At 34.0% G+C, this 57,671-nt stretch carries 58 protein-coding genes, 2 tRNA genes and 1 pseudogene (1 of these 61 running past the window's edge); 21 read left to right on the top strand and 40 right to left on the bottom strand.

From position 1 onward, the window contains the following. Both ACW9XH_RS08950 and ACW9XH_RS08945 read right to left on the bottom strand, forming a co-directional pair. On the bottom strand, nucleotides 1-3 hold the start of the coding sequence (locus ACW9XH_RS08950) for an ATP-binding protein (RefSeq protein ID WP_007403030.1). 300 nt of this gene lie to the left of the window's left edge; the window shows 3 of its 303 coding nt (coding positions 1-3); it begins with the start codon at nucleotides 1-3; its stop codon lies beyond the left edge, outside the window. A 140-nt stretch (nucleotides 4-143) separates the two neighbouring features. Beyond that, nucleotides 144-356 carry a hypothetical protein gene (locus ACW9XH_RS08945; protein ID WP_457760314.1) on the bottom strand — a complete coding sequence of 71 codons (213 nt, stop codon included), beginning with the start codon at nucleotides 354-356 and terminating at the stop codon, nucleotides 144-146. Nucleotides 357-469: 113 nt separating this feature from the next. Between ACW9XH_RS08945 and ACW9XH_RS08940 the strand changes: the two genes are divergently transcribed. The 4 genes from ACW9XH_RS08940 (at nucleotide 470) to ACW9XH_RS08925 (ending at nucleotide 3,077) form a co-directional block, all read left to right on the top strand. After that, the gene (locus tag ACW9XH_RS08940) at nucleotides 470-1,735 is read left to right on the top strand and encodes an MBL fold metallo-hydrolase (protein ID WP_457760313.1); all 1,266 of its coding nucleotides are present in this window, start codon (nucleotides 470-472) and stop codon (nucleotides 1,733-1,735) included. Between the two features lies 1 nt (nucleotide 1,736). Continuing rightward, nucleotides 1,737-2,579, top strand: a complete 843-nt coding sequence (locus ACW9XH_RS08935; RefSeq protein ID WP_457760312.1) for a DNA-3-methyladenine glycosylase 2 — start codon at nucleotides 1,737-1,739, stop codon at nucleotides 2,577-2,579. Between the two features lie 33 nt (nucleotides 2,580-2,612). Then, nucleotides 2,613-2,687 (top strand) — tRNA-Arg (locus tag ACW9XH_RS08930). 39 nt (nucleotides 2,688-2,726) lie between these two features. Continuing rightward, the gene (locus tag ACW9XH_RS08925; RefSeq protein WP_457760326.1) at nucleotides 2,727-3,077 is read left to right on the top strand and encodes a hypothetical protein; all 351 of its coding nucleotides are present in this window, start codon (nucleotides 2,727-2,729) and stop codon (nucleotides 3,075-3,077) included. On the opposite strand, the gene ACW9XH_RS08920 is transcribed toward ACW9XH_RS08925, so the two are convergent. From ACW9XH_RS08920 to ACW9XH_RS08885, 8 genes are all read right to left on the bottom strand, one after another. Then, nucleotides 3,074-3,535, bottom strand: a complete 462-nt coding sequence (locus ACW9XH_RS08920) for a cupredoxin domain-containing protein (protein WP_457760311.1) — start codon at nucleotides 3,533-3,535, stop codon at nucleotides 3,074-3,076. The two genes, ACW9XH_RS08925 and ACW9XH_RS08920, sit on opposite strands and share 4 nt — an antisense overlap. After that, nucleotides 3,532-5,127, bottom strand: a complete 1,596-nt coding sequence (locus ACW9XH_RS08915) for a cytochrome b (RefSeq protein WP_457760310.1) — start codon at nucleotides 5,125-5,127, stop codon at nucleotides 3,532-3,534. The genes ACW9XH_RS08920 and ACW9XH_RS08915 overlap by 4 nt, the downstream gene beginning before the upstream one ends. Further along, the gene (locus tag ACW9XH_RS08910; protein WP_457760309.1) at nucleotides 5,111-5,716 is read right to left on the bottom strand and encodes a twin-arginine translocation signal domain-containing protein; all 606 of its coding nucleotides are present in this window, start codon (nucleotides 5,714-5,716) and stop codon (nucleotides 5,111-5,113) included. Before ACW9XH_RS08910 ends, ACW9XH_RS08915 begins: the two co-directional genes overlap by 17 nt. 42 nt (nucleotides 5,717-5,758) lie before the next feature. Further along, the gene (locus ACW9XH_RS08905) at nucleotides 5,759-9,553 is read right to left on the bottom strand and encodes a S8 family serine peptidase (RefSeq protein WP_457760308.1); all 3,795 of its coding nucleotides are present in this window, start codon (nucleotides 9,551-9,553) and stop codon (nucleotides 5,759-5,761) included. Between the two features lie 31 nt (nucleotides 9,554-9,584). Further along, complete coding sequence (locus ACW9XH_RS08900) at nucleotides 9,585-10,556, bottom strand: methyl-accepting chemotaxis protein (RefSeq protein WP_457760307.1); 972 nt, start codon at nucleotides 10,554-10,556, stop codon at nucleotides 9,585-9,587. A 115-nt stretch (nucleotides 10,557-10,671) separates the two neighbouring features. Then, complete coding sequence (locus tag ACW9XH_RS08895) at nucleotides 10,672-15,798, bottom strand: beta strand repeat-containing protein (protein WP_457760306.1); 5,127 nt, start codon at nucleotides 15,796-15,798, stop codon at nucleotides 10,672-10,674. A gap of 215 nt (nucleotides 15,799-16,013) precedes the next feature. After that, on the bottom strand, nucleotides 16,014-17,345 hold the full coding sequence (locus tag ACW9XH_RS08890; protein ID WP_457760305.1) for a ThiF family adenylyltransferase: 1,332 nt from the start codon (nucleotides 17,343-17,345) through the stop codon (nucleotides 16,014-16,016). Then, nucleotides 17,345-18,559 carry a threonine synthase gene (locus tag ACW9XH_RS08885; protein WP_457760325.1) on the bottom strand — a complete coding sequence of 405 codons (1,215 nt, stop codon included), beginning with the start codon at nucleotides 18,557-18,559 and terminating at the stop codon, nucleotides 17,345-17,347. The genes ACW9XH_RS08890 and ACW9XH_RS08885 overlap by 1 nt, the downstream gene beginning before the upstream one ends. Before the next feature lie 185 nt (nucleotides 18,560-18,744). Between ACW9XH_RS08885 and ACW9XH_RS08880 the strand changes: the two genes are divergently transcribed. Next, nucleotides 18,745-19,317, top strand: coding sequence for a hypothetical protein (locus ACW9XH_RS08880; RefSeq protein ID WP_457760304.1), 573 nt, complete (start codon nucleotides 18,745-18,747; stop codon nucleotides 19,315-19,317). Nucleotide 19,318: 1 nt separating this feature from the next. On the opposite strand, the gene hisI is transcribed toward ACW9XH_RS08880, so the two are convergent. Genes hisI through ACW9XH_RS08825 form a run of 11 tightly spaced genes read right to left on the bottom strand, consistent with a single transcriptional unit; the run spans nucleotide 19,319 to nucleotide 29,069 of the window. Next, a complete protein-coding gene (gene hisI, locus ACW9XH_RS08875; protein WP_457760303.1) occupies nucleotides 19,319-19,648 on the bottom strand; it encodes a phosphoribosyl-AMP cyclohydrolase in 330 nt (109 codons plus the stop codon). A gap of 23 nt (nucleotides 19,649-19,671) precedes the next feature. After that, a complete protein-coding gene (gene hisF / locus ACW9XH_RS08870) occupies nucleotides 19,672-20,475 on the bottom strand; it encodes an imidazole glycerol phosphate synthase subunit HisF (RefSeq protein WP_457760302.1) in 804 nt (267 codons plus the stop codon). Continuing rightward, nucleotides 20,472-21,179, bottom strand: a complete 708-nt coding sequence (gene hisA / locus ACW9XH_RS08865) for a 1-(5-phosphoribosyl)-5-[(5-phosphoribosylamino)methylideneamino]imidazole-4-carboxamide isomerase (RefSeq protein WP_457760301.1) — start codon at nucleotides 21,177-21,179, stop codon at nucleotides 20,472-20,474. The genes hisF and hisA overlap by 4 nt, the downstream gene beginning before the upstream one ends. Then, entirely contained in the window at nucleotides 21,176-21,781 is a 606-nt protein-coding gene (gene hisH / locus ACW9XH_RS08860; protein ID WP_457760300.1) for an imidazole glycerol phosphate synthase subunit HisH, read from the bottom strand. The genes hisA and hisH overlap by 4 nt, the downstream gene beginning before the upstream one ends. Continuing rightward, the gene (locus ACW9XH_RS08855) at nucleotides 21,781-22,368 is read right to left on the bottom strand and encodes an imidazoleglycerol-phosphate dehydratase (RefSeq protein ID WP_457760299.1); all 588 of its coding nucleotides are present in this window, start codon (nucleotides 22,366-22,368) and stop codon (nucleotides 21,781-21,783) included. The genes hisH and ACW9XH_RS08855 overlap by 1 nt, the downstream gene beginning before the upstream one ends. Nucleotides 22,369-22,394: 26 nt before the next feature. Then, entirely contained in the window at nucleotides 22,395-23,369 is a 975-nt protein-coding gene (locus ACW9XH_RS08850) for an HAD family hydrolase (protein ID WP_457760298.1), read from the bottom strand. Then, a complete protein-coding gene (gene hisC / locus ACW9XH_RS08845; protein ID WP_457760297.1) occupies nucleotides 23,366-24,436 on the bottom strand; it encodes a histidinol-phosphate transaminase in 1,071 nt (356 codons plus the stop codon). Before hisC ends, ACW9XH_RS08850 begins: the two co-directional genes overlap by 4 nt. Then, nucleotides 24,433-25,704 (bottom strand): histidinol dehydrogenase, encoded by a 1,272-nt coding sequence (gene hisD, locus ACW9XH_RS08840; protein WP_457760296.1) that lies wholly within the window; start codon nucleotides 25,702-25,704, stop codon nucleotides 24,433-24,435. Before hisD ends, hisC begins: the two co-directional genes overlap by 4 nt. Continuing rightward, nucleotides 25,704-26,681: an ATP phosphoribosyltransferase gene (hisG, locus tag ACW9XH_RS08835; protein WP_457760295.1), complete on the bottom strand. Its 978-nt coding sequence runs from the start codon at nucleotides 26,679-26,681 to the stop codon at nucleotides 25,704-25,706. The genes hisD and hisG overlap by 1 nt, the downstream gene beginning before the upstream one ends. Before the next feature lie 38 nt (nucleotides 26,682-26,719). After that, nucleotides 26,720-27,976, bottom strand: a complete 1,257-nt coding sequence (locus tag ACW9XH_RS08830; RefSeq protein WP_457760294.1) for a hydroxymethylglutaryl-CoA reductase, degradative — start codon at nucleotides 27,974-27,976, stop codon at nucleotides 26,720-26,722. 1 nt (nucleotide 27,977) lies between these two features. Then, entirely contained in the window at nucleotides 27,978-29,069 is a 1,092-nt protein-coding gene (locus tag ACW9XH_RS08825; protein ID WP_457760293.1) for a PQQ-dependent sugar dehydrogenase, read from the bottom strand. Between the two features lie 82 nt (nucleotides 29,070-29,151). Here ACW9XH_RS08825 and ACW9XH_RS08820 point away from each other — a divergent pair. Continuing rightward, a tRNA-Met gene (locus ACW9XH_RS08820) sits at nucleotides 29,152-29,226 on the top strand. Here the strand turns inward: ACW9XH_RS08820 and ACW9XH_RS08815 are convergent. Continuing rightward, complete coding sequence (locus ACW9XH_RS08815) at nucleotides 29,224-30,555, bottom strand: TiaS agmantine-binding domain-containing protein (RefSeq protein ID WP_457760292.1); 1,332 nt, start codon at nucleotides 30,553-30,555, stop codon at nucleotides 29,224-29,226. The two genes, ACW9XH_RS08820 and ACW9XH_RS08815, sit on opposite strands and share 3 nt — an antisense overlap. 82 nt (nucleotides 30,556-30,637) lie before the next feature. Between ACW9XH_RS08815 and dph2 the strand changes: the two genes are divergently transcribed. Continuing rightward, entirely contained in the window at nucleotides 30,638-31,633 is a 996-nt protein-coding gene (gene dph2 / locus ACW9XH_RS08810) for a diphthamide biosynthesis enzyme Dph2 (RefSeq protein WP_457760291.1), read from the top strand. Here dph2 and ACW9XH_RS08805 read toward each other — a convergent pair whose 3' ends face one another. Both ACW9XH_RS08805 and ACW9XH_RS08800 read right to left on the bottom strand, forming a co-directional pair. Further along, nucleotides 31,634-32,233, bottom strand: coding sequence for a tetratricopeptide repeat protein (locus ACW9XH_RS08805; RefSeq protein ID WP_457760290.1), 600 nt, complete (start codon nucleotides 32,231-32,233; stop codon nucleotides 31,634-31,636). A 4-nt stretch (nucleotides 32,234-32,237) separates the two neighbouring features. Next, nucleotides 32,238-33,314, bottom strand: coding sequence for a zinc-binding dehydrogenase (locus tag ACW9XH_RS08800; protein ID WP_457760289.1), 1,077 nt, complete (start codon nucleotides 33,312-33,314; stop codon nucleotides 32,238-32,240). Nucleotides 33,315-33,401: 87 nt separating this feature from the next. On the opposite strand from ACW9XH_RS08800, the gene ACW9XH_RS08795 reads away from it, so the two are divergent. Beyond that, on the top strand, nucleotides 33,402-33,953 hold the full coding sequence (locus tag ACW9XH_RS08795) for an exosome complex RNA-binding protein Csl4 (RefSeq protein WP_457760288.1): 552 nt from the start codon (nucleotides 33,402-33,404) through the stop codon (nucleotides 33,951-33,953). Between the two features lie 3 nt (nucleotides 33,954-33,956). Continuing rightward, nucleotides 33,957-34,772: a prephenate dehydratase gene (gene pheA, locus ACW9XH_RS08790; RefSeq protein WP_457760287.1), complete on the top strand. Its 816-nt coding sequence runs from the start codon at nucleotides 33,957-33,959 to the stop codon at nucleotides 34,770-34,772. Here the strand turns inward: pheA and ACW9XH_RS08785 are convergent. From ACW9XH_RS08785 to folP, 5 genes are all read right to left on the bottom strand, one after another. Beyond that, nucleotides 34,769-35,236 (bottom strand): hypothetical protein, encoded by a 468-nt coding sequence (locus ACW9XH_RS08785; RefSeq protein ID WP_457760286.1) that lies wholly within the window; start codon nucleotides 35,234-35,236, stop codon nucleotides 34,769-34,771. The two genes, pheA and ACW9XH_RS08785, sit on opposite strands and share 4 nt — an antisense overlap. Nucleotides 35,237-35,309: 73 nt before the next feature. Further along, nucleotides 35,310-36,536, bottom strand: coding sequence for a glycosyltransferase family 39 protein (locus tag ACW9XH_RS08780; protein WP_457760285.1), 1,227 nt, complete (start codon nucleotides 36,534-36,536; stop codon nucleotides 35,310-35,312). A 290-nt stretch (nucleotides 36,537-36,826) separates the two neighbouring features. Beyond that, nucleotides 36,827-37,621 (bottom strand): hypothetical protein, encoded by a 795-nt coding sequence (locus tag ACW9XH_RS08775; RefSeq protein WP_457760284.1) that lies wholly within the window; start codon nucleotides 37,619-37,621, stop codon nucleotides 36,827-36,829. 93 nt (nucleotides 37,622-37,714) lie between these two features. Next, on the bottom strand, nucleotides 37,715-39,145 hold the full coding sequence (gene guaB / locus ACW9XH_RS08770; RefSeq protein ID WP_457760283.1) for an IMP dehydrogenase: 1,431 nt from the start codon (nucleotides 39,143-39,145) through the stop codon (nucleotides 37,715-37,717). 45 nt (nucleotides 39,146-39,190) lie between these two features. Further along, entirely contained in the window at nucleotides 39,191-40,042 is an 852-nt protein-coding gene (folP, locus tag ACW9XH_RS08765; RefSeq protein WP_457760282.1) for a dihydropteroate synthase, read from the bottom strand. Nucleotides 40,043-40,075: 33 nt separating this feature from the next. Between folP and ACW9XH_RS08760 the strand changes: the two genes are divergently transcribed. The 5 genes from ACW9XH_RS08760 to ACW9XH_RS08740 are packed head-to-tail and all read left to right on the top strand — an operon-like array spanning nucleotide 40,076 to nucleotide 43,584. Beyond that, complete coding sequence (locus ACW9XH_RS08760) at nucleotides 40,076-40,813, top strand: 6-hydroxymethylpterin diphosphokinase MptE-like protein (RefSeq protein ID WP_457760281.1); 738 nt, start codon at nucleotides 40,076-40,078, stop codon at nucleotides 40,811-40,813. 35 nt (nucleotides 40,814-40,848) lie between these two features. After that, nucleotides 40,849-41,418, top strand: a complete 570-nt coding sequence (locus ACW9XH_RS08755; protein WP_457760280.1) for a hypothetical protein — start codon at nucleotides 40,849-40,851, stop codon at nucleotides 41,416-41,418. Between the two features lie 4 nt (nucleotides 41,419-41,422). After that, nucleotides 41,423-42,946 (top strand): glutamine-hydrolyzing GMP synthase, encoded by a 1,524-nt coding sequence (guaA, locus tag ACW9XH_RS08750; protein WP_457760279.1) that lies wholly within the window; start codon nucleotides 41,423-41,425, stop codon nucleotides 42,944-42,946. Between the two features lie 8 nt (nucleotides 42,947-42,954). Next, entirely contained in the window at nucleotides 42,955-43,311 is a 357-nt protein-coding gene (locus ACW9XH_RS08745) for a hypothetical protein (protein ID WP_457760278.1), read from the top strand. 12 nt (nucleotides 43,312-43,323) lie between these two features. Beyond that, nucleotides 43,324-43,584: a DUF2024 family protein gene (locus tag ACW9XH_RS08740; RefSeq protein ID WP_457760277.1), complete on the top strand. Its 261-nt coding sequence runs from the start codon at nucleotides 43,324-43,326 to the stop codon at nucleotides 43,582-43,584. Here the strand turns inward: ACW9XH_RS08740 and ACW9XH_RS08735 are convergent. The 4 genes from ACW9XH_RS08735 to ACW9XH_RS08720 form a co-directional block, all read right to left on the bottom strand. Beyond that, the gene (locus ACW9XH_RS08735) at nucleotides 43,581-44,171 is read right to left on the bottom strand and encodes a hypothetical protein (protein ID WP_457760276.1); all 591 of its coding nucleotides are present in this window, start codon (nucleotides 44,169-44,171) and stop codon (nucleotides 43,581-43,583) included. The two genes, ACW9XH_RS08740 and ACW9XH_RS08735, sit on opposite strands and share 4 nt — an antisense overlap. 122 nt (nucleotides 44,172-44,293) lie before the next feature. Continuing rightward, nucleotides 44,294-45,160, bottom strand: a complete 867-nt coding sequence (locus ACW9XH_RS08730) for an ROK family protein (protein ID WP_457760275.1) — start codon at nucleotides 45,158-45,160, stop codon at nucleotides 44,294-44,296. Nucleotides 45,161-45,204: 44 nt separating this feature from the next. Next, nucleotides 45,205-46,812: a thermosome subunit beta gene (gene thsB / locus ACW9XH_RS08725; RefSeq protein WP_457760274.1), complete on the bottom strand. Its 1,608-nt coding sequence runs from the start codon at nucleotides 46,810-46,812 to the stop codon at nucleotides 45,205-45,207. A gap of 45 nt (nucleotides 46,813-46,857) precedes the next feature. Continuing rightward, nucleotides 46,858-48,573, bottom strand: a complete 1,716-nt coding sequence (locus ACW9XH_RS08720) for an adenine deaminase (RefSeq protein ID WP_457760324.1) — start codon at nucleotides 48,571-48,573, stop codon at nucleotides 46,858-46,860. A gap of 118 nt (nucleotides 48,574-48,691) precedes the next feature. Here ACW9XH_RS08720 and ACW9XH_RS08715 point away from each other — a divergent pair, with 118 nt between their 5' ends. Both ACW9XH_RS08715 and ACW9XH_RS08710 read left to right on the top strand, forming a co-directional pair. Continuing rightward, nucleotides 48,692-48,973, top strand: coding sequence for a 50S ribosomal protein L44e (locus tag ACW9XH_RS08715; protein WP_457760273.1), 282 nt, complete (start codon nucleotides 48,692-48,694; stop codon nucleotides 48,971-48,973). Beyond that, nucleotides 48,970-49,167 (top strand): 30S ribosomal protein S27e, encoded by a 198-nt coding sequence (locus tag ACW9XH_RS08710; protein WP_457760272.1) that lies wholly within the window; start codon nucleotides 48,970-48,972, stop codon nucleotides 49,165-49,167. Before ACW9XH_RS08715 ends, ACW9XH_RS08710 begins: the two co-directional genes overlap by 4 nt. Here ACW9XH_RS08710 and ACW9XH_RS08705 read toward each other — a convergent pair. The 5 genes from ACW9XH_RS08705 to ACW9XH_RS08685 are packed head-to-tail and all read right to left on the bottom strand — an operon-like array spanning nucleotide 49,150 to nucleotide 53,335. Next, nucleotides 49,150-49,734 carry an NTP transferase domain-containing protein gene (locus ACW9XH_RS08705; RefSeq protein ID WP_457760271.1) on the bottom strand — a complete coding sequence of 195 codons (585 nt, stop codon included), beginning with the start codon at nucleotides 49,732-49,734 and terminating at the stop codon, nucleotides 49,150-49,152. The two genes, ACW9XH_RS08710 and ACW9XH_RS08705, sit on opposite strands and share 18 nt — an antisense overlap. After that, on the bottom strand, nucleotides 49,731-50,456 hold the full coding sequence (cobS, locus tag ACW9XH_RS08700; RefSeq protein WP_457760270.1) for an adenosylcobinamide-GDP ribazoletransferase: 726 nt from the start codon (nucleotides 50,454-50,456) through the stop codon (nucleotides 49,731-49,733). Before cobS ends, ACW9XH_RS08705 begins: the two co-directional genes overlap by 4 nt. Further along, nucleotides 50,449-51,420, bottom strand: coding sequence for a cobalamin biosynthesis protein (locus tag ACW9XH_RS08695; protein ID WP_457760269.1), 972 nt, complete (start codon nucleotides 51,418-51,420; stop codon nucleotides 50,449-50,451). The genes cobS and ACW9XH_RS08695 overlap by 8 nt, the downstream gene beginning before the upstream one ends. Beyond that, the gene (locus ACW9XH_RS08690) at nucleotides 51,417-52,256 is read right to left on the bottom strand and encodes a cobyric acid synthase (protein WP_457760268.1); all 840 of its coding nucleotides are present in this window, start codon (nucleotides 52,254-52,256) and stop codon (nucleotides 51,417-51,419) included. The genes ACW9XH_RS08695 and ACW9XH_RS08690 overlap by 4 nt, the downstream gene beginning before the upstream one ends. Next, nucleotides 52,253-53,335: a pyridoxal phosphate-dependent aminotransferase gene (locus ACW9XH_RS08685; protein WP_457760267.1), complete on the bottom strand. Its 1,083-nt coding sequence runs from the start codon at nucleotides 53,333-53,335 to the stop codon at nucleotides 52,253-52,255. Before ACW9XH_RS08685 ends, ACW9XH_RS08690 begins: the two co-directional genes overlap by 4 nt. Nucleotides 53,336-53,418: 83 nt before the next feature. On the opposite strand from ACW9XH_RS08685, the gene asd reads away from it, so the two are divergent. From asd to cyoE, 4 genes and pseudogenes are all read left to right on the top strand, one after another. Next, entirely contained in the window at nucleotides 53,419-54,495 is a 1,077-nt protein-coding gene (gene asd, locus ACW9XH_RS08680; RefSeq protein ID WP_457760266.1) for an aspartate-semialdehyde dehydrogenase, read from the top strand. A gap of 101 nt (nucleotides 54,496-54,596) precedes the next feature. Beyond that, nucleotides 54,597-54,659: pseudogene (locus ACW9XH_RS08675) on the top strand (Lrp/AsnC family transcriptional regulator); the annotation flags it as partial. Nucleotides 54,660-54,785: 126 nt separating this feature from the next. After that, complete coding sequence (locus tag ACW9XH_RS08670) at nucleotides 54,786-55,034, top strand: Lrp/AsnC ligand binding domain-containing protein (RefSeq protein WP_457760265.1); 249 nt, start codon at nucleotides 54,786-54,788, stop codon at nucleotides 55,032-55,034. 2 nt (nucleotides 55,035-55,036) lie between these two features. Then, entirely contained in the window at nucleotides 55,037-55,966 is a 930-nt protein-coding gene (cyoE, locus tag ACW9XH_RS08665; protein WP_457760264.1) for a heme o synthase, read from the top strand. Here the strand turns inward: cyoE and ACW9XH_RS08660 are convergent. Beyond that, nucleotides 55,961-56,170, bottom strand: coding sequence for a hypothetical protein (locus ACW9XH_RS08660; protein WP_457760263.1), 210 nt, complete (start codon nucleotides 56,168-56,170; stop codon nucleotides 55,961-55,963). The genes cyoE and ACW9XH_RS08660 overlap by 6 nt on opposite strands. A 314-nt stretch (nucleotides 56,171-56,484) precedes the next feature. Between ACW9XH_RS08660 and ACW9XH_RS08655 the strand changes: the two genes are divergently transcribed. Then, nucleotides 56,485-56,976, top strand: coding sequence for a hypothetical protein (locus ACW9XH_RS08655; RefSeq protein WP_457760262.1), 492 nt, complete (start codon nucleotides 56,485-56,487; stop codon nucleotides 56,974-56,976). A 27-nt stretch (nucleotides 56,977-57,003) separates the two neighbouring features. Here the strand turns inward: ACW9XH_RS08655 and ACW9XH_RS08650 are convergent. Beyond that, nucleotides 57,004-57,671: DUF5679 domain-containing protein (locus ACW9XH_RS08650; RefSeq protein WP_457760261.1), on the bottom strand; the 668-nt coding region annotated here is incomplete at its 5' end.

Raw genomic sequence — 57,671 nt, 5'->3', positions numbered from 1 at the left:
CATTACAAAGTTTAGATTGCTTGGTACCTATTTAAACCATGATTGAAATTCATAACCCTGTTATGAAAATGATCGAGTCAAAACATATGCGCAGAATCTAGATTGAGAAATTTAAAAAACAAAAAGACAACGTGTGTGCACGTTTATTTTCTCATTGCATCTATTTGGCCTGAGGTAACCCAGTCAAGTAGTTCTGCTGAAGAAGGATTAAGGTCTGCTTTCTGATTCATAAGATTGTTTACCCAAATCCAGTTGAGTTGGTTTAAGAGTGGTTTGTTTGCTTCATCACCAGCACGTGTCTTTGCGACTACGGCTTGGTCTTGCTGTGCTAACCAATCTGCGAAACTTCTTCCCATGAGGATCGAATCTTAGCTTACACTAATTAAAGCTTTTGTAGATTCCACGACAGGCATAATGATCGGATCTTCCCTGAGAAGGTTTTAACGTAGATGAAAAGTGAATTTAATTCTTGGATGTTAAAGTTTTAGGGGCTGCAAATGAAGTAGGCAGATCAGGATTTTTAGTTAATTGTAATGGGACAAAATTATTACTTGATTATGGAGTAATGTTTGGAAGAAGAGGGTCCCCACCACAGTATCCCTTACATGTAAAACCTAAAGATTTAGACGCAATCATCATTACTCATGCCCATTTAGATCATTCAGGCAATGTCCCATCGCTTTTTGTTAGTGGAAATACAGATGTTTATGCCACACCACCAACGTTTGATCTTTCAAAATTACTAATCAATGACATGTTAAAAATTGAAAAAAACGCACACCCATTTGATTTGCCTGAATTAAACAATATGATGAAAAATGCCAAAGAGATCGGATTCAAACAAAAAGTAACCAAAGGAAATGCAACTTTTGAATTCAGAGAGTCAGGACATGTGATTGGAGGAAGTACAGTACTAGTGGAATCAGAAGGAAAACGATTATTCTATACAGGTGATATCAAAACACACGGTTCTCGAATGCTTCGAGAGATGGATTTGGACATAGGAGAAATTGATATGCTGATTACTGAGAGTACTTATGCAAAAACAGAACAAAAGCCAAGAAAAGAATCAGAAACTGAATTAATAGAATTTGCAAATGAAGTTATGGATAGAAAAGGAATATTATTTATTCCATCATTTTCAGTTGAACGATCTCAAGAGATTGCTTGTATTTTACGAAGTGCAAATTTTAAACATAAAATCATAATGGACGGAATGGCACTAAAAGTAAATGAAATAATGTTCAAACATCCAGAATATCTAAGAGATCCCAAAGTCTTTTCTGAAGCAATCAAAAGTGCGACTGCAATAACAGATCATGCCGAAAGAAAACGTGCAATGGGAGAACCCTGTGTTGTAATTTCACCAGCTGGAATGCTAGTTGGAGGAAATGCAGTGTATTATTTACAGGAATTATCTTTTGATAGTAAAAATGGAATTGCACTAGTGTCGTATCAAGGAGAAGGCACACCAGGTAAAAAATTGCTAGATACAGGAATGGTTTCAACCAGAGGCAAAGATCTCAGTGTGAAAGCAGAGGTTAAGCAATTTCAATTTTCAGGACATGCAGACAAGAAGGAATTATTTGACATGATTTCAAAAATAAAGGGAAATCCAAAGGTGTGGACAGTGCATGGAGATTCTGAATCATGTGAGTTGTTTGCTCGAGAAATCCATGAAAAATTTGGTTTTGAAACACATGCACCTGCAGTTAATGATGAAATAACTGTCTGAGATGCAAAATAATTGTACAATAAATGTTGAAAATTCAATCAATAGCGGTCAAGTATTTCTTTGGAGAAAAAATAACGATATATGGTATGGGGTTAACGGACAAGACATTTTAAAAATATCAAAATCAGGAACGATCAAATCGTATCAAAATGTAAAGACAGATTTTTTTCGAAAAAGAGACAATATTGAAAAAATAATCAAGTCTATTTCAAAAGACAGTGTCACCAAAAAAGCTGTAAAACAATATTTGGGATTAAGAATTCTCGAGCAAGATCCCTTTCAATGTCTAATTTCATTTATCATATCATCAAACTCTAACATTCAAAAAATCAAAAATAGTTTAGAAAAAATAACAAAAAAATTCGGAGACAAAGTTGAGTTTGAAAATCAAGAGTTTTTTTTATTTCCAAATCCAGAAAAACTTGCAAAGGCATCAATAAATGAAATAAAAAATTGTGGCGTAGGTTATCGTGCAAAGTTCATCAAGGATGCAGCAAATGCGGCAGTTTTAAAAAAAATTGATTTTGAATGTTTGAAGAAAGCCAATTATCAAGATGCAAAAAATGAGATTCTCCTCATTCCGGGAATAGGAAACAAAGTTGCAGATTGTATTTTGTTATTTTCGTTAAACAAGTTGGAATCTTTTCCTTTAGATAGATGGATGATTAGAATTTTAGAAAAATATTATTCAGACAAATTCCAAATAGAGACTAAAACTATTACTGAAAAACAATACGGGATTCTCCATGAAAAAACTGTAAACCATTTTGGTCCATATGCAGGGTATGCACAGCAATTTCTTTTCAAAATGGAAAGAGAGAATTACCAAAAAAAGTGGCTGTAAACCCTTAAAATGGCAATTAATTTTTAGGTTTTTGGGCCTATGGCGCAGCATGGATAGCGTGTTGGACTTCTAATCCAAAAGTCAAGGGATCGAAGCCCTTTGGGCCCACTTAACAAAACTATTATTCCAACTTGGAAACAATGGTTTGTGAAAGATTTAGAATTTGAATTAAATTCAACAGATATTCATCCAGATTCTGAAATCAAAGGAGTAGTCACTGTTTCTTATCCAGGAAGATATGACGGAGTAGTCATAAATACAACAATTTTGGATTCAAATGAACACATAATTTACAAATCATATAATGGAAAAAAAATATCTCAGAATGTTTCAAGATTGTTTATCAACAAAGATGTAATGCCTGAGGATAAAGCAGAATTTACTGCAATAATTAATTTTCAACCAGATAAAGAATATGAAGTAAAATTTAGAGTATCAATTATTGAGCAGCATAAAGAAATTGAAAGTAAAATAATTTTTGCAAAATATTCTAACTAGAATCTACTTAATTCTACACTGATAGTTCCTTCCATCCATGGATGAGGTGTGCAGTGATAAGGAACATCTTGGGGTTCAGTAAATAGAAATTCATAAGTCTCACCAGGTTTCATCACACCAGGTGAACCAAATTCGCCACTGTAACTATCCTCACTTCTGTGATCAGGGGTTACAGTGTGAGCAGTGTCGTCATTATTTTGCCAAATTACTTTATTGTTAATAGTTAACGTCACAGTTGGTTTGTTTGGTACATAGTTTGGATTTCCTTCAACTACTGCACCAGGAACAATTTCAATGATAAAATCTTCTTCTGGATTTAGAATGTGTTCAGATACTGAAGGTTTTGCCAAAGATTCAGGAAGATAAAATGATGTGTAAAATACTACAGATGCAGACATCCCAATAATTAATGCAATCATTCCAATACCATATGCATGACTGGATGTAGGCATACTCATAATTTTTTCACTCCATCAAGATCAGCAGAACCAACATTTGAATTGTTGTTTGTGCCAACTCCCAAATCTGCCTGAGTCTTTGGTACTGGAATTTCAGGTGCCAGCTCTTTTGGATCTGGTCTTACATCAGATGTTGTTTCATCTTCTGGTAGTTTGTTTTGTTCAACAGGAACCTCAGGTTCTGCCAATTTTGGTTTCTCGTCCATTGCAGGTACAGGTGCGGGTGGAGGTGCATTCTTTTGCTGACTCATTGCATACCGGTACACATGGAAGAATGCAGCAAACACTAGTAAGATAATTCCAACAAAGAACAATGAAACGTTCTTCATTCCTGTCAAAGCCGCATTGTAAGCTGCAATGTTTAGGAACACTTGGAATGCCAAAAGTGCAACTAGTAACCAATTGATCCATTTTTCAGAAAGATTGATCGTGGCTACTTTTTGAGGGCCATTGCTTTTTGCAAGTTTTGATTTTCTTTCTGCCTCATTTGCTAGTTTGATCATCATGTAAGTAAATCCAAATCCTAATGGTACCAACAATATCATTGTAGAATAGAAGAATATTGGATCAATAACCAAACGTTCCACTAATGGAAGTTTTGTGTCAGGTGAGATATAGAAACCCCAGTATGTTGTAACCATGATTTGTGCAAGGCTGGTTATACCAAATGCAGTGATGATCGGCCTATCTCTCCATGAGAATTTCTTGTATCTATCGATAAATGGAATTAATACGAACGATATAATGAACAGCAAAGGCCACAGCAGTCCAGTAACAAATTTGTCATATTGAGTCCTCATAAACGCATAGATTCCTGTAAGATACCATTCAGGAACTGTGACACCTGGCGGTACCGTGGGTTCAAACTTGAATCCCATATCAATTGGGAATACGCCACCAGTTATCAGAATAGCACCACCGATTGCCATAACCATTGGTACGTCAAAGACCAAGAACCTTGGGAAGTGTACTGCCATCAATCCAAGCATTACAATTGGCAACAAGAACACATGTTGTGCATAGAATCTCAATACAAAGTCCGAGAAACCGCTTCCTAACGCTGCATCACGAATCGTCGGCCCCACCACAGGAATAGATGTAGTTAGTGACGCCGCAATACTAATTGCAAGTTCTGCTCTTTCACTGAAAATAACATCATACCCTGTAAATGCTTCAAGAATTGTGACAGTTCCAAGAATGACACCAGTCATCCATAAAACTTCATTTCTAATTTTGTATCTTCCACTAAAGTATTGATAATACATGTGAAGAACTGCAAGAAGTACCATAGCGTTAGAACCGTGATAGTGAATGTTTCTAATGTGAAAACCAAACGGAACATCATCGTTAATGAATTGGACACTGTCCCATGCGCGGTCAAGAATTGGTTGATAGTAAAACATGAGTAAAGCTCCTGACACACCAAGAATAATGAATACAATGAATGTGAGCATTCCCAAAAATCCAAACGGACTAACAAATCTTGCAGGGAAGGAGAATTTAATTGCAGTAAAGATAGTTCTGTCTACTCCGTCCCAAAGCCAGTAAAGGAGTGCTACAACTCCTGTTCTTCTCTCAAGCGAAACGGCCATATCCAATTACTCCATTTTCATTTGCATTAAACTTTGGTGGCATGATAAAGATCAACCCATCTGAATCAATATCCAATGTTAGTTTCGGTAAAGTGTTTGATGGCGCAGCTTGTACTGATGCAGGACCAACAAATGCGGTTCCAGTCATTGGATCATACATACTTCCATGACAAGGACATTCGCCTCTTTTTCTGCCTTCATCTGGCCAATATTTCCATAAACACCAAAGATGTAAACAAATCATACTATAAGCTCGTAATGCATCAGTATCTTTTTTCCCTCCACCTAATTCTTCAGGAAGTCTGATGAATTGCCATTTACGAAAAGCTTCTGCATCAAGTGCAGCATCACCTGTTGAAGGATATGTAATCACTTCAGCATGATTGACTGGAAAAGTGTTGATATTAGCTTGAGTGCCATCAGGTAAAATTACTGGAACTCTTTCAAGTGATGCCTGATTTGGATTTGGCATGTAATTACCAAATGGGACAAATGGAGCAAATGCTAATCCAGTGCCTGCGGCACCCATTAATTTTAGAAAGTCTCTTCGGGATAATCCGCCAGACTTTTTTGTCCCCAGTTCTGACATTCAGCTCTCGTTCTCGCCAAATTGCTTATAAACCTTGTTCAATTAATTAGGAGGTTTTTGTCTAATGACAAAAATGAAAACTAATCCGATCGCAATTCCAATGACTATTCCCACCATAATTCCAACACTAAATGAAAAATCAGAATCAATATTACTTTGATCATGAATTTCTGTTTTTGTTAAAATTTTAGAAACGTTTTCAGATCTTGTAGGTATCGGTTTGATTTCAATATCAACTAATTCAAACGAATCAATCATTTCAGGGGAAATATTTGTAAATTTAGCTGCTAGTGTGATTGGTTCAGTGGTTGAAGAACCACCAAATAATGTAGAGTGTGTTAAAAGCGTGTATGTCCCAGTTTGATTAATTGGAACATAAAGGACAGTCGAAGTATCATCTTTGTTTTTTACAGGGAAAAAACCACCGCCTTGACTAAAGATTGAACTTCCCAACCAATCAAGTGATGCCCACCCCAGAAAATGACCAAATACACCTGAAGGCATATTGGTTTGTATTATTTCTCCAGAAGGATCCATTACAAACACAGACAGATTAGTATTATTACTAATCCATGAAAGTTCAATTGCTGCAGTGTTGATAGATTCGTTTTGAATATCAAAATAATATTGACGCCAATCACCAGCCATGTATCGATTGACCATATCAAATGCGCCTTTTGTATATCCATTTCCATAAAGGATATCATCACTTTGTTTTCCTTTGATCAAAATTGTAGAATCATTTTCACTTACAGGTTGTTTAATCACAAAAGATACAGGGGCATTTACAATATGTTTATCACTTTCAAAAGTTAGAAATCCTTGATATACACCTGTTTGGAAATCACTTGGAGTTATCAATGTCATATCAACAGTTGCCAAACTTTGAGGAGGAACAGAGAGTGTCTCAAATTCAGACCATATGACAGGCCACTTTTCTTTTTCATAATAACTGGCAGAAATTGTATAATCCATGGATGTTGAATTTTGTTTAGTGTCACCTAACCAGTAAGAGTATCTTGTAGGTACAGGATAAACTCCAACTAGAGGTACTCCTTCAAACTTTTCATTAGGTTCTGAAATTCTTAATTCCTGAACTGTTCCCCAAGAACCTGCCCTGTTCACCATAGATAATTCATCACTAGTAATTTTTGTGTCATTGTTGTTGTCAATCCAATCATAAAGATACAGAGAAGCAATTTTTAGATCATCAGCATAAACATCAGAAGTATTGTTCATAAAATCATGAAATTGATAATTTACATTTAATATCATTAGTGATGATTCATCAGGGATTGGATCATCGTCATTAAAAAATGTCTTTAGTTCACTTGGATTTCCAAGCTGAGATAATTTAACATAGTTTGGAATAAAAGTGCCAGTATTGTTCAGTATGGAATCTTGTTGTTGTACAATTGTTGTCCCATTGAATTGTGTTTTTGATATTAAGGACAAAGTTTGAGGTTTAACATTAATTGTTAAGGTATCATTAGTTGGATTGTCAATTGTGAATGCAGTGGTGCTTCTATCCCCTGGAAGTAGCTGTCCTGCAAACCAACTAGTCATTGGAAATGAATGCGATGAAAGTTGGAATTTATCAAATCCTATCGATGTTGAATTGATTTTTTCAATTGCAGGCTCAAGCATTTTTTTGACATTATCATAAGATCCATCGTTATGTACAATGAAAACTCCATTTTGGCCATTAACGTAATCCAAAGCCGATTCAATGTTTACCAATCCAGATCCTTGGGCAAAAGGATCATTATACAGATCAGTTGCAGTAGACATTAGAATATTTTTTATTAAAAATGAATCATAGTCTTTGGATTGTTTTTTCATCTCTTCAATTAGAATTGCCGCACTACCAGATACGATAGGGGCAGCCATGCTAGTTCCGCCAAATAATGAAAAGGATTCATCTTTAGAATCTTTATGAATTTTTAAAACATTTGAGGGTACAAATCCATGAGCTCCAATGCTCATCACATCGGGTTTTGGATCACCTATTGAACTAGGGCCACGACTAGAAAAATCCACTACGTTGTTAGAATGATCAGTTGTATTTCCAAATCTAGGTTGATCTTTGAAGGGACCATATCCAACAAAGACATTGTTTGTTGTAGCGCCAACTGATATTCCAAATGGGGATGCGTTAGGTAATCCGATTGTTCCATAACCATGACCAGAATTTCCAGCACTGGAAATTATTGTGACACCGGGATAATCGTCATCTAAAGAATTAGGAGTTGCAAGTACACTAAGAATTAATGACAAAATATCCATTCCAGGCGATGTGTTAAAAGATGGGAAATTTGACACGCCCCAACTGTTAGAAATAATATCAACTTTGGGTTGACCTGAAAATTTCCAAGAATGATCTTTGTTTTCAAATCCTGCAGACCACAACCAACCATAAACAGTGTCACCGAACCATAATGCCTTTACTGGAATGATTTTTGCATCAGGAGCTACACCAGTGATCGAATATTTTTTTGAGTTATTGTAAATATCATAAGTTTCTTGACCACGTGAAGTAATAGATGCTGCACTAGAAGTGCCATGTCCCATAAAATCAGTCATTAGACCAAAAAATTGACCACTTGAATCCAAAGAAGGTAAAAGAGTTCCATTAATTGCCTTTAGGGTATCATCAATGTCAGTAGAATTGTTTTTGATTGCTCCATAAACATCTAAAACTTGCGCTCCAATTGTTCCTGCACTGTAATCATTTTTTCCATCATTGTTTGAATCATATACAAGAAATTCTTTTCCACTACCTAGCACTATTGGTTTCTCATCAGTAAAATCAAAATCATAGTCTGGCAATTTACCGGATTTTAAATCATATCTAGTGTAATCTTCCCACGAGGTACTTAGATCAGGAATTATAGTATCATATACGCCAGGAGTAAATGAATCAACTACTAAAACAGGTACAACCTGTATTTGAGGAAATGCCCCACTTAATGCCCCTTGATATATTACACCAAGATGGTAAATTCCACTTTTTGATTTAATATAATTACGATTATCCTCTCCAATTTTCATATCAGTTGTAAGAGTTCCGTTAAAGATTACTGATGATCCCATTTGTGGAAAAAATGAATTATAAATTGGTATAATACTTCCTTTTCCCCCTTGAGATATATCAAGAAACACCCCATCACGTGAAACATAAGCTGAAGATGTCATGTGTGAAGGAATTGGCTTGCTGTAATTTCTAATAATTTCATTTTCATCAACATATGCAAAAAAAGTGGCATTTGTTAATACGATTCCTTGACCGTCTGGATCAAGCATAATTGGATGATTGATTTTGTCTCTAGCAAGAGAGTGTTGTATGTCAGGATTTGAAAAATCAACGCCTGTATCTACAATTGCAATTACAGTGCCATTACCAGTTGAATCATATTTTATTTTAGCTAAATTAGAACCAGTAATTTCACCAATTCTGGAGGCGTCTTGAATTGAATCATCAGGTGAATGAAAATCCAATTTAAAATCTTCAACAACATGATAACCCTGTGAAATCAAATTTGATGCAGAACTTTCAGACATAATCGATACAGAAAAAAAACCACTGTCGGATTGAACTCCATAAATTGAATTTAATTTTGAAAAATTATTTTTTTGTAATTCTGTACCAAAAATCAAATATCTTTTAAAATCATTTTCAGTGTAAAAATCAGGATCAATTTTTATAATATCTGAATTCAAAGTAAAATCATTTTCAGATTTCTTTTCAGGGATTAAATCTGCAGGAAAAAATGCATGTGAATTTGAAACCATAGGAGAAAATAACAATACACAAAAGAAAATAGCCGCCTTGGGCATCGATTAATTTTCCATTCTTATGTTATTATAACTATCTTCTTCGGGCAAGAATTGCAACTTGTAATGCTACAATCAGTCCAATTGATGCAATTATTGGCAGTAACAATGCATTTAGTTGCGCTGAAGATTCACTGATTGATTTTGCAGAAAGTGCAAAGGTTCCAATATTTTCATCAATTTGAGTACTTGCATATTTTACTGTAGTATCAAATCCGGTAATTTCAGATTTTAGTATTGTGAGTTCATTTGATGTTTCATCTAGAATGGAATTTAGTGTTATAATTTGATCAGAAATTCCTCCAAGATCTTGACTTAGAACATTCGTAGCTGCTGAACCATGAGATGTAGTGCCCTGACTAAATGCAACTACATGAAACACATGTGTTCCTTCCTCTATTGGAGTATAATCGACATAATACAATCCCTGATGCAGGGTTTTGAATGAATTTGAAAGAGTTATTGAAATTCCAGATGGAAGATGAACGTGTGTGGTTCCCAGTAATTTAGATGGTTCATTTCCAATCAAAAGACCATCACTGGTAGTTTGAACAAATACTCTGATCGGATGACCAATTGCTGCAGTTTCTGGAGCAAAAACCAGAGTATTTACAAATCTTTCAATAGTTACATCAAGTAATTCTGTTGAAGATGAAAATTTAACATCAATCTTTTGTGAAGCGCCATTTTGTTCTGTGCTAATAACTTCTACAGTGTATGTACCATATGGAAAATCAGTTGAGGGTTCAGGCCAAGTTAATAATGAATAATTAAAGGAACCATCAGGATTAGTGGTTATTTGATCAAATTTTGCAATGGATTCATCAGGAGCAAAAACTCTAATAATTAAATTTTCTTTAGGTAAACCTTTTCCATAAACTTGTAAATTGTGTTCAGGGGCGTAAACTTTGCTATTTGTAAACAATTCTAATTGCTCTGAATAAGAATTTGGTATGTTAAGAAATAACAAAACAGCAAAGAAAGAAAATAAAATTTTAATTTTCAATTCAATTGATTGTCAATCTTCTCCTAGATATTACTTGTGAAAAAATTGTGCATAACTTTCGTTAAGAGGTATTCAAAAAAAAGAAAAAAAGGAAAATTAGAACTAGTTATCTTACTTATTGTACAGTTACGGTTGTACTGACTGGTGGTGATAATGCCGTTGGATTATCTACTGATTCCCATACAAATGCAGTTGCTGTGTAAGTTCCTGCTTGTGTTGGAATCCATGATAATGCCGGGCTGAATGATTGACCAGCAGATAGTGAACCTGTAATCCATGCGAGTGATACTGTGACACCATTGCCATCCTGGATCTGTACCAAGTATGCGAATGCTTGCTCTCTATCCTGACCATTTGCTAAGTCAGCGCTGATTTGTACCTGTTGGTCAACGGAGACAGTATCTAAACTGTTACCGAATGCATCAACGGTTCTCAAGTTAGCAGCTGGTGCTCTCTCGAGAGGTGGTACTACAGTGCCGATTAGTGAAGTGGCAGTAATATCAAGTTCATCTGCAGTTGTGTACGGATCTGGTAATGTATTGTCCTCATATTCTGCGGTGACAGTGTCACCTTCTGCGACTCTGAGTCTGTGACCAGAAGATTCGTCAGTAACTGTAAAGAATACAGTACCCTCGAATATTCCAGTTGCCTCATTAGTCTCAGTTACAGTAAGGTCAATACCTCCGGCATCGGAGTCAGACCACACGTCGACATCGAAGTTGTCGACTGATTCTGGATCTAAGTTCATGTCTGGATCAATTACTCTTACAACACCTGTTCCGCTAGCTGGATAGCTTGCTTCAAGCCACTGAACTTCACCAATATTCCATCTGATAAGTGATGAACCGACTACAGTTTCATCCTCTGAGAATTCAAAGGAGACAGTAAGTCCGTCATCGTCATCGGTTTGGAGGTATCCATCTGTTGGGCCGGAGCCATCAGCAGATGTTCTTGGATTAGTATCATCACCTGTGATACCATCAGCATCGTGAGCAAATCCTGTTAGGATTACTTCACCTGTGAAGATACCTGTATCAGTACCAGTTTCGACGAGTTTATAGTTGTCAATATTGAATCCTCTGGTTGAGACCTTTATTGGGTCTTTATCAGTATCTCCAATTTCGTCAACTAAGTTGCCGTCAAAGTTGTGATCTGGTGCGACAATGGTAATGTATACTTTATCAGTCCATGTGTAAACTTTTTGGTCAAGCTCTACAGTTGCGCCAAAGTTTGAAGTGAAGATTGTCAAGTTGACATCTTCGTCTTCGTTACCTACAAAGTCAGCTCCTGATGGACCCCAATCTGTATACTCGAGGATAATTTCTTCTCCTCTTTCTAAGTTATCACCATCTAATTCTTGAGGAATCTCGATGACTATCTGGAAGATACCAGTAGAGTCACCTGTTTCTCTAAAGTTAAGTGGTTCTGGGTCAAATGCGGCTCCTTGGCCGTCAGCGTCACCCATGGTGACGGTTGCGGCATCAGAGTCCCATTCAATCAAGTCCAAGTCATATGTCTCAGCCTGGTCATTGTCCAAATCTAAGTCTGGTTCAATGAGGGTCAAGATCATATCGGATCCGATAATGTAAACTGATTTGTCAGATTGAATTACACCGTTTCTTAGGTCAAAAGTAGCAGAGTCTGTTACAGTATTGACATCACCTGAAGCATCGGCCGGATCAGTGTATTCTACTTGGAGAATATCTCCTTGTAAAATACAATAATTAGTACCGCTTGCTGGGGTTGCGTCAAATCTGCTAGTTACTGCATTATTACCATTATTAGCGTCGCCGTTAATTGGGATAAAGTTGTCAGTAACTGGACATGTGCTGCTTGCTGGACCGTCAGTATATCTTATTACGATATCAGTCTCAAATATTCCTGCATCTGGTGCGATTTCATTCATTGGACCGAATTGTCTGGCTGCTTTGGCGTTGTTATTAGCAACGTCAATTGGACCATTCAATTTAGCATCACCACCTGCATAACCTAGGACTACTTGTGAAGCGCCTCTGATAACAGAGACCTTTACAGGTCCTACTTTAGTACTGGTTGTGTTTTGATTAATGAAGTCTTCACCACTTGCGGAAGTATCAAAGTCTGGATCGTTGACTCTAACGTGGATAGTCAAGCCACCTTTCTCTAAGAATTCACCAGATTGTAGACCTGCAGATGACCTAGTGGTACCTGCTGTATCCATTCCTGATTGATGTATTGGGAATAGAGATCTAGATGCTGGAGTAGTCTTATCGTTGGTGTCATATCTAGCCGGAGTACCAAATGGTACCGGATAGACTGTTCTATCTAGACTTACTGAACCTGTGTTTGCACGCACTCCTGCGGCATCACCTACTTCAATGACTTCACCAGAAGCATCTCTAAAGTCAACATAGTTGACTTCAATATCGAGACCGGTTACAGATTCAGATGTTGTTGCACCTGATCTACACCATGCTGTTGGGATTTGGAAGTCACCAATAAAGATACCAGTTTCAGGTCCGGTTTCAATTAATGTGAAACCAGTTGCACCTAAACCAGCATCAATACCTGAAGCTAGGCTACAAGTATTCTTGGCTGTCCAAAGTTGGTCATCAAATGTGACATCCAATAGTCTACCTAGTTGGTCGCCATTAGAGAGAGCAATGGATGTACCATTGTTTAATGCTGTAACAGTGCTTACTGCACCACTTCCAACAACATCCCTGTTTGGATCACCAGTATTGAGAACTACTGTATAGATATCAATAAGATCAGAGTCTACGTTAAGGTCTAAGTCTTCGAGTGTAATTGTAACTGTGTCAGCATTCTTGTAACTACTTGCGTCAAATGATACGACACCTGAGTGACTTGGAGCTTCTTCTTGATCAGCAACTTGTGTTGTAACACCATCTGCACCTAAGTCGTTATAGTTGACTCTTGGTGAATCTTCATCTGTGAGATCTTCAATTACAATGAAAGTTGGATCATTGGCAATTGGAGATAATGAGGTGTATGTGCTAACATCACGAATGTTTAACTGATTAATCATGGTGTATTCCAAGCTACCTGCAAAGGTACTTGTATTATCACCTGTTTCTTCGGCTTCAATTCTGATTATTTGGTTAGCAACTCTTTCGTCTGCTTCCAAACCATCATTGTAGAAACCAAATGAGAAGAAGTCTAGAACAATTGGATCAGCACTTGATGTACTTGATACGTTTTGAATATTATTCAAAGATGTACCAGTTTCATAGATAAGTGCGCCAACTACTCTGCTGTCACTAAAGTCTTCGTCGAAAATTGCATTGTTGATAGCCGTGGTATTCAAACTGACCAAACCTGTTTGTGCACTTAATCCACTTGCAAGCAATACTTTACCAACGGTAGCGTCAATGCTACCATTGGTTTCAATAATGTTTGTAGTTGCGTTGAGTAAGTATACAGAGTATACACCAGTTGAGTTAAAGCTTCTGACGTCCATGTTAAGGAAGTTAAATCCTTCTAGACGTTCAGTTGCAGTACTGTTGGTGTTACCAAGAGTACTTCTTAAGTCACCTAATGTGGTTTGGAAGTCTATGACAATAGCATTAGCACCATTTGCAACAGTGTTACTTGCTTGAACTCTTCCTATTTTGGAGAAAGAATCTACAGCCAAAGTAATTGGTGCAGTGATGTTTGTGTTATTGACGGTGATACCAAGTGATGGTACAGCTGTAACATTGGCATAAATTACCTTTGTAGAGTTGCTGCCTTCACCTAATGTGAATGGATCGCCAGTTACTAATGATGGAATCAATGTAACGTTTGGATCATTCAAATCAAGATCTTCATCTGCTCTGCTGTTTTTGTTTGCATCACTGTCAACGAGGACTACAGGAATCTCTTCACCAGAGTTCCATTCGTCATCAGTTGGTTGGATATCAATTGTTGCAAATCCGAATCCTACAAGTACTGTTGTTGGTGTTTCATTGTAATCAATAGTTGCAGAGGTTCCCCTTGCTGCATTGCTAGTGACTTTTAGTACTGATACATCTGATTCATCATATGTACCAAATACACCACTGTTTGGACCTTGTTCTGTTATTGTTACAGGTACTGATCCTGTTCCTAAGTTAGCTGTTGCAATTGCTACACCAAATGCGGTTGCATTGTTGGCAGTAGCAGTTGTATTTAGCTGATTTAAGACACTATCAGCATTGTCCTGTATGGTAAGAACATTGTTGGCTGCACCTTGGGTGTTTGGATTAACAATCATATTACAGTTATCCTCACACATGAGGCTACTGATTTTTGATTTAATGTTAATTGCTGCACCGCCGGTTTGACCGTTTTCATTGAATACTTGGTAGTAAGGGCCATGGCTTGTTGCGTTGGCTGAGTTAGTACCAAATGTCCAAGAGTCTTCATCAGTTGGGTCAATGTTTAACCATAGATCTGTAATCGTTGCATGGATCTGTGATCTTTGAGGATACACGGATCTATCTAAACTTGCACTGGCAAATTGATCAACAGAATCAAAGGTTAGTGTTACTGATTGAGCACCACCACCTTTGTTGTACTGTACGACAACGTTACCAGTTGGGTTTAGAGTATACAGTTGAATGACAGGCCATACAGCATCATCAAGACCAATTTGTCCGACTGCTCCAGATATTGAAGCGCCGGCGTTTAGGGTTTTGAATTCTCTAACAACATTGTTACTGTTAGTACCATCAGCAGTATTTACTGTGATATTTGTACAGTCAGGGAATGTTTGGCCTGCACCAGTACCATCGGCACCGTTGGTTAGACCGTCTTCAGGTAGTGCAACACCGTTTGTATCAGTGAATGTTACAGTAGAGTTTGTACCACCTAAGTTAGAAGTGAAGCTTGCATCACAAAATTCACCAAAGTCTAAACCAGAACCATTAGTGGCACCAGTTGTAGAATCGGCAATTGCTGCCATGTCTTTATCAGCAAAGTAACCATACCAGTTACCGTCTACAGCTTGAGCCATTCTCAGGATCTTGCCGTTTACTGTAACGTCTGGTTCACCTTTTGCTTGATCTGTATCATTGATATCAGAATCTATGACAACGACCTCAATTACTTGAGGTCCTGACATGTAGTTATCAAACTGTGAGTTTTCTGCGGAAACAAATAGGTTAGCGTTGGCTGCATGTGCCATTGGTGTCATTCCTGGGAATGCAACGGTCATACCGCCTGCTAACATAATTGTCATTAATGTAAGACTAGTTATTTTACGTCCTATTTCGTTATTCATGTTATTGGCTATTTTCACTAAAATTTGTATATAAGACTAATGGACGAATTGTCCACAATTGAATCATTTTTTGTAATTTTTCTATTAAATTTATAAAATTAATAAATATTCTAGATCATTTTACCATTATAATCATATTTTAACTCATAAAATATTGATTGATCCACATAATTTTTACATTTTACTGATAATTTATGTAATTTTTACAGACTATTTTACGCCTTGATCTCTCTACCTAGCAGACTCTTGTATAATGATATGGCATCAGATTCATCCTTGGTACCTACGACAACAGCAGATCCTTTCTTCATAAAGCTTACAGACAAATCACTAGTCCTCATTGACAATCCAAGATTTCCTTGATTTTCTACAATGAATCCTTTTTCCTTTGCAATACGAGTTACAATATCTGCATCAACATCAAATGTTTCAGTCGGGGTAATAGAATAGGTCCTCTTACCGCGATTGCGTCCACATAATTCTTCCAAGATTAATTCTTCTTTTTGTATAACTTCGAGTTTTCCTGTTCCACAAATTGGACATTCCTCAGCTCTGAATGTTCTGGTGAAATTAAAATCCAAGTTTTCTAAATCTACATGTAAAATTCTTTGAGAAAGATTTGGAGTTTTTCCGAGTATTATTTTAACGGCTTCTGCAACTTCAATTGCACCAATAATGGAAAGTATTGGTGGATGGACTCCTTCAATACTGCATGTTGGCATTGTGTCCTCATCTAATTCAGGGAACATGCAATAGTAACATGCAGATTTTTTTGGTAGAATAGTAAAGGCTTGTCCAGATGTTCCAACTGCAGCTCCTGTAACAAAAGGAATCTCAAACTTTACACATGCTTTGTTTAATGCATATCTTGCATTGACACTGTCGAGTGCATCAATTACAACATCGCAACCTTCAACAACTTCTAATGCAGTATAGTCATTTACAGACACAGCTAGTGCTTCAATTTTACAATCAGGGTTTAGTTTCTGTAATTTTTTTGCAGCCACTTCAACTTTGACTTGGCCAACATCATCTTCATCAAACATCATTTGCCTGTGCAGATTTGATAATTCTATCACATCTCTATCAACAATGCGTAAAGTTCCAACTCCCATTGTAGCTAGTCTAGATATTATTGGATGTCCCAAACCGCCTGTTCCAACAACACAGACTTTGGCATTTTTTAATTTTAATTGACCACCATATCCAATTTCTTCAAGCATCACTTGTCTTGAAAATTTATCCAATTCTTTTGGAGAAAGTTCTTCAGAACCACCAGCTACTGCTGGCAATATGTAAACTTCATCACCGTCATTTAGAATAGTATTCATACCGTCAGAAAATTTTGAATTCTTTCCATTAATGTAAACATTAATCAGGGATCGCGGGGTTCCATCACCTTCCAATACTCTCCGCTTAAAATCATCACCCATAATTTCTGAAATTTTTACAAACGCATCAGTTAACGATTCAGTAGAGATTTCTACCTTTTTTTCTCCACCGCTTTGATTTAGTACCGATGGGACTGTAAATGTAATATTTGCCATTAGTTTACTACCGCCGAAATTTCTTCAATGTCTGCCTTCATTACTGTGGGTTTCTTCAAAACTTCCATAATTGATTCAGTTGCCTTTAGACCATTACCAGTCACATAACATACCACTTTATCGTTTTTGTCAATCTTTCCTTGCTCAACCATTTTTTGAAGAATAGCAACAGATACTCCACCTGCAGGCTCTGTAAATATCCCTTCAGTTTGTGCAAGTAACAATATTGCATCAAGAATTTCCTTATTGTTGCATTCTTCAGCAAATCCATTATACTGTGCCAATCTCTTCAAAACATATCTTCCATCTCCAGGATCACCTATTGCTAAACTTTTTGCAATAGTGTCAGGATTTTCAACAGGAATCACTTCTTTAGAATTTTTCTTAAATGCATCAACGATTGGCGCACATCCGTGTGGTTGTGCTGCAATCATGTGCATGTTGGATACATCATTTAGCAATGATACAGTTTGTAACTCTTCAAAGCCTTTACAAATTGCATTAAGCATGGCACCACTACCAACTGGAACTATCAATTGATCAGGTACTTGCCAGTCAAGTTGTTCTGCAACTTCGTATGAGAATGTTTTAGAGCCTTCTACATAGTGAGAACGCATGTTAATGTTTACTATGCCAATCCCTTTACTGTCACCAATTTGTGCTGCAATTCTGTTTGCATCATCGTATGTTCCATCAACTGCGATATAGTTTGCACCGTATGACAACGCCTGTGTAATCTTTGCCATCTCGATATTACTTGGTGCAAATACATGGCATGGCAATCCGGCTTTAGCTGCATGTGCTGCAGTTGCTGATGCTAAATTACCAGTAGATGCACACCCAACTGCTGACAATCCAAATTCTTTGGCTTTGGATATTGCAACTCCAGCTGGTCTGTCTTTGAATGAAAATGTAGGGTTTACAGAATCATTTTTTATGTAAAGATTGTTTAATCCTAATTTTTTTCCAAGATTATCAGCCTTGATAAGAGGAGTCATTCCAGCACCAATGCTAACTATATTTGATTTGTTCTCTATTGGAAGTAATTCAAAGTATCTCCAGTAGGTATGCTCACGATTTGTGAATGTCTCTTTTGTTAATTTAGGGAAATTATATTTTACATCAAGTGGTCCAAAGCAGTCTTCACACACATACTTGAAAGCAGTGTCATATTCTTTTTTACATTCTCTGCATTGGAGCGAGGTTCTAGTCAAGATCAATAGATCCTATGAAAACACAGATAAAAAATCCTAATATCAAGTTAAGTAATACTTAATTTTAATGGTTAAAAAATATAGTGAATACTAATCAACATACGGGGAAAAATAGGAAAAATCAGATTTTTTTGAAATTATCAATCATGAGGAAGGTTTTTAGATATTTTTGCAAGTGTAATTTTGTGAATAACAAAATTGCAATTCCAATCATTATAGGAATTATCATAATAGTAGGAATCATTGTAATAACAAATCAAGAGTCAAATTCTATGGAGGTTGAAGATACTCTAAATAAAGAATTACACCCAGAAGAAGAAATCACTCCAGAAATTCAAGAAAAATTAGATAGTATTGAGAAAATAAATTTAGAAAATGAATATTCGCCAAAAGAAAGAGAGTGGATAACTTCAGGACCATTTCAAATTGATCGAAGTGAATATGTTTTGGGGGAAAAAATTTTTCTCAGAACTGGGGGATTGGGATTTGATGAAAAGGGTCAAGTGGCATTTCTTAGACCACTAAACACCACTCACTATGAAGTTTATCTGACAATACCATTTGATGGCTCTGATAATTCAGCATTCAATTACTATTTACAACCACAACTTTCAAAGGCGAAAGGGTTTTGTTCTGCAGATGATTTTGTAGGTGATTGGAGAGTTGTTTTTAGAGGAACAGATTATCCTAACTTAGAATTTAAAATTACTAAAGATATTCTTCCAGGTGATGAAGATGATTACGAACCAGTATGCTGATTTATTTTTCTAAAGAATTATGAAAGCAAACTCTTTCACCAGTATGGCATGCAGGACCAGATGGTTCAACTAGATAAATAATAGCATCAGAATCACAATCAACTAAAATTTCTCTAATTTTTTGAGTATTTCCAGATTCTTCTCCTTTCATCCAAAGCTTATTTCTTGAACGACTCCAAAACCAAGAGTTTCCAGTTTTTTTTGCAAGTGCTAGGGATTCTTTATTTGCATATGCTAATGTCAAAACATCTTTTGTATTTGCATCCTGAACAATTACAGGTACAAGACCTCCACTCTTCTCAAAATCTAACTCATCAATAGATTTTTCCATAGTGAGAAATGTGAAATTAGCTATTATAATCTTACAGGAATGTCTCTGTCTTTCAAGTATGACTTTACGCCATTTACTCCATGCGTCTCATAGTGAAATATCGAGGCAGCTAATGCCGCATCGACATTCGTTTCCTTGAAAACATTAATCATATCATCAGGTTTTCCACAACCTCCTGAAGCAATGACAGGAATAGTTACAGAATCAACGACATTTTTAGTCAGTAAAATATCATATCCGTCTTTGGTTCCATCCTTGTCAATACTAGTAAGAAGAATCTCGCCAGCACCTAATTTTTCAGCATCTTTAACCCATTGAATAACATCCATTCCAGTCCCTTCTTTTCCACCATAAATGAAAACTTCAAACCAAAACTGTTTATCATTTTCAGTAAAAATATTTTTTGAGTCGTCAATGTTGTAATTCCTTTTTGCATCAACAGCAATCACAACGCATTGACGTCCAAACAATTCCATTAATTCTGTAATAATTTTGGGATTTTTTATTGCGCCAGTATTGATTCCGACTTTATCAGCACCATTAAGCAAAATATTTCTTGCATCTTCTAGAGATTTAACCCCACCACCTACGGTAAACGGGATATCAATTACAGAAGCTACTTTTCTAACCAAGTCTTTGATTGTTTTTCGTTGTTCGTCAGATGCAGTAATGTCTAAAAAAACTAGCTCATCTGCACCTTCATTACTGTATTTTTCTGCCAATTCCACAGGATCTCCTGCGTCCTTAATTGATTCAAAGTTTAATCCCTTGACGACTCTACCGTTTTTTACATCCAAGCAAGGAATTATTCGTTTAGTCAATGTCATGATAATTTTTTTGCCTCTTGAATTGAAATTTTATTCTCATATAGTGCTTTACCAAGAATTACTCCAAATGCATTTTTTTCTTTTACATCTTTAACATCAGAAATATTAGAAATCCCTCCACTTGCAATAACATTTGCATTAGACAAGTTGCATGCTTGCTCTAAAAATTCCAAGTCTGGTCCCTCCATAGTGCCATCGCGACTAACATTTGTTAGTAAAAATTCAGTAAAACCCATTTCTAGAAATTCATTAATTGCAGGAATTAATTTAATCCCAGTATCTTTTTGCCAACCATGAATTACAATTTCTCCATCTTTATGATCAACTGAAATTACAATTTTTTCTGCTCCCAGTTCAGACAATAATGATTTCAATAATGACTTATCTTTGAATGCCAAAGTTCCCAGTACAATTCGTTCAGATAATTTTGCAACATCTAAAACTAGTGATCTATCTCGCAAACCTCCAGCAACTTCAACTGGAATTGAAACAGATTTGAGAATTTTTTTAATCATATCGAGATTAGAGCCAATCCCAAGAGTTGCATCCAGATCAACTAAATGAAGAATGTCTGCACCTGCAGATTCCCATTTTTTTGCAATGTTCACAGGATCGTCACTGTATACGGTTTTTTGGTTAGGATCCCCCTTGTACAATCTAACGACTTTGCCATCCATTAGATCAATTGCAGGAATTATTTTCATTTTCTGCACTCTTTTAGAAAATTCTCCAACATTATTTTTCCTATAGTACTTGATTTTTCAGGATGAAATTGTGTACCATAGAAATTATCATATTCCACTACAGCTGGTACTTTAATTCCATAATCAGATTCAGCAGTTATGACATCATTTGATTCAGGTTTTACTCTATACGAATGAACAAAGTATGCCCATGAACCGTCTTTTACTCCTTCAAGAATTTTTCCAGGTTTTTTTATTTCTAGATTATTCCATCCCATGTGTGGCACTTTCATCGAAGATGGAAGGATAATTACTTCACCATCAATGACATTCAGGCCTTTCTCTTTTCCTTCTTCACTTTTTTCAAAAAACATTTCCATTCCAAGACAAATACCTAGAACAGGCATGTTTTCAACATATTCTTTAAATTGAATCTTGGAAAAATTTCTAATACTATTCATAGCAGGATCAAAATTGCCTACACCTGGAAGTAGCAATCCAGAATAAATATTTGCATCATCAAAATTTGTTATCACATCAACTGTAGCTCCTACTTTTTCAAGTGAATTTTTCAGACTGAAAATATTTCCAGCGCCATAATCAAAAATTGCAACACTTGTCATTACATTGAACCTTTTGTACTTGGAATTCCTTTTTGTTTTTTATCTAATGATGATGCATTTCTTAATGCAACTGCAAGTGATTTTATGGCAGCCTCTACTTTGTGATGATCATTATCTCCATACTTTACAGTGAGGTGGATACAGCTGTTGAGATTTTGTAATAACGATTGGAAGAAATGTTCAAGATCCTCTTTTGATACATCCTCAATTTTATTTCGTTTGATTAACAATGTCAATTTCCAAAATGGACGTTTTACTAGATCAATTGAAGCCTCAGCAAGAGATTCATCCATTGGAACAGAAGCATAGCTGAATCTAGTAATTCCACGTCTAGAACTTAGTGCTTTGTCAATTGTTTGGCCCATTGTAATTGCAGTGTCTTCAATCAAGTGGTGTTCTATACCATCATTTGATTTTGCATCAACTTTAAGATCCATCATTCCATGTGTTCCAAATGATACAATCAAGTGATCAAGGAATTTTATTCCAGTTTTAATAGATGTCTTACCCGATCCATCAAGATTCACAGATACAGAAACGCTGGTTTCTTTTGTATTTCGTTTAATTGATGTCTTTCGTGGTGCCATTTTTCTCACAGATTATGTAATTTCCATCATTCTAAATTTAATACCTTTGGTAACAGATGGATTGAATCCAGTGCCAAAATAGCATCATTTTTCTCAAATAGTTCCAATTTCTCTTGTGGATTTTTACTAGTGCCAATAATTCCACAAAATATGGTCTTATGTCCTAAATCAGTAGTTCTTTTGGCCATAATAAAATCCTCCATAGAATCTCCAACATAGAGAGTCAAAGTGCAATTCATTCCTTGAATTGAGTTTAAAAGAGATTTTGGATTAGGTTTTGCAAGTTCACGCGGTTCATCCTCAAGAAACATGGAATTTGATAAATTAAATTTTGCCAATAGTGATTTTAAAGAATATCTTACAGATTCTTTTCCTCTTCCAGTGACCATGGCAATTTTTGAATTAAATTTTTTCTGTAATTTTTCAAATAAAATGTCATTTAGAATTACATCATCTTGCTCAATTAGACCAGGTTCAGAAAAGTTTGAAGCATTGTTAAATAATTTCTGATACAATTCCGGTCCATAAAAAATTTGATCAAATATACGATACAAAGGATTGTCATGATGAGTTCCAGGGTAGGATAGTTGTTTTTTAATATCAGATATATCAATTTGATTTTCAATATATTTTTCTACAGATATAATTCCGCTAGAATCAGAGTTTTGAATTACATCGAAGATAAAACTGGTTTGATCTTTTTCTAATTTTTTGGCAGCAACAATGGAGATTATAGCAGCATAAGTCAAATCAACCTCATCATTAAATCCTCCAGTGGATTTGAACCCATCAATAATTTTAAAATCAACGTCAATGGATGAATCAATTTTTGCTAGATTTTTCAAAACATATTGGGTTGTTTTTGTTATTGCTAGATCATATGATTTTGTAATATCAATTAATACGCCATCGCAATCAAAAATTACTGCATCTATTTTGTCGAGTATTTGAATCTGAGAATCATCTGTATAGATCCCTTCAGATTTTTTTGTTAAAGTCATCCCAATAAATCACGGATAGCCAGTAAGAATTTTGAGTTCATTTCCTTTGTTCCAACAGTTACTCTAAGACATCCATCGTGATTTCCAATTTTGCCAAGTTTACGAATTGAAATTCCCTGTTCAGCAAGTGCAGAATAAACACGTTTGTAGGCACCATGAGCATCAAAAAGCACGAAATTAGCCTTGGAATCAAACACTTCAAAGGCATCAAAAGATTGCAGAGTTTCAATAATTCTTTTTCTTTCAGTTTTGATACTATCAATCGCATCTTTCATGAGTTTTGATTTTTCCAGAGCATGGATTCCAGATTCGATTGTAATTGTACTAATAGGATATGGGTATTGTAAAACATTCATAAAAGTTTCAGTGAATTGTTTGCTTGCAATAAAATAACCCAGTCTCAATCCAGCCAATCCAAATGATTTTGAAAGAGTTTGAACGACAATCAAATTGTTTTGAGTCTTGACCATGCTTGAAAGAGAATATTCACTAAACTCCCCATATGCCTCATCAATTATAACAAGACCAGCAAAAGATTTTACAAGTTTTTGTAATTCATTTTTAGAAAATTGAAAACCCGTAGGATTGTTTGGAGAGTCAAGATAAAGTATATCTGCATTTTTAGATTCCTTTAGAAAATCCTTAATGTCTAATTTCATATCATCAGAAAAGGGAATTGTAATTAATGGTATATTGTATAATTTACAACGTTCTTCAAAAAACCCAAATGTAGGATTGGATGTGAGAACTTTGGTTTCTTTTGATGCAAAATTAGAAAGAATCAAATCCAAGATTTGATCAGATCCATTTCCAACACCAATCATGGATGATTGAATTTTAACAAATTTTGATATTGTATCAATTAACCTTTCAACTCCCCCTAGAGGATATTCCCTAATGTCGGAATTTTTTTTGGCCAAAGAAAGTATATCGTTTTGAAATTGTTTTGGAATCACATAATTCTCATTTGAATCAAGTTTTACTGAATCTTCAACAAGTTCGGGTTTTTGATAACCGCCTATTGAATTGAATTTTTTAATTTTTTCCTCAAACCAATTTTTTTTCAATTCAATCTACCTCTTACTGCCTCATAGTGGTTTGTAAGACCTTCAGCTTTTGTTAAAACTTCAAGATATTTGGAGATTTTTGATAGTGATTTTTTAGATGATGTAATCTGAGTGTTCACTTTGATAAAGTCCAAAACTGAAAGTGAGCCCCTAATTTTTCCAAATCCATTAGTTGGCAGGATATGATTTGAGCCTAGAACGTAATCACTTGCTGATGATGGAGTATTATTCCCAATCAAAACAAGCCCTGAAGAAGTAATTTTTGATGCTACAGATTCTGAATTTTTAGTCATAATTTGCAAGTGTTCAGGAGCTAAAATATTTGCAAGTTTTATCATATCAGAATTAGTTTTACATATTCCAATAAATCCATTATTTCTTAAGCTAGATTGAGCAATTTTTCCTCTTTGGATAGTCGGAATTAGTTCTGAAACTGTTTTGTTTACAGACTTTGCAAGCTTTTCTGATGTAGTAATCAAATAACAAAATGTGTCATTGCTGTGCTCAGCTTGAGATATTAAATCTAAAGCGACAAATTTCGGATTTGCAGAATTATCTGCCATTATTCCCAATTCAGTTGGACCTGCAAGCATGTCAATTCCCGTCTGATCACTTATCATAAATTTTGCAGTTGTAACAAATGCACCTCCAGGACCTACGATTTTATCCACTTTAGGAATTGATTTTGTTCCAAAAGATAATGCTGCAATAGATTGAACGCCGCCTGTTTTGTAAATTTCATTTGCCCCACAAATGTCAGCACTGACTATAGTTAACGGATCAATTTTTCCATCAGAGTTTGGAGGAGATACGACTACGATTCTTTTTACTCCTGCAATTTTAGCTGGAACTACAGACATGATTACAGAACTTGGATATTTTGCTAATCCACCAGGAATGTAGCATCCAACGCTTTGAATAGCAATAAACTTTTTAGAAATTTTTATTCCATCCTGGTTGATTATTTTGTTTTTAAGTAGCGATTTAACAATGGATTCTGTTTTTCCAAGTCTAGTTTTTGCCAATCGTAGTGCACCGAGTTCTGTTTTAGATATTTTAGAATATGCATTTTTTATTTCACTTTGAGTTAAACGCAATGATGATATGTTTGCTTTACTGAATTTTTTTTCATATTTACGAATTGCAACGTCTCCGTTTTTTCTAACATCTTTTAGAATTGATTCAACTATAGTTTTGTTGTTTTGAGGCTGTTTTGGAAGTATTTTCGACGCAAACTGTTCAACATTAGTTACTTTAATTATTCTCATCAATTTTCTTCGTCACGTTTTATTTCCTCAAGTTCAAGTATCTGTCTAGGTTCATGGACTACAAGACCTTGAGCAATCTTTCGTAATTTAGGAATGAGTTTGTGGAATTCTTCTTTTTTGATTACCGTATTTACGCCAAACCATCCTTCTTCGCTCAGTGGACTGATTGTTGGTTTTTTGAGAGACGGCATCTGTGTCAAAAGTTTTTTCAGATTTTTTTCTTCAACATTTAGATAAATGTGTAAAAATTTCTTACCTTGAACTGCACCTCTCATCAAAGTCACAATATCATATATTTTTTCACGTTTTTTAGGATCTTTTAATGATTTTTTATTTACAATCAAATGGGCAGTTGAGGTAAGGACATCATCTACGATTTTGAGCTTATTTTGTTTCAAAGTCGTACCTGTTTCTGTAACATCCATAATTGCATCTACATCCTCAGGTGGTTTTGCCTCTGTAGCACCAAAGGATAGATGAATTTGGACACTTTTGTTATTTCCCAGTCTAACCCAAGGAGTGACAATCAGCGGATCTTTGGAACCATAATGTTTTTTGTAAGATTTTGATTGTTTTAGAAATTTTGATGCTGTTGTAAGATATTCAGATGAAATTCTAAGGGTTTTCTTCTTTTTAGCATAATCTGCAATCATTTCATCAAGATTTTTGTAACTATATTTATCAGGAAATGCAATTACCAATCTGATTTTTCCATACTCTAAATCTAAAATTGGTTCAACATCAGAATTTGTTTCACCCACCCAATCCTTTCCAGTGATTCCTACATCGTACAATCCTTCTGCAACTAATGTTGGAATTTCTTGGGGACGAAGCATTTTGACAATAATGCTTGGATCGTCTAGATAGACTCGATACGTTCTACTTTTTCGATTTACTTTAGTAAATGATCTTTCTAATAGTTTGAAAGTGGCTTCCTCCAAACTTCCTTTTGGAATAGCAAATTTTACATCAGACATTTTTAATTTTTTCACTTTTTAGGTATATAATCGCATGTTTAAATTTGCTCAAGTAATTCTTTAGCCCTATCAAGTGAAATTTTCTTTTCTTCAATCATTTTTTGAACAATTTCATCAATTTGATCAGGTGTAGCACCTGCAGCAGCTGCCAGATTCCTTGCATGAAGGCGCATGTGTCCTTTTTGAATTCCTTCAGTTGCAAGAGCTCGAATTGCACTATAATTCTGAGCCAATCCCGTAGCAGTCATCACACATGCAAGTTCTTGAGCAGATTTTGCCCCTAGAATTTTTGCACATACTTTGGCTACCGGATGAACATTTGCAATTCCGCCCACAATTCCTACAGAAAGAGGCATTTCCAAAGTTCCGACCAGGTTCCCCTCATCATCTTTACTCCATTTACTCAAAGAACGATATTTTCCAGTTTGAGCAGCATATGCATTTGCTGCAGCCTCTATTGCTCTGCTATCCTGGCCTACAGCATTTGCAACAGCTATGGTCCCATTCATGATACCTTTGTTGTGAGTGACGGCTCGATACACATCATTGTCAGCAAACTCAAATGCAGAAATAATATTATCAACAACTTGTTCTCCACCCACAGCCTCTTTTTCAAATACTGCTTTTGCTTTCACCATTCGTCTAGTGGAATAGTTAGATAGTATTCTTAGTAGTGCTCTACCACCAGTAATTTTTTCAATTAAAGGAGAAACAGCTTCGCACATGGTATTTGTGACATTAGCGCCCATGGCATCACCTACATCAATGAGTAATTCAACAATTAGCATTTTTCCTGAAGGTGCATCAATTTCTTTACACGAGATTTCTTTTGCACCTTTGCCCATTTTAGACAAAGTATTACTTTTTGAATTTGCTAATTGGAGAATTTCATTTGTAGAATTTTTTATTTGTAATATGGCTGATTGGATATCAACATCTAACATTTGTATTTGGCCAACGCTAAAAGATTCATCAGCAGAGACTTCAAAGCCTCCCTTAATTCGTGCGACTTTGGCACCCTTTGACGCAGCAGCTATTACTGATGGTTCTTCAATGACCATAGGAACAACGTAATCCTTACCATTAATCTTAAAATTTGTAGCAATTCCTAATGGAAGTGAAAAAGTTCCAATGGCATTTTCAACCATTTTATCAGCTTTATCAAAAGAAATTCCCCCATTATCATTTTGTAAAATTTCCAATTCTTCATTTGAGAGATTTGCAAAATTAGCAATGACATCCAATCTTTCTTTTCTAGATTTTTCAAAAAATTTTGAAATTGATGAATCAGGCATTTTATTTCAATATCCTCAACAGTTTATCATCCATACTATCTGGAAAACCTTTTCCATCAGTATTTGAAGTAATTACATAAAGACTGCCATCAGGACCTTGCACTACATCACGCACACGACCTATACCACTAAGAATTGATTTTTGTGAACTCAGTCCTTCTTCAAAATCCACTTGATAGAGATTTGCAGCCCTCATGGAAGCCATAATGAATGAAGATTCAAAATCTAAAGAATCCCCAGTGTAAAACAAGATACCGCCGGGTTCTATACTTGGATCATAGCAAATAATGGCATCTACAAAAGATTCATTGCCAGAACATTGTTGTTCAGGCCACCCATAGTTTTTTCCTGCTTGAATTAGATTAATTTCATCATTTTTTTCTGGCCCAAATTCTGCAACAAACAAATTTCCATCATCATCCCAAGTCATCCCTTGGGGATTTCTGTGACCTAATGAATAGATAGGAGAATTAGAAAATGGATTGTCATCAGGAAAAGTACCGTCATCATTTATTCTTAAAATTTTTCCAGACAAAGAATCAAGATCTTGTGGAAGATGAGATGCATCAGAGACTGTACCTGTACCAATATACAATTTTTCATCAGGTCCAAATTTAATAAAACCCCCATTTGTAAATGAAGAGCCAGGAATTTTATCTAAAATAACTTCTGCGTTTTGTAGTTTATTTTCAGATTCAGTAATTTTTAAAATCTTATTCCATAAATCTCCATTCTCAGCATATGTCAAAAATACATACAGATGGTGGTTAGTGGAAAAATTTGGATGCAACGCAATTCCCAATAACCCACCATCAAATACATCAGCACCACGCAATGTGGCTAATGGTGATTCAAGCAAGGTGTTGTTTTGAATTACTTTGATTGCTCCATCTTTTTCTGTAACAAAAATTCTATCATCAGAAACAGCGATAGCACGAGGTTTATCGAGATTTTCAGCTAAAATAGTTACAAAATCACTTTCAGAATTAGAATTTGGAAGAGGTAATGGAATCGGATCAGTTGGAGATGTTAAAACTAATACTGAAAATACAATGGCAATAACAATTGCAGCAACTTGAATTTTTTTATCCACGAAAAGATGAGGACTTAAAATCCTATTAATTACTTTCAAGAATTTGATAAAGCGTATATACGGCTCAGCTTCATTTATGTTCAGCGGGGTGGGGAAGCCAGGTCATCCCGGCGGGCTCATAACCCGCAGTTCAGTAGTTCAAATCTACTCCCCGCTACTTATTTTCATAAACACAAAACCATGAAAGAGAATCATCGAATTTGGATGATCCGTTAACAATTCCAATTCTCTGCAAGGGTCTAGTTAGATGCCTGTGAGCAGAAAGTTTTGGAAGGTAAAGTTGTTTTTTTATATTTCTTGAAATTTCATGAGTGGTTTTTTTGGAAGATTTTTTTCCACAACGGACACACTGAAATCCTTGATTAACGCCTTTAGATTTCATTTTTTTATTACATTTTTTACACTCAGGATTAGTCAAAGTGGTATTCTTTTCAAGTGAAACAACATTAAGGAATTCAAGATTAATTATTCGTGGGAAATTTTTAGAGGCCTTTCTGACTCCGCCGCCAACAATAATTTTATCTCCTTTTAGTAAATTTGACGCAACAACAGTCATTCCAGTGGGTTTGTAAACAGCACACCAAAATTCATGGTTCTTTGAAATGATTTTAAAAAACACATGACCACCTTTTACAATTTTTGGCATATTTGATACAACTCCAGAAATTTTTCCAGACGCGTAAGGTTTCATGTTTTCAAAATTTAATTCATTTTTTAAATGATCACCAGTTCCCTGATTAGATTTGAAGATCATGTATCCGTCTAATTTCTCAGATGTTTTTAGAATTTTGGTGGCATAAATCAATGAATCCACATTCTCACCTCTAACACCATAAAAAACAGGATCAGGTCCATGAGGAGTAATTAAAACTCGACCTTTCTTTGTGTCAAAGCTGTTAAATGTATTTGGAGAAGTTTTTTCTTGCATATTTTTTACGCTCTCCGTAGAAATTTTTCTTTCTTTTCCAAACTTTGATTTTTTTCTATAACTCAAAAGTTCTAGTGTATGATCATGAAAATCATAGCCAATTGCACCTATAGCACCGATTAATCCTTGGCCATTTCCTTGATAATGAATCTCAAGGTTGTTTTTTTTAGCAAATGTTTTTGCATTGTTGCGATTAATTAATTGCCATAAAGCTAATTTGCTAAATTTAGTAAATTCAGATGGAATAGTATCACTTTCAAAAAATACTAGTCCAGGATTTGCACCATTTTTAGTATCAGAATATTTTAAAACGAGATTTTTAATTTGGTTTTTTATTTTAGAGGGGTTTTTTGTCTTTATTTTAAAAGAGACTGCTCCGTTTCCCCTAGTTTTCCAAGGAATATTAGGATTGAATCTGATTAAACGTGGGAAATCTAAAAATTCTGTTTTTTGTTTTTGTAGTAAATCAACGATTTTGTAAGCAAGAAAGGTGGTGCACATCCCTTTAGGTGAATCAGTATCATCAAATCCAACATTGAGAATAGATTCCTTTTCCATGACTTGTTTTAATTAATCAGACATTTTTAGTTGTTGTACGCTACAGTTGATTTAAATTAATAACACAGTATTCCAAGCTGAATTGATTGTAATAGATGAAGCAAGAATTTTTAAAGAAATAGAAGAAAAAAAACCAGCATCAGTTTCATTAAATGGTCCAGATGGCATGCTACCTCAAGTTCAGGATATGGCAATTAAAATCTCAACAAAATATGAAATACCAGCATATGTTTTAGCAGACACCACATGGGGAACTTGTGATTTGAATACAACAGGTTCAAAAATATTAGGAGCAGAAATTCAATTTAATATCGGACATACCATCAATACAGAATCATTAGAAAAAAATTTAGTCTTAATTGATGCTTTTGATGATGTTGGATTTGATAGTGTTGCAGAAAAATGTACAGATCTCTTAAAAGGAAAATTGATTTCGCTAGTTACAGATAGTCAACATTTGCATCAAATGGATAGAGTTGAAAAAATTTTAACAAAAAATGGAATTAAGGTGAAAATTGGAAAGGGGAAAGGACAGTTAAATGATGGCCAAGTATTTGGTTGTGAATTTTATCCTGCTACAGAATTAAAAAAAGAAGTCGATGCCTATGTATTTTTAGGACAAAGTAATTTTCATGCCGCAGGAATTGCATTATCAACGAATTTACCAACATTTGTTTTAGATCCTTATTTTAATGAAGTAAGAGAAGTGACAGAGTTTGCACGTACGCTAAAAAAGAAAGCATCTCTAGCAATATTCAAAGCGGCAGAAGCAAAATCATTTGGAATAATCATCGGATTAAAAGAAGGGCAATTATCCAAGGTATTTGGCTTGAAATTTAAAAAAGAATTAGAAAAAGAAGGGAAAGCAGTTCAATTATTTGCACTTACAGATATTACAAATGAGCGATTAAACAATCTTAGAGGAATTGATGCATTCATTCAAGTTGCATGCCCAAGGATTTCTACAGACAATCAATTTGACAAGCCAGTGTTATCTACCCCTCAGGCTAATGCACTTCTAAAAGTTTTACGAAAAGAAAGTATTGATGAATATCTAGAAATTCCACATTGGTTATAATTATAAAATTAATTTTTTAAATTTAGGATCATCTAATAATTTTTCAAATATTTTTGATTTTTTGGCTTTTATTTTGTATTTTGTTCCTTGAGAAATAGCACGCTCAAGTAAATCTAATGCTTCTTCATTTTTTGACAACATTACAAAACTACAAGATTTGTCAAATAAAACATCCCCATTATCAGGATAATCATCCAAGATTTGATTACAACATTCGATAGATTCATCAAAATTGCCAACTGAGAATAAAATTCGCTCTTTATGATATAGTGCAATCTTATATTTTGAATTATTACCTAGTATATGATCACACATTGCTAATGCATCAACAAATTTTTCCTGTTTACGAAATGACGAAATTTTGTTAACTAATAATGAAAGATCACCTGGAGAACTCTGTAAAGCAGCATCATAGCATTTTATGGCATTATCAAAATCTTTTAGTTTGCTGAGAGCATATCCCTTATTGTTCAGTGAGCTTACATGCCGAGGGTTTTCAGATAAGATTTTGTCATAGTATTCTATTGCTTCATATAATTTGCCTTGTAAAAATAATCTATTACCTTCATCTAAAATAGAGTTTGTTTTTGGATCATCCATATCATTAAGATCCTGGTTTGATCAGGATTTTTCCAAACAGACCTTTACCTTTAAGCATTTTTGTATGAGCCTCTGCAGCATCTTCTAGTGAATATATAGAATCAATAATAGACTTAATTTTGCCTTGTGACATCCAATACAGACCTTGTTCTAATTCAGCCCTAGTTCCCTGAGTAGAACCTAAGATGTTGATTCCTTTGAAAAAAATATGACGTAAATCAGTTTTTGCATCATATCCTGTTGTTGCACCAGTTGTTACAATAGTTCCACCATAATTTAGTAAAGTAAGTTCTTTGTTCCAATGAGTGCCACCAATATGTTCAAAAATAACATCAACTCCAGGTACATCTCCAAAGGGTTTAGGGATTTTTTTAGCAATTGATCTTACTTCTTTATGCCAATCTTCTTTTCTATGGTCTACAGCATAGTCAGCTCCTAGTTCCAATAATTTATCTAGTTTATCAGGGCTGGCAGTAGCAATTACAGTACATCCAAAAAGTTTTGCAATTTGAATCCCATAATTTCCAACTCCAGAGCTACCTCCCATAATCAATACTACTTGTCCTGGTTGAATTTTTGCTCTGCCAATTAGCATATGCCATGAAGTTAACAAAGTCATTGATGCGGCAGCTGCTTGATCGTATGAAACACCTTCTGGGATTTTTACAACATTGACTTCTGGAAGATGTGTAAATTCACAATATCCGCCCCAAAGAGGTCCTGTTTCAAAACCCCAGATGGTTCGTTGTCTGCAATCAAATTCTCTACCATCAGTACATGCTCTACAAACTCTACACGACATATTTCCATGTGAGACAACCCTATCGCCAATTTTGATATTTTTAACATCACTACCAATAGCTGTTACTTCACCAGCCGCATCAGTTCCAGAAATATGAGGTAACGGAATTGCCAATGGCTTACCTCTCATTCCCCAAATATCATCATAATTTAGAGCAGCAGTTTTTACTTTAATTATGACTTCGTTAGATTTTGGTTCAGGGATTGGAATTTCTTTAATTTTTAAGATTTTAGAAAAATCATCATCAATAGTATATTGATCATATACCAAGGCTTTCATGATTTTTATCTAATTTTTGAAGATATATGATTTATCAAGATCCATTAAACCACAAACAATTATAATCATAAAAGCAGAATTCTCAATATGTCTGAAAATACAATATTTCCAGGTGACAAAATAGCATCTATTGAAGAATACGAGGCAGGGCATAACGCTTTTGACGATGGAGATATGGTCAGAGCAGCAACTGTTGGAGTAAAAGATATTGATAAGGAATCAAGGACCGTAAATGTAAAACATCCAAAACTCCTATCCATTCCCAATGTAGGAGACATCATTATTGGAACAGTTGCAGCAGTCATGTCATCAATGATTGCAGTTTCTATTGATTATATCAATGGAAAACCAACTACATCAAAAGTTGAATGTATTTGTGGAACACGTAATTTGAGAATTAGAAATATTGCACTAGTCAATGACATTGTTACACTAAAAATTATTAGTCATCTAAACGGTACCATTCATGCGTCAATTAGTGAACCAAATTTAGGAGTTTTATTTACCAAATGCAGAAAATGTGGAGGTAAAGTTGTTGCAATGCGCGATGCAATAAAATGTACAGACTGCGCATGGATTGATGAGAGAAAACTTTCTGCAAACTTTGGAAATACTGATTTCGTAAATTTAAGAGGTTAAGAAATGATTCAAGTTTCGTTCCAAGGTGAACGAGGTGCTTATAGTGAAGCCGCAGCAAGATCATTTTTCAAGGAACAAATTGAAACTATACCCCATGCAACATTTGCAGATGTACTGGAAAGTACTTCTAGGGATAAAACACAGTATTCAGTATTACCAGTAGAGAATTCTTTGGAAGGAAGTGTTGGTGAAAGTTATGATTTGTTGTATTTGACATCTCTAAATGCAACAGGGGAAATTTATCATAGAATTGAACATTGTTTGATTGGAACTGGCAAAATTAATGAGATAGATACAGTATATTCACATCCACAAGCTTTAGGTCAATGTAGAAAATTTATTGAAGAACACAACATGAAAACAATTCCTGCATACGATACTGCGGGAAGTGTGAAGATGGTCAAAGAATTAAATGAAAAAAATTGTGCATGTATTGCCAGCAAGGATGCAGCAAAAATTTATGGCATGCCCATAATTTTAGATAATATTGCAAATAATCTCAATAATTATACAAGATTTTTAATTCTATCAAAAGAGAGTAATTCTGAAACAGGTAATGACAAAACATCAATAATCTTTTCAATAAAACATGAACCAGGTTCATTATTTAGAATAATAGAGAATTTTCACAGAAACAATGTTAATCTAACAAAAATTGAATCAAGGCCTACAAAGACAAATACTTGGGAGTATAATTTCTATGTAGATTTTGAAGGGCATCAAAATAATTCCAAAATTTCAGAAATGCTAGAGAAAATAAAACAAGAAACACTATTTATGAAAACATTGGGATCCTATCCTTCTGCAAAATTAAACTAAAATCCTTTAGGCTTTCGCAATGTAAAGCCCATACTAAATCCAATAATTACCATTCCAGAGGTAATTACCATTAGATCATAAGTGAACCAAACAGGATCAGAACTTCGAATTAATGTTCCAGTAACAGATAATTCAGAACTGCCGGTGTTTTGAATTAGGATTTTAGTTTCCCCATCTTCTAAATGAGTCCAATCTAATTTCAATTCATTTTTGTATGAAGTGATTGGAATCTGTAATCCTGCTCCAGGACTTGCAAGTTTTAGATCAAAAGCATCACCCATAATCTTCATGGATTGAGGAGTGTGATTAGGTGCAGGAATTGTATATGACATTGAATCACCTACAGCTACTGTATAATCTTCATTAACTGTAAGTGGTCCAATATGTGTAAGTAAAGAATATCCTCCAATTGCAATAATTGCACTTCCAACAATCATACCAATAATAGTTCTTTTAGAAAGCACATTGAAATTACTCTTGATACTGTTTAAAAAATTACCGGAAAGGCATGTGAAATCAATAATGAAATGGTTTTAGTTAAAATCCCCACATTGGGAATATATACAAAAAATTACCTATAATTGCTAAGAGAAACGCTGCAAACACTAAGAAACGTATTGTTTTATTTGGAATTTTATAGATAATGGTTGTCAATCCCGCCCCCATTATTGGTAAAAAATATATCATATAATATGCAAAAGTGTCTCTCAACACATCTATTATCAAATAGGGTATAAAGAAACTAAATCCGGAAATAATAAAAATTACATCCTTAGAAACATAAATTTTATTTTTAACTCTCTGAAAAATTGCGTAACCTATCAACACAACACAACTCCAAAAACCAATATGCCACCAAGTATAGTTGATTATAGACTGAACCCACAAAGTTGAGTATTCTTTTTGATGTCTCTCGATTCCTTCATCATCAATGTATGTTTTATCATAACCATATGTAATATTATGAACGGTTTTACCACTTGAAATTGGGAGAAATGACGCAATGAATTCATTGGTGCTGACTTCCTGCTGTGTATAATATCCCTTGGTGAATATAACCTGTAAATGATGTATGGGGTCAGTTACTTGAGATACATAGTTAAACTGTTCAACAGGTTTTTGATATATTTCAGTAGTACTCCTCAAGATATCAAATCTCATGACACCAGGATCAAAATTTTCATTTACAGTAAAATATTCTGGAAATCTTGTAGAATACTCCAAAACAGTTATGGTGTTGTCATAAATCATTAGGGGAATTAAAAACGCAGTAGTCATTATCAACAAAGAAATCAGTGGAGTTTTGATAAATTTGAAACTATGTTTTTGTATATTTTTGACAGCTAAGACAAATTCCTCTCGGTTATGGAGACAATGATATATTGCAATGAATATAACAAAAAATATCGCTGTCTCTTTGATTAATGCCGATAATCCTATGAATAATGCTGCAAAATAGTATTTTTGTTTAAAATACAAGTAGATTGAGAAAAAACCTATTGCCATAACGGGCATGTCTCTTAACATCAGTGACGAAGATACAAAAATTACAGGACTGAATGCCATGATTATGCTCGTTATTAATGCAATTTTTTTAGTTGAGATATGTTCAACTACTTTATAATAAAAATACAAAAAAACCATTCCAAGTATTACTATTGGAAACCTCCATGATGCCCAGTTGTCCCCAAACACATAGACGAATGGAGAAACAATAAAAGATAATCCTGGAAGTTGATATGGCGTATGATCAATTCCCAACATGAACCACCTCATAAAAGTTGTAAAAAATACTTCATCCAACACCTCAAAGTTTGGATGAGATATTACAAACATGTGAATTGAAAAGGATGTAAAAATAATATGTAAAATGGTAATCTTTTGTAATTTTTCAGATAGAAATTGTAAAATTTCCAATAAATTTAATATTAAAATTACTCATATTAACTTTAAATCATAATTCTAATCATTACTAACTTTTTACATATGTAGAATTTTTTTACTGTTAGTTGATAACCCCAGTATTTTTTGTTAAGATCTAAAAATCAGATTATCTAAAATTTCTTAATCATCTCGAGTAAAACCTTACTTTGATGAATAGCGCGTTCAGGATAACAATTTAGCATCCAACCATTGTCAATTTTATCAAATCCCATATCCGTGCAATCTGTATTATATTCTAGATGACTATTGTCAAATTTCCAATCAAACCCATTCCTTATTTCTAATTCAGGGAAGTTATGGCCTCTATGAAGAGTCATTAAATTATTGTTATAATCTACCTTAATTTCAGCATAAAGTGCATTAGGATACAAGTAAACAACATTTGGATGATTTGTGATTGCATCAAATTCTTTTTTGGTCACATATTCATTATGTAATAAAATTACTTTTTCATATCGTTTAAGAATATCAGGGTTTTGATCTACCTCAATATCAGATATGCTTTCATATCCCAATAATTTTAATATTTGAAATCCGTTACCGCTTGAAAAGAAATTCAGAGTAGATTCTTTTGGAATTTCAAGTGTTAGACATTCTTCATCACATTCTCCTCTATAATATGTATAAAATCCAGGTTCATTGTATGCTACTGAAGTAAAAATTGGAAATATGACAATAGTATTTTCATTAGGAATGTATCTTAGCTTTTCATACAATTCATTATTTTTAGGATTTAATTCAAATTGTACATTTATCCATGTTTTTTTTCCATCTATAATTTCAAACTGATCCTCAAAGCCAAAAATATTAAAAAGTGAAGGAGTATCTAATGGGGTTTTTCTAATTTCATTTGAAAATTGATCATCATTTTCAAATTTATCGTATGGAAAAAACTGGAAAATCATAACAAACACACCAATAACAATAATTATGTAAATGGGAAATTTTATTTTCATGTCTGTTTAATTATTTTTTATAATAATTGAATTTTAAAGTATTTACATCAAAGAGACATCATGAGGCTGGCTTTCTGCAAATCCTGCTCTTGACATTTTGATAAATTCTGCATTTTCTTGCATTTGCAGAATTGTATGTGCTCCACAATAACTCAATCCGGAGCGTACGCCACCAGTTAGTTGTTTTAGAATATCAGTTACAGTTCCTTTGTATGGGACCATTGCCTCAACTCCTTCTGCAACATAATCATTAAGATCATCATCAAGTGAAATTGAACCTGTCTCTTTAGATTTTCTGCCTATTGATGCCGCTAATGATGCCATGCCTCGATAAACTTTGAATCGTTTTCCATTTTTAGTCAAAACTGTACCAGGGGATTCATCAGTTCCGCCAAGCATACTGCCAACCATAACAGTTGAAGCACCAGAAGCTAAAGCTTTAGTTGCATCACCTGAAGTTCTAGTTCCTCCATCAGAAATTATTGGAATGCCGTGATCTTTGCCAACTTTAGCACAATCCATTACTGCAGTTAATTGAGGAACACCTGAGCCAGTAATTACTCTAGTAATACAAATTGAACCAGAACCTACACCTACCTTTACAGCATCTACACCAGCTTTAATCAAGTCTTCAGCTCCTTGAGCAGTTGCAATATTTCCTGCAATTAATTCACAGTTTGGGAATGCTTTTTTGATATTCCTAACTGTACTGATTGCGTTTTCACTATGTCCATGAGCAATATCAACTACAAGTACATCTACACCTGCTTCCAAAAGAGATTCACTTCTTTCTAAAAAGTCACCTTTAACTCCAACTGCAGCGCCAACTAGTGGTCTTCCCTTCTTATCTTTAGATGCGTTTGGAAAATCTGCATTATTTGTTATATCTTTACTTGTAATCAAGCCTTTGATGATTCCTGAATCATCAACTATAGGTAATTTTTCAATTCTGTGTTTATGTAAAATTTCTTTAGATTCGTCTAAAGTTACACCCATTTTTGCTGTGACTACATCCTTTGTCATAACATCTTGAATTTTACTAGATTTATTTGCAAATAATAAATCCCTTTCAGTTACAATTCCTATTAGTTTTGAATTAGAATCAACAACTAAGAGGCCTGAAATTTCTTTATCTTGTGCATAATCCATAGCATATTCAATTGACTTGTCTGCAGATATTGAATATGGATTTTCAATCATTACACTTCCAGATCTTTTGACTTTTAGAACCTCACTTGCTTGCTCCTTAATTGTCAAAAATCTATGAATAATTCCAATCCCTCCAGCACGAGCCATTGCTCCAGCCATAGAAGATTCTGTCACTGTATCCATATTTGCACTCACAAAAGGAATGTTGATTGTAATATTTCGAGATAATTTTGTAGATAGATCGGTCTGACTTCTGCTAGTAATATCAGAATATTTTGGTACAAGGAGAACGTCGTCAAATGTTAATCCTTCTTTGAATTCCAATGAAACCTTGTTAAGAAAGTAAAATATTGATTATAAGCCTTTGTGTTATTTTGATAATTTAGAGGCGATCGTTACGGCATCTTTAGTAGCCTCTACATTGTGTGTACGAATAATATCAGCTCCATGTAATACAGATATTACTTCTGCAGAAATAGAGCCAAATAATCGATCGCTTGGATTTTCTTTTCCCAAAATTTTTCCTATGAATGATTTATTTGAAACAGAGATCAGAAGGGGGTAATTTTGTTTGATTGAATTTAGATTTTTTAATATAGATAGATCTCTCTCTAACCAGTCTGATTTAATTTTTGTAAAAAATGGTCCTTTTCCAGTTTTTCTAAAAAACCCAATAGCAGGATCTAACACGATTTTTTCAGAAGAAACATGTGATTTTTTTGCTATCTTCAAGCTATCTTGCAATAATTTCTTAGTTACTGTAACAGGATTCCCATAAACAATTTTTGAATTATACGCACATAAAATTAAAGAGGGACTGTATTCTGAAATGACTTCTTGCATTTTTTTATCATATTTTAATCCAGAAATATCATTAATTATTTCAATTCCATACTCTAAAGCATCTTTTGCGACTTTTGCTCTACAAGTATCAACAGATATTGGAAGATTTGTAAAATTTTGAATGATTTTAATTGCATTTTGAATTCTCTTTGACTCAATTTTTTCTGAAACTGATGTAGATAGATATGGTGCAGTTGACATACCTCCAACATCAACAAAGTCTGCACCTTGATCCTCCATCATCTTAACAGTATTTTTTATGTGGATTTTGCTAGTAATAACAGACTTTTTGTAAAATGACTCAGGACTAGTATTTAGAATTCCCATTATTCGTACAGGATTCTTTCCACCTACACCTACGTTCCCAATTTTTGCCACATGATTTATCAAATCTAATGCAATTTGAGTGATATGATGATTATAGGTTGGGAAAAGAGATACCGTGAGATTTTAAAAGAATTCAAGTATAGTGAAAAAAAGGACAAAGAATCAGCCATTATTTTAAATTCAATTTTAAAAAAAACTGAGGTTAATGAAAAAATCATCAGTTTAATCAAAGGAAAAACAGTTTTGGTGATTGGTTCTGGACCATCTTTGACATCTGCCATTCCAAAATTAAAAAATTATAAAAAAATTGTCAAAATCGCTGCAGATAGTTCGATAAAACCACTTGTAGAAAATGGCATCATACCAGACATTATTGTAACAGATTTAGATGGAGATGTAAATACGCTTGAAAAAATTGGAAAAACTAAATCCATCTTTGTGGTACACGCACATGGTGATAACATAGAAAAATTAGAATTTGTAAAGAAATTTAAAAATTATATTGGAACAACACAATCATCGCCTTTTGGTAAAATAGAAAATTTTGGTGGTTTTACAGATGGAGATAGAGGAGTTTTTCTAGCTAATCATTTCCAAGCAAAAAAAATTATTTTGATAGGAATGGATTTTGGAGAACGGATTGGAAAATATTCAGAAACTAAAAGATCAGATAGGAAAATAAAATTGATGAAATTAAAAAGAGGCGAATCTCTTTTGAAATGGCTATCCACATTTACAAAGGCAGAATTGTTCACCACATCAAAGCCAATTGAAGGATTTAAAAAAATATCATACAAAGAGATGGATATCATAATTACCTAGAATGCATTTAATACCCATTCATGATTAATCAAATCATGAAATTCTCAGAAGAGCAAGTAAAAGAGATCGTTGCTTTAAAGGAAAGTTTGATCGAGCAAATTGACAAACACCAGGAAGGGATAGAAATGCTAGAAAAAAATATTACAGTTTTAGACTTGTTCTTAAAAGGATCTAGTTTCACTAAAGCTTCTCAAATAGAAATAAAAAAAGAGATTGAACCAAAACCGGAAATAATAGAAAAACCTGTGGAAAATTCAATTCCAATTAAAAGAGTCAATGATGGTAAAATTATCGCCAATGCATTTGTCACACCAGATCAGGTTTCCATAGTTTTAGATAATGAAATTATAATTAATGCAGATACCCCACCTTTCAAATCATTCTTTTTAGATAGAATAATTGGAGAAATGAAAAAGAAGGATGTTGCAGAGGCAGAAAATGGAAAAATCCAAAAAGAATCAGTGATTGATTATATTGTTAACAAAAATGGCGCAGACATTAGAGAAATCATAATTAAAAATTATAGGCAAAAAGAAAGAGTAAATGAGTTAATTAACACAGCAGGATGGTCACTAACTAGAATGCTTGAGAACATAAACAAGTGATAGTATGGACAAAATTGTAGTTTTAGATTTTGGTTCTCAATACAGCCATTTAATTTGCAGAAGAATTAGAGAATTTTCAGTTTATGCAGAACTGGTTCCATATGACATTAGTTATGAGGAATTACAAAAACTAAATCCTACAGGAATAATTTTTTCTGGAGGTCCATCAAGTGTTTATAGTTCAGATGCTCCAATACCAGAAAATAAAATTTTTGATATGAATTTACCACTTCTTGGAATTTGTTATGGTCATCAATTGATTGTTAACAAATTTGGAGGTAAAGTGAAAAGAGCAAACAAAGAATATGGTTCATCATTACTAACAATTGACAATGATAAGGATCTCCTAAACGGAATTGGTGAATCAGTTAGAGCATGGATGAGTCACGGTGATGAAGCAGAGGAAATTCCTGAAGGTTTCAAAGTAATAGGCCACACCGAAGGCGCAAAAGCAGCAGCAATTGCATCAGAGGAAAAATCAATTTACGGTATTCAATTTCATCCTGAAGTGGTACACACAGAACAAGGTACAGAAATTCTAAAGAATTTTGTTTTGAAGGTTTGTGGTGCAAAACAAGATTGGACCATGGAGGGTTTTATCGATACAGCTGTTGAGAAAATTTCAAAAATTGACGGAAATGTACTTTGCGGAGTAAGCGGAGGCATAGATTCAACAGTAGTAGCATTGTTAATTCACAAAGCAATAGGAGATAGGCTAAAGTGTGTTTTTGTAAATAATGGGTTGTTACGATTAAACGAAGAAAAAGAAATTGAAGATATGTTCAAAGACAATTTCAAAGTAGATTTTACCTCAATTAATGCTGCTGATCAATTTCTTGGAAAACTCAAAGGAGTAGAAGACCCTGAAAAGAAAAGAATGATTGTAGGAGAAGAATTTATTCATGTTTTTACAGATTTTGCTAAAAACAGCGGTCCTTTCAAATGGTTAGCTCAGGGTACACTATATCCAGATGTAATTGAAAGCGGCGTATCAAAAGGGCCTGCAGCAGTAATCAAATCTCATCATAATGTAGGCGGACTACCAGATTGGCTTGATTTAGAAATTTTAGAGCCGCTAAGAGATTTGTATAAAGATGAAGTAAGGAAAATTGCAAAAATTCTTCAAGTTCCAGAAAAGCTTTTCATGAGACATCCATTTCCAGGTCCAGGATTATCAGTTAGAATAATTGGAGAAATAACTCCAACAAAACTGGAAATTTGTAAAGTTGCAAGTAAGATTGTAGAAGAAGAGTTGATGGTAGCAGGTTTGTATGAAAAAGTATGGCAAGCATACGCTGCAGTAGGAGATGACAGAGCAGTAGGAGTTGTCGGAGATGAACGTAGATATGGGAACATAGTCATGATCAGAGTCGTAGATTCAGTAGATGCCATGACTGCAGATTGGACAAGATTGCCACATGGATTATTAGAAAAAATGAGCAATAGAATAACAAATGAGATTGAAGATGTTACTTGGGTCACATATACTATTTCAAGCAAACCACCTGCAACCATTGAACCTCAATAGTGATTAAAATGGAATATGAAAAAATTTGTGACGAGATTTTAGAGTGTGATAAAGATATTCGGTATGTTGGAATGTATGATTTCGGAGAGCTGTATGAAAAAATGAGACCAGGATTGAAAAGCCATCTATCAAGAGAGGAAACTGAATTATCATTATCTCAAGCAGTGTACCGTTGGTCTACACGTAAAAAAACTGCAGATAAGATTGGAAAACCAATTTATGCATTAGCTAAATATGAAAAAATTTATCGAGTAACAATTCCAATTGGGGGGGCAGGATTAATTTTAACTAGTGTTGAATTAAATGCAGATGTAAATACAATTGTTGAAAAAATTCTAACAATTAAAAATAAGCACTCATCATAAATTGTGATCAGTATGGATTTTCATGTTTTTGATACATATGTAAAGGCAAAAGATGGCCATACAATGCATTTTGATGTAGTCACAGACACAAGCGATATAGAAAAAGCAATATCCTATGCTAAAGAATGGCTAAAATCTATCGGGGAGGAATCATCCACAGTAACTACAAATGAATGCAAGTTTTGTCATACACAGTCAGTACCAGAAGACATGGAGATTGAAATCATGACTGATGGCTATTCTATTTCAAAGATGGAAGGATGTCCAAATTAACTCACATTGATAATTTTTTCAGAAATTAAATATTCTATTGCAGATAATAGTTCATTTTCTGAAATTGTTTCCTCTGCATACCATACAAAAATGTCATGAACCCAAGTTGGTATTTTAGATTCTATTGGATTTTCAATCTGTAATAATTGAACTTCTTTTTCTAATTCAACTTCCACTTCAGATTCCTCAATATTTTGAGTAACAATTACAGGCTTGCTAGATTGAATTATAGAAAATGTTGATGAAGCAGATGTTGGACCAAATTCAGAAAAAACTCTCAACCCATATTCACCTACAATGTTTGTTTCAAAATCACCAGGTTCAAGATAATGTAATATTTGAACTCCAAATAGATTATCGTTTATAACTTTAGGTAAAATTTCAGTGGTTTTGAGAATTTCCCCATCACTTAATCTAGTAATCTCCATAAAGTGGTAACCATGTTGTGGATCATAATTTTGAATTTGAATATCGGCTCTAATCATTTGAGGATTTTTATCAAGATCAATAATGGTTCCAGAGATAAAATCTATAGTGACAATAGGCAATTCATCAAGACCATAAATGGAATTTATTTGAAATAACATTGCTATTGAGAAAAATCCAAGTATTATTTTTGAAATCAATTTTTATCTAAAATTCATTAAATTAGATTGAATATATCTATAATGGACAAGTTTTTTGACAAGTAGATTCCAATTTGGAAATATCATTCAAGCATGCATGCACCAAAAACACCTGCAGAATCACCCAATTTATTTTTCAAAATAGGAGTATCGATTAAATCAGAAAATACTTTATCATAAACAGATTCTTTTCCTTCAGTATACAAAAAATCAATATTTGATAAACCACCACCTAAAACAATTGCATCAGGATCCAAAATATCAATAACATTTGCAAGACCATATCCAAAATTTTCTACAAATTCATTTTTCCATTTTTCCCAATATTCATTATCAACATCAGTAAGAATTTCAGGTAAATGTTGGGATTTTCCGGTTAGTTGGGTCCAATGACTTTCTAGTGACGGACCGCTAATGTACGTCTCCACACATCCAGTTTTACCACAATAACACTGATTTCCATTACGATGCAAGGTATGATGGCCCCACTCACCACCAATGTTACTTCTTCCAGTATGGAGTTTTTTATTAATCACTATTCCGCCCCCAATACCAGTTCCAAGTACAACACCAAAAACTAAATCAAAATCCGCAGCAGCACCTAATGTTGCTTCTGCCATCGCAAAACAATTTGCATCATTTTCCATAGAAATTTTTTTCCCAAGTTTATTTTCTAGATCTGCCTTTAATGATTTTCCAATCAAGCATTGTGTATTACTATTTTTAATCAAACCAGTTTGCTTAGAAATTGCTCCAGGTGTGCAAATTCCTAAAGAATAATCAGATATGCCCTCAGATATTTCCATAATTAAAGATGACATAGAATTTAGAATTTTTTGGTAATCATCTTTGGGTGTTGGAATTCTTTTTCTTTTAATGACGTTAAAATTTACATCTAGAAGAACTGCTTCAGTTTTAGTGCCACCTAAATCAACACCAAGTTTGTACATCAATTATTTACAGAAATTAAAACGCTTAAGCTTTGACTAAGATTTTATCCCATTCCGCCTGGGGCACCAGATACGGCGATAACATCATCGATTCTAAGAATCATGCATGCAGCTTCAGTTGCAGATTTGATAATCTGTTCTTTAACTACAATTGGTTCTACGACGTTAATTGCCATCATATCTGCAATCTTCATATTTCTAGCATCAATGCCAGTCCATTTTTGACCTTGATTTTGTCTTGCTCTAAGATTAGCCATTGTATCAATTGGGTCCATTCCAGCATTTTCAGCAATTGTAAGTGGAATTGTTTCTAATGCCTCTGCATATTTTTTAATTGCAAGTTGTTCTCGTCCATCAAAATTATCAGCCCAATCTTTGAGAAGTGAGGCTGCAAATGCTTCAGGTGCGCCACCGCCAGCTACGATTGCTGGTTTTTCAATAACATCTTTTACAACCATTAAAGAATCATGAATTGAACGATCAACTTCATCAATTACTCTTTGTGTACCACCACGAATCAACATTGTGACGGATTGTGGATGTTTGCAACCTTCAATGAAGACCCATTTGTCAGATTCAACTTTCTTTTGATGAGCCAAATTTGCAATACCAAGATCATTTTCTGAAAGATCATCAAGATTACTAATTACACGTCCCCCTGTGGCTTTAGAAAGTTTAATCATATCACTCTCTTTGACACGACGAACTGCCATAATACCATACTTTGCAAGATAATGTTGTGAAATATCATCAATTCCTTTTTGACAGATTAGAACATTGGCTCCTACATCATGTAACTTATCAACCATAGATTTTAGCATTCTATTTTCTTCTTCTAAGAACATCTGCATTTGAGTTGGATCAGTAATTCTGATTTCTGCACTTAGTTCAGTTTTTTCAATTTCTAATGCTGAATTAAGTAATGCTATTTTTGCATTTTCAATTTTTGTAGGCATTCCACTATGGACAATTTCTTTATCTAAAACAATTCCTTTGATAATTTGTGTATCATCAATTGAGCCACCAGCTTTCTTTTCTACTTTAATATTTTCAAGATCAACAGAATAAGCATCACCTTTCTTTGTTGCAATGCTAAGAACAGCATCAACGATAATTTTGGAAAGGAATGTGCTATCTTCAGAAATTAATTTTGATTGCATACTTGTTGTAGCAATTTTTAATAGAGATGCTCTATCATCAGGCTGAATTTTCTTTGCCATATCAGAGTAAATTTCAAGTGTTTTATCAGCTGCTGCTTGATATCCATCGATAATAGTTGAAGAATGAACATCTTTGTTAAGAAGGTCTTCAGCTCTGGCCAATAATGCACCCCCAAAAATCACAGAAGATGTTGTACCATCTCCTACTTCATTATCTACAGTTTTAGAAATTTCAACCATCATTTTGGCTGCAGGATGCTGAACATCAATTTCTTTTAAAATTGTTGCACCATCGTTTGTAATAGTAACATCACCTAAGGAATCAACTAACATTTTATCTAATCCTCTAGGTCCAAGACTGCTTCTAACTAATTGTGCGACTAGTTTTGCTGCAGCAATATTATTTTGTTGAGCATCTTTACCTTTTTGCTGTAATGCACTCTCTTTGAGAACTAAAACTGGTCCATTAGGTCCTTGTTGAATTGATGCCATTTAGATTCAGCTTCAATCCACTGAATCCCCCTTTTTAACATTTACTTAGTAGATCGGTGAAATGTAACAGCGTTTTTTCACATCAACAATTCCACCAGAAAGAATTCTAACAGACGGTAGTGCCAGAAAAGGCAGGAATAACGGAATCAAGTGTGGTCTAGAAAATTTAGAACCTGAATCCACAATAGTATTATTGATTTTTTCAAAATTAGATGAAACTTTTTCAAAAGAATCCGTAGAAATAATCCCACCAAACTGCAAAGGTAGTGAAGCAGCAATCTTTCCAGATTTGACTACAACCAGACCACCCTGATTCTTGATAAGATGATTTGAAGCAATTGCCATATCAGAATCATTTGATCCAATTACGATCATGTCATTTTCATGAAAACTCCATGTTGAGGCAAATGCACCAATGTCTGCGCCAAAATTTTCAAGAAATCCCATAGAATGTTTCTTAGTCCCATGAACTCTATCAAATGCTGCAACTTTCCAAATATCAGAATCTAATGAAGATGATACATGGCCATCTTTAGAATGAAGTTCGGCAGAGCCTATCTTTGTAATAATTTCAGTTTGCATGTAGATGGTATTTGCAATAACATCTTTCTTTTTTGATTTTATAACAAAGTCATTTTCAGAGAATTTTTTTAATTTTACAGTTTTTTTAATCCAAGACGGGATTATTTGTTTCTTAATTGGTGCGACTATTTGTCCATTAGATACTACAAGTTTGCCTCCAACAAAGACTTTGTTTGGTTTGAATGATTTTAAATCATCAAAAATTAAAATATCTGCTAATTTTCCAGGAGCAATACCACCAAGATCTTTTCCCATATTATAATAATCAAAATTGTTCTTTGATGCCATAGTAACTGCATCTATTGGGGTTAGACCAAGTTTGATTGATTCTCTTATGCAGTGATCTATATGACCAAATTTAGACATATCAAGTGGATCAAGACCATCAGAACAGAACATTAAGCGATTAAGATATGTTCCATGAGACAAAACATGTGGAATTATTTCCTTTAAATCACGTCTAATAGAACCCTCTCTGATCATTATCCACATTCCAAGACGTAATCTTTCTAAAACTTGATCAAAATTTATTGGTTCATGACAAGATAAGATTCCAGATGAGACATATGCATTGAGTTTTTTCTCACTTGCACCAGCAGTATGTCCATTAATTATGCAATCACATTCCAACATTGATGAAAGTGATTTCATTGTTTTTGGTTCACGTGAAGTAACTTTAGTCCAAGAAAAAACTTCACCTAATCCAAGTACATGTGGATGCTTCACTGCAGATTTTTCTTGAGATAATGATAATGATTTACTACTACTAAATTTTGCATCTACTGGAAGACCGCCTGGAACTACTTGGAAAATCCGGATTGGGGTATTCTCACCAAGTTTTAAAAATTCTTGAAAACCCCGATACCCTCCCACACTTACTATATCAATAGGATCAGAAAATAGAGAAGTTACACCACAAAGTAAAGCCTTTTTTACAAATTCAGATGGTAAGACGAATTGATCAATGTGTAAATGCGGATCTGCAAAACCAGGACTGGCATATTTTTCTTTTACATCAATTACAATAGTTTTTGGACCAACAGTATGTGTTGCATCTGGACCAACATAGGCAATTCTGTCATTGATAATAGCAATCTGAATTTTTGGAATTATTTCTCTTGTATAGACAGACAGTAAATTGCAATTTTTTAAAATCAGATCGGCTTTCTTATCACCCATTGCTACAGAGTTAAGGGACAAGATCGAATTTGCTAGGCTCGAAGTCACTTCTTTTAATTGGTTTTTGCGCCTATTATAGATTCAATGCTTAAATTACGGTTGAAGAGGTTTTGTTGATATGAACATTCCTAAGGTGATCAGAAAGTATTGTGCAAAATGCAAAACACATACCGAACAAAAGGTCTCCATTTACAAGGCTGGAAAAAGAAGAGGTTCTGCAGCAGGTGAGCGTAGACATGCAGAACGTAAACAGGGATATGGTGGACAAAAATTCCCAAAATTAGCAAAACCAGCCAAAGTTACAAAGAAAGTTACTCCTCTTATGACATGTACTGTTTGTAAAAAGAAATACAATAAAAAAGGCGTTAGAATTAAGAAATTTGAGTTGGTAGCAGCATGAAGAAAGATCATATTGAAATTCCAAAGCCATCTAGCAAGTTTCAAAAAGTCAATTGCAATGAATGTGGTGAATTGCAAATAGTTTATTCACATGCATCAACACAAATTGCATGCAATTCCTGTGGAAATGCCATTTCAGAACCAACTGGATCCAAAGCCCAAATCAATGGCAAGATTTCAGGCAGTGCTGAGTAAATCATAATCTTGTTTAGAATTTAGATTAAATGCGATTCTCTTATCATCAATTATGATATAATTTTCAATTAAGCTTTCCATAGAAGAAATTTTTTCTGAATTAACTAAAGAAATTCCAGTGTAATGACATGTTTGGCCGTTAAAATCAACAGAGAAATCAGACTCTAGACCAAGTGTGGTTAAAAATTTGTTAGTCACAAGAATACTAGTCCAAGTTTTTTTAGGATCAAATTGATTAGCTATTGTTTTAATTATTTCTTCATCAAGCAATGGTAAATCGCCAGAAGTGACTAAAACATGATCATGTATAGTTTTTAGTGTTGAATTTAGATCTTCAACATAACCAATTCCTGAAGTGTCAAAAGTTTCAACATCATTTTCTTCTAATAGTTTTTTTGTTTTAGGAGAATTGCAACTGGTAACAGCTAGAATTTTTGAAAAAGATTTTGAATTTTTTAGTGAATCAATTACATGAAGAATAACAGGTTTTTTAAATTTGAGTAATAATTTTTCATCATCCAAATTCATTCTAGTACCTTTACCACCAGCCATAACAAGTCCAATCATATTGAAACAAACACCATCAAAGAAGCTAATCGAGTAAATTCGTTAGTAGATCCGAGAACATCACCGGTAATTCCACCAAAACTACGAGTAGATAGAGCTAAAAGAAACATGGTTAAAACAACAGTCACACCAAGCATTATCAAACCTGTAGTTTCACCAATTACAATTACAGGGATAAGCATAATGAGAAATGCTGCTGAAAGCTTTTTCTTGTCTTTCATAAATTCGACAAATGGAGAATTTGAGCCTAACGAAGCTGATTTTCCCAAACTAGCCATCAAAACCATTGAAAATTTCGCTAAAATTTCACTAATCAAAATTGCCTTAAACAAATCAAATCCACTGGTAAGAGAAATAGTGACTATCAAACCAATAATGTACAATACAATTGCAACAATACCTGCTGAACCAGTAGAAAGATCTTTCATGGCTTTGAGTTTTTTATCTTTTGAACCTTTCACCATCAATCCATCTGCAAAATCAGCCAAACCATCTGCATGATGTATTCCAGTGACTATTGCAATAGATGCAACTACTAACAAGCTAACTAACAATGGTTCTAAGAAAAAAGACAAACCAAAACCTAATGAACCAATTAAAAGTCCAATAGCAATTCCAACAATGGGGAACATGAACATGTATTTTGCAATATTATCTAACGAAGCATTTGATGATGGGAAGATCGTCAAAAATGAAAAAACAGATCCAATTTCTTTAAACATGTATCCACCATCCTACAAAAGATAAAATGGAAATTATTGGAATAGCGATTATTCCAAAGAAAAGTATCGAAGTAAGTTTCATAATAGATATTGCAGAATGCACATGTTGTTTTGTTAGAATCATTTCACCATCACCTAGTTTGTAATGATTGATTTTTTCAAATTTTGTTTCCAGAGCTCCTGCTAAAGCAGCCATAGGATATCCAGCATTAGGACTCTCAGTTTTTTTACCATCTCTGATCATTATTTTGTAAGATTCTTTCCAATTGTTTTGTAAAATAGCAGCAGAGAGAATCATTACCAATCCTGTTAGTCTAGAGGGAATGTAATTTAGAATACTATCACAATTTGCTGCAAACCAACCAATATTTTTAAAAATATCAGTCTTGTACCCAATCATCGAATCTGCGGTATTAATCACACGGTATACAAATGCTCCAGGCAGTCCAAAAAGTGCATAGTAAAACAATGGTCCAGTTATCCCATCAACTGTGTTTTCACTAATACTTTCAAGTACGCCTGAAAGTACATGATTCTCGTCTAGATTCTTAGTATTTCGCTTAACAATCATAGACAGATGATTTCGAGCCATATCGAGATTTTCCTCATCCAAGGATTGCAAAACAGATTTTGCATGTTTTTCCATTCCATTAATGGCAATGGTAGTTTTTAGTAATAATCCACCAAGAATTACAGAAACAATCAATGAAACATAATCAATGGTTATCAAAGTTATTCCAATATTTAATGCAAAAAGTAATGAAATTACCAAACCAGAAGTAATTGTAACAACACAGATACCACCAAATTTTTCTATCAAAGGATGTTCATTTTTTGCCATAGGAGTGAGTTTGGCAATTAAAATTCCAATCCAAGATGTAGGGTGATATTTATTTTTAGGATCTCCAAATTTAAAATCAAGTAAAATAGCTAAACCAATTACAAAAAAAGATTCAATAATCATTGTAGCATCTTCTCAATAGATTTTATATCAACATTAGATTTGACAGTTTTTGCCAATTTATTTAATTCATCATCAATTTTTGAAATATTTTTCTTAGTCCATTTAATATTTTTAGGAGTAGAATTAAGAGAATCTTCTTCTGGCAAGTCTAAGGGTATTAACGGAACAGTGCCAATAACTGGGATCTTTGTAATGTTTTTGAGTTTTTCAAATCCAGGTCTCAGTACATCCAAATCTCCTCGAAATTTGTTAAAGATGAAACCTTTTACTAATTTTTGATATTTTTTTTCAATTAAAGCCATCGTTCCAACAAGACTTGCAAAAGAACCACCTTTGTCAATATCTGAAACCAACAATACAGCAGCGTTTGCTTTGTGAGCAATCCTCATATTTGCAATATCAAATTTTTGTAAATTGATTTCAGCTGGAGATCCTGCACCTTCTAAAACAACTAAATCATAATTTTTTTGTAATATTTTAAGAGATTTTACTGCAACTTCAATGCCTTTGTGATTTACAAATTTTTCATAGTATTCTTTTGCATGCATTTTCTTGTATCGTTTTCCGTTTAGATATACAATGCTGTTGTAATTTCCTATTGGTTTTAATAAAATTGGATTTAGATCTGGAGTAATTTTACATCGTGAACCAATAGCCTGAATCGCCTGAGCACGAGATATCTCAAATTCAGGCGTAACATATGAAAAATTTGACATATTTTGGGATTTGAAAGGTGCGACACTGTAACCTTTATCAGAAAAAATTCTGCAAAGAGCTGCAACCAATGTTGTTTTTCCAGCTCCAGATGAAGTACCTTGAATCATCAAAGATTTCATTTTATCTTCTCCAATGCTTTTACAAGTTTTAGATTGTCTTTATGGGATTTAACGGCAATTCTAATATGATGATTGTTTAATCCTCTAAAATTTTTACAGTCTCTAACTAAGATTTTATGTTCAAGTAATTTCTTTTGTAATTGAGTTGAATCTTTTATTGTTTTTATTAGAATAAAATTTGTTGAAGAATAATTGCAATCAAATCCATTTAATTCACTAATTTTACTTGTTAAATAATTTAGTTCTTTTTTGATTACAAAGTTTGATTTAATAAGATGAGATTTATTTTTAAGAGATGTATTTGCTGCATCTTGAGCTAATGAATTTACACTCCATGGAATTTTTATTTTTTGTAAAATTTTAATCATTTCTTTTGAACCTGCTGCATATCCAATACGAATTCCAGGTAATGCAAATGATTTTGTCAGAGAACGTAAAACAAAAAGATTTTTGTATTTTTTAACATAAGATATTACAGATTCATTTGATTCTGGAACCATTTCTATAAAACATTCATCTACAAATACAATTGTAGATAGTTTTTTTGCTTTTATAATTATTTGAAGTAATTGGTTTTTTGATAATAGTTGCCCTGTAGGATTATTAGGATTGCAAATGAATACACAGCCTTTTTTTGGGATTTTTGAAATAAAAATATCTAGATTTTCAGATAAATTCATAGTTTTGAAATATGAAATTTTACATTCGTTGAGTTTAGCTGCTGTTTCATATTCTTGAAAAGTTGGAATTGGAATCAACACTTTAGTTTTTTTAGATAAAAATGAAAAACAAAAATTATAAAGTATCTCAATTGCCCCATTCCCAACTATGAGATTTGATCTTTCCAAGTTCGTATATTTTTTCAGGCTTGAAATTACTGTTGATGAACTAAAATCTGGATAGTGTTTGATATTTTCAATGTTTTTTTTGAGAATTTTTTTGACAGATGATGGCGTTCCTATAGGGGATACATTTGAGCTAAAATCAATAATTTGTGAGTCAGTACTTTGTGAAGAGTTCCTTCCACCGTGAACCACAGGTACATGTCTACGAATTGATGATTTTGTTCTTATTTTCACAGTTCCAAATAGAATTAGCCGATTTAGTATGTTTTGGTAATCCAGAAAACGATTATTAGTTGAAAGCGATCAATAAAGAAAACATGAGTAAAAAAAGAGTGGCAATAATTGGAGTTACAGGTTCTGTTGGTCAAGAATTTGTTCAGTCATTAAATAATCATCCATGGTTTGAAGTTACTCAAATTGCCGCATCTTCACGTTCAGCAGGAAAAAAATATCTTGATTCAATTAAAGATGCAAGTGGAATTGTAGCATGGGATGTAGGAGGGGAAATTCCAGAATACATCAAAGAAATGACAGTTAAATCAGTTGATGAGTTAGATGTTTCTCAATTGGATCTAGTGTTTTCAGCAGTAGAATCAGAAGCAGCTAGAGCTATTGAAACTAAAATGGCTGCAGATTTGCCAGTTATCTCTACTAGTTCTGCTTATAGATATGAAGACGATGTCCCAATACTGATTCCAGGAATTAATGATGAGCAAACAGAATTGCTTGAGACCCAAAAGAAGAATAGGAACTGGAAAGGTTGGGTAGCACCATTACCAAATTGTACTACAACAGGGTTAGCAATTACATTAAAACCATTACTTGAAAAATATGGAGCAAAAAAAGTCATGATGACTTCTATGCAAGCAATATCTGGTGGCGGAAAATCAGGCGTTTCAGCAATGGGAATTACTGATAATATCATCCCATATATTCCAAAAGAAGAAGGTAAAGTAAAATTAGAAACAAGGAAAATTTTAGGCAAGCTAAAAGATGGGAAAATTGTGGATGCAGATATTAGAATTAGTTGTACTTGTACAAGAGTCCCAGTAATAGACGGTCATACTGAATCAGTTTTTGTTGAAACTACAGAAAAAATTGATCCCATAAAAGCAAAAGATACCTATGATCAATGCAACAAAGATATTTCAGTAGCTGGATTACCATCTGCTCCTGAAAAATACTATGCATTTCATGAAGATCCAACTAGACCTCAACCAAGAATGGAAAGAGGTGTAGGAGATGGAATGACTACAACGATTGGAAGAGTTGAAACAGAGGAATTATTTGATAACGGTTTGAAATACATGTTGTTCTCCCACAATAAAAAAATGGGTTCAGCAAAAGGAGCAGTTTTGTTAGCAGAGATGTTATACAAAAAAGGCAAGATTTAGATAATTTTTTGCAATTTTTACAATAATAACTTTATAAGATCCAAAAATCTAGATCGACTCAGGTGTTTTAAACGGTAAAAGTAGATGAGCTAGATTTACAAATTTTATCAGAATTATCCAGTGATGCCTCAATTTCAGTTCCTCGTTTATCAAAAAAAATCAATGTTAACTCATCCGTAGTATATTCCAGAATCAAACGATTAGTAAAGAGAAAATTAATTGAGCGTTTTACAATTGTTGTTAATGATGAAGAGCTTGGATATACTGTAAAAGCATTAACTGGAATCAATATGGATACAAAAAAACGAGATCACATTATTGAAGAATTATTCAAAATTGATGGAGTTAGAGAAGTTGCCGAAGTTACAGGTAGATTTGACATTCTAGTTACAATGTATTCAAAATCATTGGATCAAATGCATAAAATGGTCTCTGAAAAAATCGGTAGAATTGAAGGAATTCAATCTTCTGAATCATTTATTGAAATGAAATCACGAATGAAAGCAATGCCATATATGCCATCAAAGGATAGTGACTGATATTGCAAAAGCAAAAGTCAGAATCCAGAGTAGCAGTATATTATGAATTAACAAAGCCAAAGATTTGGTATTTACTGGTTTTTACAGCATTTGGTGCAGCATTAACAGCTTCCAATATTTATGATATAGAAATATCTCCAGCCACTTGGCTTTTGATGCTATTTTCTGTCGCAGCTGGTTCAGCAGCTGCAAATACTTTGACTAATTATCATGATAGAGATATCGATGCGATTATGGAAAGAACAAAAGACAGACCTTTACCATCAAAAAGAATCTATCCTGCAGTAAAGGCAAGGAATTTTGGATTAGTATTAGCAGGCATCTCATTAGTTTTAGCATTTGGAATCTCTTTTACAACCACATTGGAGCAAGGAGCGTGGGCGACTGCTTTCATTGCATTTGGATTAGTAAACAACATCATAATTTACTCATATGTTTTAAAACGGAATTCAAGAACTAACATAATTTTAGGTGGATTATGTGGAGGCTCACCACCAATGATTGGTTGGGTAGCAGTAAGTATGTCTGATTTATGGACAATGGGTCTTGTCATGGCAGGGCTAGTGTTCATTTGGATTCCAATGCACATTTGGGCACTTACTTTGCATTTCAAAGAAGATTATAACAAAGTAAATGTTCCAATGTTAACTGCAGTGCAGTCAGAAAAAACTTCTGCAAGAGCTATTGCAGTTTCAACAGTTGTAATGGTATTATTTTCAATTGCCCCATTTTTCATTACAACACAAAGCGGTGAAGAAATGGTTGGAGCAGTATATCTATGGACTGCAATCGCTTCAGGTGCACTAATGTTAGGATTATCAATATGGGTAATGATTAAACCAATGGAAAAAGCTGCCTGGACATTGTTTAAATTCTCCAGCCCATATTTGGCAGTATTATTTATTGCACTGATGGTTGATTCTGCATTATAAAATACTCCCTTTATCATCTAAGCTGTTTAATTCTTTAGTGATTTCAGAATGATTTTCTACCAGATTTTTAATCTCAATTTTTAATTCTTCAGAGTTCCATTCAGATGAAATTAGAGCAGTCAATTTTGCAACAATTTTCCATTGGATATTATTCTGATCATCAATTAATTTTAAAAATTGTTTCCCTTTCTCTTCATCATCCATAATTTTTTGGTATTATGCAATCATAAAAAGTTAGCATTGGTAATTACATAATTTCAAAGTTTTATTAGTGAATAATAGATGTTTTTTCTAATGCAATGCAGCATATCAGAGTGTAAAGAAAAAGCCATAGAGACGGTACAAATCAGCTTTAAGGAGACACGAAATTTATGCAAAAACCATTTTAAATTATTTAAAAATAAGGATGAAAAACACAATCCAATATTTTCCAAGGCATCTGATTTTTAGTGCTCCCAAATATTTCGATATAATAAAATTGTTGAAAGATTTATCATCTACTATTTTTAAAATATAATGTGGCAGTCAAGAAAAAGAGCATTCCTAAAAAGACGGTGAAAAAAAATACGCCTAAAAAGTCAGTAAAAAAACCTGCTTCTAAACCTAAAAAACAAGTTACAAATTCATCAAAAAAACCAGAATTTGAAAAAGCTTGGAAAGACTACAATTCTGCTTTAAGTGGTTGGAAGGATTCTCTTGCACAGTGGCAAAAAGCCACTAATGAGACTTTGATGACATATCATGATGCATGCCAAAAAGCATTAGAATCAGATGCAGAATTGTTAAAAAAAGTCAGTTCAAGTTGGGAAAACACTTGGGAAGAGATCGGTCCTGAATACATTAAGCAACAAACAAAGATGGTAGAAAATATCTTTAAAGAAACTAACATAGAATCAATTAAAAAATTCAATGAACAGTGGGAAAAATTTCTAAAGACTTCTGGAGATGATTCAATAACAGCATATCAAGAGGCTATCAAAAAATTCAATCAAACTTGGCAATCAAGTTAGATGTGATTATTATCATATATCGAGACTTTATTTTTTCATTTTACCTATTCTGAAAACTTTGCAATCACATACTGAGCAGATTCCTTTAATTGCAGGTCTGCCATTTTTCATAATAGTTTCTTCAGGATTTTTTACAAGTCTTTTTACCTTACACTTAACACAATAGGCTTCTTGTGAAGAAGTTTTAGAAGTTTTGATTTCAACATTATCTGAATTGTGAAGTTTGTTTTCTATATCATCAAGTTTTTTATTTTGTTTTCGTAGTTTTTGAATAGTTTCATATTCAACATCTACAGACTCTAATTCTTTAATCTTTTTTTCTAATTCCTTAACTTTTAATAATTGTTCAGGAGTAGCTTCTTCCTCTGGTTCATCATCAAATAATTTTTGGTTAAAGATAATATTTTCTAGATCATCTATTTGTTTTTGGATATCATTTACCTGTGATAATTGTTCAGGAGTAGCTTCTTCCTCTGGTTCAGTTATTGATTCAGGTAGTAATTCTAATTCTTGAGGAAGTTCTTCTGCGGAATCTTTTGGTAGTGAACCTCTAGGACTTGAGGGTGGTTCTGGTTCAGTTATTGATTCAGGTAGTAATTCTAATTCTTGAGGAAGTTCTTCTGCGGAATCTTTTGGTAGTGAACCTCTAGGACTTGAGGGTGGTTCTGGTTCAGTTATTGATTCAGGTAGTAATT

This window comes from Candidatus Nitrosopumilus sp. bin_32a, assembly GCF_054095935.1.
The sequence above is the reverse complement of the archived record's forward strand: the minus strand, read 5'-3'. Positions and strand labels throughout refer to the sequence as shown.

Bases quoted from the DNA above. Each gene is read 5' to 3' on its own strand.
- ACW9XH_RS08935 (WP_457760312.1), top strand. From the start codon at position 1,737: ATGCAAAATAATTGTACAATAAATGTTGAAAATTCAATCAATAGCGGT.
- hisA (WP_457760301.1), bottom strand. From the start codon at position 21,179: ATGAAAATAATTCCTGCAATTGATCTAATGGATGGCAAAGTCGTTAGA.
- asd (WP_457760266.1), top strand. From the start codon at position 53,419: ATGAGTAAAAAAAGAGTGGCAATAATTGGAGTTACAGGTTCTGTTGGT.
- ACW9XH_RS08815 (WP_457760292.1), bottom strand. From the start codon at position 30,555: ATGGAAAAGGAATCTATTCTCAATGTTGGATTTGATGATACTGATTCA.
- ACW9XH_RS08715 (WP_457760273.1), top strand. From the start codon at position 48,692: ATGAACATTCCTAAGGTGATCAGAAAGTATTGTGCAAAATGCAAAACA.
- cobS (WP_457760270.1), bottom strand. From the start codon at position 50,456: ATGTTTAAAGAAATTGGATCTGTTTTTTCATTTTTGACGATCTTCCCA.
- ACW9XH_RS08890 (WP_457760305.1), bottom strand. From the start codon at position 17,345: ATGGCAAATATTACATTTACAGTCCCATCGGTACTAAATCAAAGCGGT.
- ACW9XH_RS08830 (WP_457760294.1), bottom strand. From the start codon at position 27,976: ATGCCTGATTCATCAATTTCAAAATTTTTTGAAAAATCTAGAAAAGAA.
- ACW9XH_RS08760 (WP_457760281.1), top strand. From the start codon at position 40,076: ATGATGATTATAGGTTGGGAAAAGAGATACCGTGAGATTTTAAAAGAA.
- guaA (WP_457760279.1), top strand. From the start codon at position 41,423: ATGGACAAAATTGTAGTTTTAGATTTTGGTTCTCAATACAGCCATTTA.
- ACW9XH_RS08800 (WP_457760289.1), bottom strand. From the start codon at position 33,314: ATGAAAGCCTTGGTATATGATCAATATACTATTGATGATGATTTTTCT.
- ACW9XH_RS08660 (WP_457760263.1), bottom strand. From the start codon at position 56,170: ATGGATGATGAAGAGAAAGGGAAACAATTTTTAAAATTAATTGATGAT.
- hisD (WP_457760296.1), bottom strand. From the start codon at position 25,704: ATGAGAATAATTAAAGTAACTAATGTTGAACAGTTTGCGTCGAAAATA.
- ACW9XH_RS08710 (WP_457760272.1), top strand. From the start codon at position 48,970: ATGAAGAAAGATCATATTGAAATTCCAAAGCCATCTAGCAAGTTTCAA.
- ACW9XH_RS08945 (WP_457760314.1), bottom strand. From the start codon at position 356: ATGGGAAGAAGTTTCGCAGATTGGTTAGCACAGCAAGACCAAGCCGTA.
- ACW9XH_RS08735 (WP_457760276.1), bottom strand. From the start codon at position 44,171: ATGTTATTTCAAATAAATTCCATTTATGGTCTTGATGAATTGCCTATT.
- ACW9XH_RS08695 (WP_457760269.1), bottom strand. From the start codon at position 51,420: ATGATTATTGAATCTTTTTTTGTAATTGGTTTAGCTATTTTACTTGAT.
- ACW9XH_RS08850 (WP_457760298.1), bottom strand. From the start codon at position 23,369: ATGACTTTAACAAAAAAATCTGAAGGGATCTATACAGATGATTCTCAG.
- hisH (WP_457760300.1), bottom strand. From the start codon at position 21,781: ATGACAAGTGTTGCAATTTTTGATTATGGCGCTGGAAATATTTTCAGT.
- hisG (WP_457760295.1), bottom strand. From the start codon at position 26,681: ATGTCTGATGTAAAATTTGCTATTCCAAAAGGAAGTTTGGAGGAAGCC.
- ACW9XH_RS08705 (WP_457760271.1), bottom strand. From the start codon at position 49,734: ATGATTGGACTTGTTATGGCTGGTGGTAAAGGTACTAGAATGAATTTG.
- ACW9XH_RS08755 (WP_457760280.1), top strand. From the start codon at position 40,849: ATGAAATTCTCAGAAGAGCAAGTAAAAGAGATCGTTGCTTTAAAGGAA.
- ACW9XH_RS08730 (WP_457760275.1), bottom strand. From the start codon at position 45,160: ATGTACAAACTTGGTGTTGATTTAGGTGGCACTAAAACTGAAGCAGTT.
- ACW9XH_RS08910 (WP_457760309.1), bottom strand. From the start codon at position 5,716: ATGTCAGAACTGGGGACAAAAAAGTCTGGCGGATTATCCCGAAGAGAC.
- hisF (WP_457760302.1), bottom strand. From the start codon at position 20,475: ATGACATTGACTAAACGAATAATTCCTTGCTTGGATGTAAAAAACGGT.
- ACW9XH_RS08745 (WP_457760278.1), top strand. From the start codon at position 42,955: ATGGAATATGAAAAAATTTGTGACGAGATTTTAGAGTGTGATAAAGAT.
- thsB (WP_457760274.1), bottom strand. From the start codon at position 46,812: ATGGCATCAATTCAACAAGGACCTAATGGACCAGTTTTAGTTCTCAAA.
- ACW9XH_RS08905 (WP_457760308.1), bottom strand. From the start codon at position 9,553: ATGCCCAAGGCGGCTATTTTCTTTTGTGTATTGTTATTTTCTCCTATG.
- ACW9XH_RS08690 (WP_457760268.1), bottom strand. From the start codon at position 52,256: ATGAAATCTTTGATGATTCAAGGTACTTCATCTGGAGCTGGAAAAACA.
- ACW9XH_RS08895 (WP_457760306.1), bottom strand. From the start codon at position 15,798: ATGAATAACGAAATAGGACGTAAAATAACTAGTCTTACATTAATGACA.
- hisI (WP_457760303.1), bottom strand. From the start codon at position 19,648: ATGGAAAAATCTATTGATGAGTTAGATTTTGAGAAGAGTGGAGGTCTT.
- ACW9XH_RS08855 (WP_457760299.1), bottom strand. From the start codon at position 22,368: ATGGCACCACGAAAGACATCAATTAAACGAAATACAAAAGAAACCAGC.
- ACW9XH_RS08795 (WP_457760288.1), top strand. From the start codon at position 33,402: ATGTCTGAAAATACAATATTTCCAGGTGACAAAATAGCATCTATTGAA.
- ACW9XH_RS08920 (WP_457760311.1), bottom strand. From the start codon at position 3,535: ATGAGTATGCCTACATCCAGTCATGCATATGGTATTGGAATGATTGCA.
- ACW9XH_RS08780 (WP_457760285.1), bottom strand. From the start codon at position 36,536: ATGTTGGGAATTGATCATACGCCATATCAACTTCCAGGATTATCTTTT.
- ACW9XH_RS08805 (WP_457760290.1), bottom strand. From the start codon at position 32,233: ATGGATGATCCAAAAACAAACTCTATTTTAGATGAAGGTAATAGATTA.
- ACW9XH_RS08775 (WP_457760284.1), bottom strand. From the start codon at position 37,621: ATGATTTTCCAGTTTTTTCCATACGATAAATTTGAAAATGATGATCAA.
- ACW9XH_RS08915 (WP_457760310.1), bottom strand. From the start codon at position 5,127: ATGGCCGTTTCGCTTGAGAGAAGAACAGGAGTTGTAGCACTCCTTTAC.
- ACW9XH_RS08720 (WP_457760324.1), bottom strand. From the start codon at position 48,573: ATGGGTGATAAGAAAGCCGATCTGATTTTAAAAAATTGCAATTTACTG.
- pheA (WP_457760287.1), top strand. From the start codon at position 33,957: ATGATTCAAGTTTCGTTCCAAGGTGAACGAGGTGCTTATAGTGAAGCC.
- ACW9XH_RS08670 (WP_457760265.1), top strand. From the start codon at position 54,786: ATGGATACAAAAAAACGAGATCACATTATTGAAGAATTATTCAAAATT.
- ACW9XH_RS08740 (WP_457760277.1), top strand. From the start codon at position 43,324: ATGGATTTTCATGTTTTTGATACATATGTAAAGGCAAAAGATGGCCAT.